The 57,671-nt window shown below is 32.2% G+C and carries 49 protein-coding genes and 2 pseudogenes (1 of these 51 running past the window's edge); 18 read left to right on the top strand and 33 right to left on the bottom strand.

Annotated elements, in window-relative coordinates:
• The 8 genes and pseudogenes from AC0L3M_RS01055 to AC0L3M_RS01020 all read right to left on the bottom strand — a co-directional run.
• A protein-coding gene (locus AC0L3M_RS01055; RefSeq protein ID WP_473431521.1) for an NAD-dependent epimerase/dehydratase family protein crosses the window boundary here: on the bottom strand, positions 1-209 show its beginning. Its footprint begins 718 nt before the window's first position; only the first 209 of its 927 coding nucleotides appear in the window; the start codon lies at positions 207-209; its stop codon lies off the left edge, out of view.
• 28 nt (positions 210-237) lie between these two features.
• A complete protein-coding gene (locus AC0L3M_RS01050) occupies positions 238-1,272 on the bottom strand; it encodes a glycosyltransferase family 4 protein (protein ID WP_473431520.1) in 1,035 nt (344 codons plus the stop codon).
• 77 nt (positions 1,273-1,349) lie between these two features.
• Positions 1,350-1,991: a hypothetical protein gene (locus AC0L3M_RS01045; protein WP_473431519.1), complete on the bottom strand. Its 642-nt coding sequence runs from the start codon at positions 1,989-1,991 to the stop codon at positions 1,350-1,352.
• Positions 1,992-2,008: 17 nt separating this feature from the next.
• Positions 2,009-3,274, bottom strand: a complete 1,266-nt coding sequence (locus AC0L3M_RS01040; RefSeq protein WP_473431518.1) for an ABC transporter ATP-binding protein — start codon at positions 3,272-3,274, stop codon at positions 2,009-2,011.
• A gap of 1 nt (position 3,275) precedes the next feature.
• A pseudogene (locus AC0L3M_RS01035) lies at positions 3,276-4,153 on the bottom strand (ABC transporter permease).
• A 17-nt stretch (positions 4,154-4,170) separates the two neighbouring features.
• A complete protein-coding gene (locus AC0L3M_RS01030) occupies positions 4,171-4,716 on the bottom strand; it encodes a tyrosine-protein kinase family protein (RefSeq protein ID WP_473431517.1) in 546 nt (181 codons plus the stop codon).
• An 11-nt stretch (positions 4,717-4,727) separates the two neighbouring features.
• A complete protein-coding gene (locus tag AC0L3M_RS01025) occupies positions 4,728-6,626 on the bottom strand; it encodes a GumC family protein (protein ID WP_473431516.1) in 1,899 nt (632 codons plus the stop codon).
• Between the two features lie 9 nt (positions 6,627-6,635).
• Complete coding sequence (locus AC0L3M_RS01020) at positions 6,636-7,436, bottom strand: polysaccharide biosynthesis/export family protein (RefSeq protein ID WP_473431515.1); 801 nt, start codon at positions 7,434-7,436, stop codon at positions 6,636-6,638.
• Between the two features lie 219 nt (positions 7,437-7,655).
• On the opposite strand from AC0L3M_RS01020, the pseudogene AC0L3M_RS01015 reads away from it, so the two are divergent.
• From AC0L3M_RS01015 to AC0L3M_RS00990, 6 genes and pseudogenes are all read left to right on the top strand, one after another.
• Positions 7,656-9,523: pseudogene (locus AC0L3M_RS01015) on the top strand (ABC-F family ATP-binding cassette domain-containing protein).
• 327 nt (positions 9,524-9,850) lie between these two features.
• The gene (locus AC0L3M_RS01010; protein WP_473431514.1) at positions 9,851-10,630 is read left to right on the top strand and encodes an O-methyltransferase; all 780 of its coding nucleotides are present in this window, start codon (positions 9,851-9,853) and stop codon (positions 10,628-10,630) included.
• Positions 10,631-10,699: 69 nt separating this feature from the next.
• Positions 10,700-11,272 carry a cob(I)yrinic acid a,c-diamide adenosyltransferase gene (locus AC0L3M_RS01005; protein WP_473431513.1) on the top strand — a complete coding sequence of 191 codons (573 nt, stop codon included), beginning with the start codon at positions 10,700-10,702 and terminating at the stop codon, positions 11,270-11,272.
• Positions 11,273-11,435: 163 nt separating this feature from the next.
• A complete protein-coding gene (locus AC0L3M_RS01000; protein WP_006989959.1) occupies positions 11,436-11,657 on the top strand; it encodes a DUF2795 domain-containing protein in 222 nt (73 codons plus the stop codon).
• A 173-nt stretch (positions 11,658-11,830) separates the two neighbouring features.
• Positions 11,831-15,187: a preprotein translocase subunit SecA gene (gene secA, locus AC0L3M_RS00995; protein ID WP_473431512.1), complete on the top strand. Its 3,357-nt coding sequence runs from the start codon at positions 11,831-11,833 to the stop codon at positions 15,185-15,187.
• A 104-nt stretch (positions 15,188-15,291) separates the two neighbouring features.
• The gene (locus AC0L3M_RS00990; RefSeq protein ID WP_473431511.1) at positions 15,292-15,708 is read left to right on the top strand and encodes a hypothetical protein; all 417 of its coding nucleotides are present in this window, start codon (positions 15,292-15,294) and stop codon (positions 15,706-15,708) included.
• 32 nt (positions 15,709-15,740) lie between these two features.
• On the opposite strand, the gene AC0L3M_RS00985 is transcribed toward AC0L3M_RS00990, so the two are convergent.
• Positions 15,741-17,216, bottom strand: a complete 1,476-nt coding sequence (locus tag AC0L3M_RS00985) for a helix-turn-helix domain-containing protein (RefSeq protein WP_473431510.1) — start codon at positions 17,214-17,216, stop codon at positions 15,741-15,743.
• Between the two features lie 119 nt (positions 17,217-17,335).
• Here AC0L3M_RS00985 and aceB point away from each other — a divergent pair, with 119 nt between their 5' ends.
• The 3 genes from aceB to AC0L3M_RS00970 all read left to right on the top strand — a co-directional run bounded on the left by aceB (position 17,336) and on the right by AC0L3M_RS00970 (position 21,225).
• Entirely contained in the window at positions 17,336-18,934 is a 1,599-nt protein-coding gene (aceB, locus tag AC0L3M_RS00980; protein ID WP_473431509.1) for a malate synthase A, read from the top strand.
• 73 nt (positions 18,935-19,007) lie between these two features.
• Positions 19,008-20,639, top strand: a complete 1,632-nt coding sequence (locus tag AC0L3M_RS00975) for an isocitrate lyase (RefSeq protein WP_473431508.1) — start codon at positions 19,008-19,010, stop codon at positions 20,637-20,639.
• A 364-nt stretch (positions 20,640-21,003) separates the two neighbouring features.
• The gene (locus tag AC0L3M_RS00970) at positions 21,004-21,225 is read left to right on the top strand and encodes a hypothetical protein (protein ID WP_473431507.1); all 222 of its coding nucleotides are present in this window, start codon (positions 21,004-21,006) and stop codon (positions 21,223-21,225) included.
• A gap of 3 nt (positions 21,226-21,228) precedes the next feature.
• Here the strand turns inward: AC0L3M_RS00970 and AC0L3M_RS00965 are convergent, their stop codons facing one another.
• From AC0L3M_RS00965 to AC0L3M_RS00950, 4 genes are all read right to left on the bottom strand, one after another.
• Positions 21,229-21,918 (bottom strand): peptidoglycan DD-metalloendopeptidase family protein, encoded by a 690-nt coding sequence (locus AC0L3M_RS00965; protein WP_473431506.1) that lies wholly within the window; start codon positions 21,916-21,918, stop codon positions 21,229-21,231.
• Between the two features lie 134 nt (positions 21,919-22,052).
• Positions 22,053-23,489: a hypothetical protein gene (locus AC0L3M_RS00960; RefSeq protein ID WP_473431505.1), complete on the bottom strand. Its 1,437-nt coding sequence runs from the start codon at positions 23,487-23,489 to the stop codon at positions 22,053-22,055.
• 19 nt (positions 23,490-23,508) lie between these two features.
• On the bottom strand, positions 23,509-24,090 hold the full coding sequence (locus tag AC0L3M_RS00955) for a hypothetical protein (protein ID WP_473431504.1): 582 nt from the start codon (positions 24,088-24,090) through the stop codon (positions 23,509-23,511).
• Positions 24,074-24,631 carry an RNA polymerase sigma factor gene (locus tag AC0L3M_RS00950; protein ID WP_473431503.1) on the bottom strand — a complete coding sequence of 186 codons (558 nt, stop codon included), beginning with the start codon at positions 24,629-24,631 and terminating at the stop codon, positions 24,074-24,076. Before AC0L3M_RS00950 ends, AC0L3M_RS00955 begins: the two co-directional genes overlap by 17 nt.
• Positions 24,632-24,813: 182 nt before the next feature.
• Here AC0L3M_RS00950 and AC0L3M_RS00945 point away from each other — a divergent pair, with 182 nt between their 5' ends.
• A complete protein-coding gene (locus AC0L3M_RS00945; RefSeq protein WP_292943978.1) occupies positions 24,814-25,362 on the top strand; it encodes a DUF2911 domain-containing protein in 549 nt (182 codons plus the stop codon).
• Between the two features lie 51 nt (positions 25,363-25,413).
• Entirely contained in the window at positions 25,414-26,484 is a 1,071-nt protein-coding gene (gene meaB, locus AC0L3M_RS00940) for a methylmalonyl Co-A mutase-associated GTPase MeaB (protein ID WP_341587959.1), read from the top strand.
• Positions 26,485-26,576: 92 nt separating this feature from the next.
• On the opposite strand, the gene AC0L3M_RS00935 is transcribed toward meaB, so the two are convergent.
• Positions 26,577-27,518 (bottom strand): NAD-dependent epimerase/dehydratase family protein, encoded by a 942-nt coding sequence (locus tag AC0L3M_RS00935; protein WP_473431502.1) that lies wholly within the window; start codon positions 27,516-27,518, stop codon positions 26,577-26,579.
• A gap of 94 nt (positions 27,519-27,612) precedes the next feature.
• On the opposite strand from AC0L3M_RS00935, the gene AC0L3M_RS00930 reads away from it, so the two are divergent.
• Genes AC0L3M_RS00930 through AC0L3M_RS00920 form a run of 3 tightly spaced genes read left to right on the top strand, consistent with a single transcriptional unit; the run spans position 27,613 to position 30,576 of the window.
• Positions 27,613-28,326 carry a glycosyltransferase family 2 protein gene (locus AC0L3M_RS00930; protein WP_145000275.1) on the top strand — a complete coding sequence of 238 codons (714 nt, stop codon included), beginning with the start codon at positions 27,613-27,615 and terminating at the stop codon, positions 28,324-28,326.
• Complete coding sequence (locus AC0L3M_RS00925) at positions 28,326-28,949, top strand: lipid-A-disaccharide synthase N-terminal domain-containing protein (protein ID WP_292943968.1); 624 nt, start codon at positions 28,326-28,328, stop codon at positions 28,947-28,949. Before AC0L3M_RS00930 ends, AC0L3M_RS00925 begins: the two co-directional genes overlap by 1 nt.
• Positions 28,942-30,576, top strand: coding sequence for an ArnT family glycosyltransferase (locus AC0L3M_RS00920; RefSeq protein ID WP_473431501.1), 1,635 nt, complete (start codon positions 28,942-28,944; stop codon positions 30,574-30,576). The genes AC0L3M_RS00925 and AC0L3M_RS00920 overlap by 8 nt, the downstream gene beginning before the upstream one ends.
• Here AC0L3M_RS00920 and AC0L3M_RS00915 read toward each other — a convergent pair whose 3' ends face one another.
• The 7 genes from AC0L3M_RS00915 to mnmA all read right to left on the bottom strand — a co-directional run bounded on the left by AC0L3M_RS00915 (position 30,577) and on the right by mnmA (position 37,532).
• Positions 30,577-31,152, bottom strand: coding sequence for a phosphatase PAP2 family protein (locus AC0L3M_RS00915; RefSeq protein WP_145000283.1), 576 nt, complete (start codon positions 31,150-31,152; stop codon positions 30,577-30,579). It lies immediately after the preceding gene.
• Between the two features lie 64 nt (positions 31,153-31,216).
• Entirely contained in the window at positions 31,217-31,444 is a 228-nt protein-coding gene (locus tag AC0L3M_RS00910) for a hypothetical protein (RefSeq protein WP_145000286.1), read from the bottom strand.
• 28 nt (positions 31,445-31,472) lie between these two features.
• Positions 31,473-32,855 (bottom strand): MATE family efflux transporter, encoded by a 1,383-nt coding sequence (locus tag AC0L3M_RS00905; protein WP_473431500.1) that lies wholly within the window; start codon positions 32,853-32,855, stop codon positions 31,473-31,475.
• Between the two features lie 149 nt (positions 32,856-33,004).
• Entirely contained in the window at positions 33,005-33,655 is a 651-nt protein-coding gene (locus AC0L3M_RS00900; protein WP_473431499.1) for an FkbM family methyltransferase, read from the bottom strand.
• Between the two features lie 24 nt (positions 33,656-33,679).
• Entirely contained in the window at positions 33,680-34,621 is a 942-nt protein-coding gene (locus tag AC0L3M_RS00895) for an NAD(P)H-dependent flavin oxidoreductase (RefSeq protein ID WP_473431498.1), read from the bottom strand.
• A gap of 64 nt (positions 34,622-34,685) precedes the next feature.
• Positions 34,686-36,317, bottom strand: coding sequence for a S8 family serine peptidase (locus tag AC0L3M_RS00890; protein WP_473431497.1), 1,632 nt, complete (start codon positions 36,315-36,317; stop codon positions 34,686-34,688).
• 24 nt (positions 36,318-36,341) lie between these two features.
• Positions 36,342-37,532: a tRNA 2-thiouridine(34) synthase MnmA gene (gene mnmA, locus AC0L3M_RS00885; RefSeq protein ID WP_473431496.1), complete on the bottom strand. Its 1,191-nt coding sequence runs from the start codon at positions 37,530-37,532 to the stop codon at positions 36,342-36,344.
• 180 nt (positions 37,533-37,712) lie between these two features.
• Between mnmA and AC0L3M_RS00880 the strand changes: the two genes are divergently transcribed.
• Positions 37,713-39,119 carry a fasciclin domain-containing protein gene (locus AC0L3M_RS00880; RefSeq protein ID WP_473431495.1) on the top strand — a complete coding sequence of 469 codons (1,407 nt, stop codon included), beginning with the start codon at positions 37,713-37,715 and terminating at the stop codon, positions 39,117-39,119.
• Between the two features lie 109 nt (positions 39,120-39,228).
• Here AC0L3M_RS00880 and AC0L3M_RS00875 read toward each other — a convergent pair whose 3' ends face one another.
• From AC0L3M_RS00875 to AC0L3M_RS00865, 3 genes are all read right to left on the bottom strand, one after another.
• Positions 39,229-39,918, bottom strand: a complete 690-nt coding sequence (locus tag AC0L3M_RS00875) for a toxin-antitoxin system YwqK family antitoxin (RefSeq protein WP_292943946.1) — start codon at positions 39,916-39,918, stop codon at positions 39,229-39,231.
• Between the two features lie 138 nt (positions 39,919-40,056).
• On the bottom strand, positions 40,057-41,988 hold the full coding sequence (gene yidC, locus AC0L3M_RS00870; protein ID WP_473431494.1) for a membrane protein insertase YidC: 1,932 nt from the start codon (positions 41,986-41,988) through the stop codon (positions 40,057-40,059).
• Positions 41,989-42,044: 56 nt separating this feature from the next.
• On the bottom strand, positions 42,045-43,661 hold the full coding sequence (locus tag AC0L3M_RS00865; protein WP_292943942.1) for a CTP synthase: 1,617 nt from the start codon (positions 43,659-43,661) through the stop codon (positions 42,045-42,047).
• Between the two features lie 280 nt (positions 43,662-43,941).
• On the opposite strand from AC0L3M_RS00865, the gene AC0L3M_RS00860 reads away from it, so the two are divergent.
• Entirely contained in the window at positions 43,942-44,817 is an 876-nt protein-coding gene (locus AC0L3M_RS00860) for a cation diffusion facilitator family transporter (RefSeq protein ID WP_473431493.1), read from the top strand.
• Positions 44,818-44,841: 24 nt separating this feature from the next.
• On the opposite strand, the gene AC0L3M_RS00855 is transcribed toward AC0L3M_RS00860, so the two are convergent.
• From AC0L3M_RS00855 to bshC, 6 genes are all read right to left on the bottom strand, one after another.
• The gene (locus tag AC0L3M_RS00855) at positions 44,842-45,024 is read right to left on the bottom strand and encodes a DUF3820 family protein (protein ID WP_473432521.1); all 183 of its coding nucleotides are present in this window, start codon (positions 45,022-45,024) and stop codon (positions 44,842-44,844) included.
• Between the two features lie 49 nt (positions 45,025-45,073).
• On the bottom strand, positions 45,074-45,562 hold the full coding sequence (locus tag AC0L3M_RS00850) for a DUF922 domain-containing protein (protein ID WP_473431492.1): 489 nt from the start codon (positions 45,560-45,562) through the stop codon (positions 45,074-45,076).
• Between the two features lie 75 nt (positions 45,563-45,637).
• On the bottom strand, positions 45,638-47,581 hold the full coding sequence (locus tag AC0L3M_RS00845) for an amino acid ABC transporter substrate-binding protein (protein ID WP_473431491.1): 1,944 nt from the start codon (positions 47,579-47,581) through the stop codon (positions 45,638-45,640).
• Positions 47,582-47,753: 172 nt separating this feature from the next.
• Positions 47,754-49,286, bottom strand: a complete 1,533-nt coding sequence (gene guaA, locus AC0L3M_RS00840; RefSeq protein WP_473432520.1) for a glutamine-hydrolyzing GMP synthase — start codon at positions 49,284-49,286, stop codon at positions 47,754-47,756.
• A gap of 81 nt (positions 49,287-49,367) precedes the next feature.
• Complete coding sequence (locus tag AC0L3M_RS00835) at positions 49,368-50,741, bottom strand: pyridoxal phosphate-dependent decarboxylase family protein (RefSeq protein WP_473431490.1); 1,374 nt, start codon at positions 50,739-50,741, stop codon at positions 49,368-49,370.
• 3 nt (positions 50,742-50,744) lie between these two features.
• Positions 50,745-52,346 (bottom strand): bacillithiol biosynthesis cysteine-adding enzyme BshC, encoded by a 1,602-nt coding sequence (gene bshC / locus AC0L3M_RS00830; protein ID WP_473431489.1) that lies wholly within the window; start codon positions 52,344-52,346, stop codon positions 50,745-50,747.
• Positions 52,347-52,476: 130 nt separating this feature from the next.
• Between bshC and AC0L3M_RS00825 the strand changes: the two genes are divergently transcribed.
• Entirely contained in the window at positions 52,477-53,736 is a 1,260-nt protein-coding gene (locus AC0L3M_RS00825; RefSeq protein WP_473431488.1) for a carboxypeptidase-like regulatory domain-containing protein, read from the top strand.
• A 6-nt stretch (positions 53,737-53,742) separates the two neighbouring features.
• Here the strand turns inward: AC0L3M_RS00825 and AC0L3M_RS00820 are convergent, their stop codons facing one another.
• The 3 genes from AC0L3M_RS00820 to rimO form a co-directional block, all read right to left on the bottom strand.
• Complete coding sequence (locus tag AC0L3M_RS00820) at positions 53,743-54,276, bottom strand: YiiX/YebB-like N1pC/P60 family cysteine hydrolase (protein WP_473431487.1); 534 nt, start codon at positions 54,274-54,276, stop codon at positions 53,743-53,745.
• Between the two features lie 101 nt (positions 54,277-54,377).
• The gene (locus AC0L3M_RS00815) at positions 54,378-54,875 is read right to left on the bottom strand and encodes a DUF4878 domain-containing protein (protein ID WP_145000339.1); all 498 of its coding nucleotides are present in this window, start codon (positions 54,873-54,875) and stop codon (positions 54,378-54,380) included.
• Between the two features lie 76 nt (positions 54,876-54,951).
• The gene (gene rimO, locus AC0L3M_RS00810; RefSeq protein WP_145000341.1) at positions 54,952-56,259 is read right to left on the bottom strand and encodes a 30S ribosomal protein S12 methylthiotransferase RimO; all 1,308 of its coding nucleotides are present in this window, start codon (positions 56,257-56,259) and stop codon (positions 54,952-54,954) included.
• A gap of 94 nt (positions 56,260-56,353) precedes the next feature.
• Between rimO and AC0L3M_RS00805 the strand changes: the two genes are divergently transcribed.
• Positions 56,354-57,430: a serine hydrolase domain-containing protein gene (locus AC0L3M_RS00805; RefSeq protein WP_473431486.1), complete on the top strand. Its 1,077-nt coding sequence runs from the start codon at positions 56,354-56,356 to the stop codon at positions 57,428-57,430.
• Positions 57,431-57,671 lie beyond the last annotated feature (241 nt).

Raw genomic sequence — 57,671 nt, 5'->3', positions numbered from 1 at the left:
TCATAACGTGCAAAAACTGGAGCAATGTCATTATAAGTATTAACATTGGCTTTAATAAATTTTACATTATCTAGTTTTGGCACTTTATTAAGGCTTCCTGTAGATAAATTGTCAACAATAATAATTGTATTTGATTTATCGCTAGCTAAATGTTTTGCTAGTGTGCTCCCTACATTTCCTGCTCCTCCTGTTATTAAATATGTGGTCATCTATTATTATATTTTTACAAATCCAAAATTATAAATACAAACTTAGTGTGTCTAAATAAGCTTTAGCTATAGTTTCCTTAGAATGATTTGCATTATAAATTTCAATATAATGATTTTGAATTTGTTTTATCTCTTGATTACTATAACTTGAATATTCTATTATCCTTTCAGATAGCGTTTGACTATCTTTTACATTAAACCACATACGATTATTGTCGAAAAAGCGCTCTTTCATTGCACCAACTTTAGTTGATATGATTGGAATACCTAGCAATGCTGCTTCCAATGCATTATAAGGTCCAGCTTCTTCAATGGAAGCTATAATTAGGCAATCAAATTGAGAAATGGTTTTAATCATAATATCATAGTCTAAATGACCATAAAATTTAATATTCAAATTTTTAGCTTTCGATTTTAAATACTCTAACTCTGGTCCATCACCAACGATATGTAATTCTAAGTTTTTGTATGCTTTTAAATTATTAAAGGCTTCTATTACGGTTATTATATCTTTATTTTTATCTAACCTAGAAGCACAATAAAACTTTCTAATAGGATTAGTTTTAGTTTTTTGAAAATTTATAATAGCTTCTTCTTTAAAGACACATTGGTCAATTACTTTGTAATTAAGATTACTTTTATTGCTAAATATTTTGGAGTTTTCTTTTGAGTGATTCAAAAATAAACTAACATGTTTTAAGTAAGAAAAATAAGTGTCTTTTAAATTAATTTTAGGAATAGTTCCTGTTGTTCTGAAAACAACTTTCTTATTATTTTCTTTGGCTGCTAAAATAATTTCTTTGGTGTAGTTAGATGTTAATTGAGCTATAATTACTATTAAATCCGATTGCTGAATTACTTTTTTTAATGATTTATTTTTTTTGCGATCAAGTCTTCTAAATTGAAGATTTGCATAATTTAATTTAATTCCTAGATAAGCTTTTATTTTATCCACAAATGACTTGTATTTTGTATAAATAACAAGACTTGGGTTGACTATATATAAATCATTATTTTTCTCAACCGTTTCAGTAGAAAATATCGAAACCTCATATTTTGCCATCAAGGCATCTGCAATAAAAGCAGCCTCAATTTCTCTACCTCCTCTAGAGTTAATCGGTCCGAGAATAGCTATTTTTTTTAAACTTCATTTAATTTGAACAGAAGTAACGATTTATCTTTAAATTTTCCATTCGCCTCTTTACAATTTTCATTAATTATAGTTAGCGGTTTTGGAAAATTAAAAGGAGCTTTCTCCATGTTTAATGGTCTCCATTGGCTTGAAATTTTAATATCTTTATTATCTTTTAAATCGACAAATGAGGTTACAAGCAAGTATTTTGATTTACTTGATTTAATGTTTTCAATTGCTTTAAGTATTTGACTAAATTTTAAATGCACAAATAAATCTCTTACAATAATCAAATCTACATTTTCTAGAGTATCAAAAACGATATCGATTTCTTTAAAAGAAATATTATTTGATTTGTACTTAGAGTTATTATTCTTAATAATTAAAGGAACTATATCTCCTCCAATATAATTGATTTTACTCAAGTCAATATTTTTCATCCAATAAAAATCACCACATGGCAAATCTAAAAGACTTTTTATATTGTAATCGCTTAAAATTTGTGGTAATTTTTTTCGAATTTCTTCGGTTTGTATTAAATCTGAACCAGGTCCTGATTTAGATGGACTTTGTTTAGTATGATTAAAACCGTCATTTTTATAAATACTAGCAAATTTAAATTTATTAAACCATTTATATCTTGAAAGCAACTCTTGAAATTTATATTTTAATCTTGAGACCATTGATGCGACATTATTATATTACCATGAAACTGTTCTTTAAGTTTTTGTTTTAGACTGTACCCTTTTGAGGAAATAATTTCTATTTTTTGAAGATTTTCTAAACGCTTCACCTCATTATTAGTCATATTGATAACATTTAAATCTAAATAATAAGTACCTAAACTTAAATTTAAACCGACTACATCACAAAGCAAATTTATTTTATCCTCTTTGGTCACTTTAAAACCGGATAAGTAAGTGGAAAAAGTTGTTATTACTTTTCCTTTTCCATTCATAATAAAAACTTCAATTTCTAAATCTATGGCTTCTCCTAATTGCTCTAGCTCTATGACTATTTCAAATGGTTCATTAAAGCCTATAGCATCAATTTTGTTTTTGTTTTTAAAAAGGTTAAACCTTACTAGTTTATATTTATCAAAAAGAACAAATTCTTCTAAATCCTGATTTTCCTTATATTCATTTAAATATGCAGACACTACTTTCTGGGTTGCGTCCGTCATTTTCACTTTTCCATTTACCAATAAAACACATCTTGATGTAAGCGTAGAGATTGCATTCATATCATGACTTACAAATAATACTGTTCGACCTTCTCCTTTAGAAATATCCTGCATTTTACCAATAGCCTTTTTCTGGAATTCGGCATCACCAACCGCTAACACCTCATCAATCACCAAAATCTCTGGTTCTAAAAAGGCTGCTACTGCAAAAGCTAAACGTACAGTCATACCAGAGCTATAACGTTTAACTGGAGTATCTATATAACGCTGACAACCCGAAAACTCGATAATTTCATCAATTTTAGACGAAATTTCTTTTTTAGTCATTCCTAAAATGGCACCATTTAAATACACGTTTTCACGTCCAGTCATTTCGCCATGAAAACCTGTTCCAACTTCTAATAAAGACGCTATACGTCCTTTAGTTTTAATCTCGCCTGTTGTTGGTCCTGTGACTTTAGATAAAATTTTAAGCAAAGTAGATTTACCTGCGCCATTTTTTCCTATAATTCCTAAAACCTCACCACGTTCAACTTCAAAATTAATATTCTGTAAAGCCCATACGTATTCTGACTGTCCTTTAGTACTACGATCATTACTCTCACCTACTTTTAAATAAGGATCTTCTTTCCCTCTAAGTTTGCTCCACCACCTATTTAAATCATGACTTATTGTACCTGTACCAACTAGTCCTAAACGGTATTGCTTAGAAATGTGTTCTGCCTTTAAGATAATGTCTTTTTCTTTCATATTACACAGTATCTATAAAAGACTTTTCGGTTTTATTAAATATAACTAATCCTATTAAAAACAAGATAACACTTATTGTTCCTGCATATAAAAATTGTGATATTGAAAAATCTCCAATACCCAAAGTCATATATCTAAACAATTCAATTATTGTGGTCATCGGGTTATATTCAACTAGCCAAGAATACTCTGGCACCTTTTCTTTAAAATAAGATAAAGGATACATAACTGCCGATCCATACATAAGTAATTGTACACCAAAACCTACTAAAAAGCTCAAATCGCGATATTTAGTGGTCATCGATGAAATAATCATTCCAAAACCTAAACCAAGTAAACCCATAAAAGCAATTAAAATGGGTAGTAGAACTATAGCTAACTGAGGAAATACATTGTAAGCAGAATCTGTAAAAAACACGAAATAAAAATAAAAACAAGCAAATACCAATAACTGAATTCCAAACTTTATAAGATTAGAAAACACAATGGACAATGGTGTAATAACTCTAGGAAAATACACCTTACCAAAAATACCTTGATTCACTTTAAAGGTATCACTCGTACCAGTTAAACAAGAACTAAAATAGTTCCAAGAGGTTATTCCTGCTAAATTAAATAAAAAGGAAGGGATCCCATTACCAGTAGGTATAGCTGCAAGGTTATTAAATATAAGTGTAAAAATTACTGAGGTAAATAAGGGTTGTATAAAATACCATAATGGCCCTAATATAGTTTGCTTGTATTGCGTGATTATATCTCGTTTTACAAATAAAAAAAGCAAATCACGATACCTCCAAATCTCTTTAAAATTAAGATCTATAAGCTTTTTTTGGGTGAGATGGTGTATAGCCAATCTGATTTAATATGTTTACTCTCCAAATTTATTATTTTATTGCTTATTTAAATGGATTTAAAAATGCTAGAATTTTTTTAGTAAAGGATGTATTCTTCTTTTCCTCCTCATGGTAACCATTAGTATAGTTCCCATAACCGTAGCCATATCCATAACCGTAGCCATAACCGTATTTACCTTTTTGGTCATAACCATTATATAAAAAACTAATATTTTTAATTTCTCCTTTTCTATATTTATCGTTGATTAATGTTAGCATCTCTTTTTTAGAGTAGTCTTGTCTAACAACGTATAAAGATGCGTCTGCATACTCTAACAGCTCTAAAGCATCTGCTACTAATCCAATTGGAGGTGTATCTAGGATAATATAGTCATATTGCGTTTTAAGATTAGCCATTAACTCATCCATTTTTTCGCTAATCAATAATTCTGATGGGTTTGGAGGAATAGGACCAGAAGTTATAACATCTAGGTTGTTAACTTTAGTGTTTTGAATCACCTCATCCAATGTTTTTTGTCCAATAAGGTAGTTTACTGCTCCAATATCATTTTGAATATCAAAATCCCCAAATATTTTAGGTTTACGCAAATCTAATCCTACTAATACGGTTTTTTTCCGCTAAGCGCAAATACTGTAGCAATATTGATAGAACAAAAGGTTTTTCCTTCTCCACTAACAGAGGAAGTAACCATGACAGTTTTAGTACTATCAATCTCGTGCTGCTTATACATGTATTGCAAACTAGATCGAATAGCCCTAAAAGCTTCTGCTACAGCAGACTTTGGCTTACGGTGAACAGCAAGATTATTATCTAAAACATTTTTACCAACCACACCTAGCATAGGTATAGTACTTATATTCTCTAAAGTTTGTGGATTATGTATTTTGGTGTCCAAAAACACGACCAAAAAAGCTAATAACAATGGAGGCAGGATACCACCAAACAAAGCAAACATGTATCTAGAACTTAACTTTAAATCTATAGGTTGTGCTCCTGTATTTTTTGCGGGATCAATCCATAAAATATCTGATACTGTTGCTGCTTTAATTATATCAGCTTCACCACGCTTAGACAAAAATAAATTATAGGTTTTCTCGTTTAATAAATATTGTCTTTCAATGTCCAACAAATTCTGTTGGTCCTTAGGAAGCTTATTAAATTGACCTCTTGCTGAGCCTATTTTACCATTTATACTACCTAACTCTCTCTCAATACCAATAGATGCAGAGCTAATATTTTCCAACAATACCAACTTGATACTTTCAATTTGACTATTTAAATCATCAAAAATAGAGGCTCCTGGTTTCACTGTTGATTCAAATTTGGCTTTTTGAATAGATAGTGTGTTTATTTTACTAATGTTAGCCAATATATTACCATCATCAATACCTGCGACAGAAGGAGCAGGTAAATTTGTAAAATTATTACTAGTTAGAAGATATTTTTTTAAGCTGGTATAATATGCCTTTTTACGGTTAACGTCATCACGTTGCAACTCTAAATCGGATAATTTTGAAGATAATAACTCACTTTCTTGATCTAAGTCATAAATTCCGTTTTTAGATCTATAATTGTTTAATGCATCAGCATTTCCTGTTAAAGAATCTTTTACACGACTTAATTGGCTATCAATAAAATTAATCGTATTTGTTACAAATAAGTTTTTTCTGTCTAATTGCTCTTTAGATACTACTCGAACGGTTTCATTTAGATAATCCTCAATTTTTTTAGTGTTATTATCAACCATACTTAGGCCAATTATAGCAGAGTTTCTTGGATTAGTTATGGCAAGCCCATCTCTGTACTTCGCAACGACTGCATCAAAAGCCTCCATTTTTAAAAAATAAGTTTCCCCTAACTTAGGTTGCCTATCTTTATCTAATTTAAAAAAACCCTTTAAATAGGGTAAATCAATATATTCACCTAATATTACACGCTTAGTAATCAACCCTATTGGCACATCAACCACGTTTAATTGAAGGTCAGAATATTTTTGAGCACTAACCGTTTCTGATTTAAAATCAAATTCTAACTCAATTTCATGACTATTAATAAAGGAAACCTTAACAGGTGTATTTAATAACTGATAACCGGATGAATCTGGAATAAATCTAAATGGTGCAGCTTTATAAATATCGTCTTTTCTAAACCTAGATTGTTTTAAATAAGTTATGTAAAACTGTAAATTATCCACAACCTGCTCATGCAAACTTCTAGATTGTAATGTATTTATAACCGTTTGAACTTTACCTGAAACACCTCCATAATTAAAGGTTAAATTGGTGTTTGTAGTAAACAATGGATTTTTATCATCTTCTATGGATATCTTAGTTGATAGTCGAAAAGATTGTTGTTTTCTGATGTTTTGTTGGTAGACTATAAAAACACCAATACCAACACATATAATAAACAACTTCCAATAACTAAGCGCTTTAAATAAAAATGCTTTTATATCGAATGCTGGACTTGAGTCTAAAACATCAAATTCGTCGTTCATGTTTATCTTTTAAAGGTTTTTGGCTAAAAAGTAAGTAGACACCAAAACTGAAAATATACTAGCTATTGTAGTAAATGTTTGTGTAGCTGTCTGTCCTGCTCCCAAAGCTTTTCTTTTAAGCGGTTTAACTAATATCATATCATTAGGCTGAATATAATAATATGGCGATTTTAAAGCTGCCACATCTGTTAAATCTATATGATGTATTTTCTGTCCATTTGGATATTGCCTAATAACAAGGACATCTTTACGATCTCCAGTATCTGTAATATCTCCTGCATTAGCTAAAGCTTCAATGATATTAACACGATCCTGAAATAAGGTCAATACGCCTCCTCCACCTACTTCTCCTGTTACAGTGTAACGTAAACCAGCAAGCTTAACAGTTATAAAAATTTTAGAGACATCTTTTAAATATTTATCTAAAAGTGCTTCTTTAACCTTGTCTTCAATTTCTTCAGTAGTAAATCCTAAAACATTAACTTTATCAAGAATAGGAAATTCAATATTACCATGTAAATCAACCGTAAAACCACTAAAATATAAATTACCATTACCTGTTGTCCCTGCACTTAGCTCTGTTGGCTGAAAAATTTCCACCAACTTTTTAAGTTCGCTATCTGTAGATTTAATACTAATACTTAAAATATCATTAACCTGAACACGATAAGGAGATGCTAAAGCCTGTAATTGCAACGAGTCGTTTATAACTGTACCTTTATCTTGCAAGTAAACAACATCTTTTTGAGTAATACATGAGGTACTTACAAGTCCAAGCACTAGGACAAGATACATTACAATTCGCTTCATTTTTACAGGTTTGTTAATTCACAAATATAACCTTTAGCACTTTAAAACAAAACAACTAACAGGGTTTTTGATTTTAAATTCAAAAATTAGGCACCAACCTTAACTATTATTGTTTTTCAAACCTTTTTTTAGTTACTAGATTATTAACCAAACAACTTTTCACTTTTAAATATTCTACATTTCACTTATAATAACCATCTTTGCTAAAAATTACACGCATTGAATTATTTAACTGTAGAAAACATTGCCAAATCTTATGGCGAATTAACATTATTTGAAGGCTTATCTTTTAGCGTCCATAAAGACCAAAAGATTGCTTTTGTAGCTAAAAACGGAACAGGAAAAACCTCCATTTTAAAAATGCTTGCTGGTTTTGATGTTCCTGATACTGGTAATATTATTTACAGAAAAGATATTAAGGTTGCTTTTTTACCTCAAGAACCAATTCTAGACCCAGAATTAACCATTGAACAAACCATATTTAATGCCGACAATCCTGTTTTAGATATTATTAAAAACTACGAAAAAGCATTGCTTAATCCTGAAGATGAAGATGTTTACCAAAAAGCGTTTGAGCAAATGGACAGACACAATGCTTGGGATTTTGAAACACAATACAAACAAATACTTTTTAAATTAAAATTAGACAATTTAGATCAAAAAGTCAGCGTACTGTCTGGAGGTCAAAAAAAACGTCTTAGCTTGGCTAATGCACTAATTAATAAACCAGACTTATTAATTTTAGATGAGCCAACCAACCATTTGGATCTAGAAATGATTGAATGGTTAGAAGCTTTTTTTGCCAAAGAAAACATCACTTTATTTATGGTTACTCACGACCGCTTTTTTCTAGAGCGTGTGTGTAACGAAATTATAGAGCTTGATCATGGCGAATTATATAGTTACAAAGGAAACTACTCCTACTACCTTGAAAAAAAGAAGAACGTATAGCTAGAGAACAAGTAGAAACTGGTAAAGCAAAACAACTTTTTAAAAAAGAATTAGTTTGGATGCGTCGTCAACCAAAAGCACGTACGACCAAATCTAAATCTAGAATTGACGATTTTACCGAAATTAAGCACAAAGCATCCCAACGCAGAAAAGATCATGTTGTCGAGTTAGAACTAAACATGGAGCGCTTAGGAAGCAAAATTGTTGAATTAGTTAAGCTATCTAAATCCTTTAAGGACAAAGTCATTTTAGACAATTTTGATTACAACTTTCAACGTGGAGAACGTGTTGGTATTATTGGTAAAAACGGAACAGGAAAATCAACATTCCTAAATATGTTAACCCAAACTACTGCTCCTGATAGCGGAAAAATATTAATTGGTGAAACCGTTAAATTTGGATATTATACCCAAGCAGGTATTACACCTAAACCAGACCAAAAAGTAATTGATGTAGTTAGAGACTTTGGAGATTACATTCCGTTAAAAAAAGGAAGACAAATTAGCGCACAACAATTATTAGAACGCTTTTTATTTGATAGAAAAAAACAATATGATTTTGTCGAAAAACTAAGTGGAGGTGAGCGTAAACGCCTATACCTTTGTACCATTTTAATACAAAACCCCAACTTTTTAATTCTTGATGAGCCTACTAACGACTTAGATATTGTAACCTTAAACGTGTTAGAAGACTTTTTATTAGATTTTCCTGGCTGTTTGATAGTCGTATCTCACGATCGCTATTTTATGGACAAAATTGTGGATCACCTATTAGTTTTTAAAGGCGAAGGTGAAGTAGAAAACTTTCCAGGAAACTACACAGATTATCGTATATATGAAGACAGTAAAGCGCCTGAAAGCGACACTGACACAGAAGATAAAAAAGAAAAGAAAAACTGGAAAAAAGACAGCAGTAAAGCAGCTCTATCTTACAACGAACAGAAAGAATACAAAAACTTAGAAAGCAAAATAAAATCTCTAGAATTTGATAAAAAAGAGATTGAACAAAAATTTTTAAATCCAGATTTATCTCAAGATCAAATCACAGAATTATCTGCTAAAATTCAAAAAATCATAGATAGCATTGAAGAAAAAGAAATGCGTTGGTTAGAATTGTCAGAAAAAATGGAAGGATAAAATTAGACAGAAAAAGAACGATTAGAACTTAAACAAAATAAAGCAAAAAGGTCTACTCCCAAAATCAATTCACAGAATTGAACATTGAAATTCAGAAATAATGAATGAAGCTTCAAAGTGTAGCTTTAAGCACGTCATTCCTAGAGTGAATGCTACTTTAGTAATTCCCTCATTTCAATATGATTTTTTGGATTGGTTTATCCTGAGCGTAGTCGAAGGGTTTGTTTCAAGGCAAAGTGAACAGAAAGAATTTGTCACGATCTAAAAAGCCTTTCAAGAATAAACATTTGATCTTTAAAAAGAAAAATAATAGCAAATAGCTATCAGATGAGTAAGACTTACCAAATACAATCCTACTTTAATTTTTTAAAACGCTCCACTAATCAACATGGTGTGCACTCCCCTTTTGTTTATGATTTAGTTACCAAGTGTTTTTACGACAAAAAAAAGCACGCTGCTTACCTAGATATTAAATCCTACAGAAAAAAGCTTATAAACAACACAGCTAGCATTAACGTCACTGACTTAGGCTCTGGCAGTCAGGTGTTTCAAAACAATAAAAGATCCATTTCTAAAATAGCTAAAGTAGCTGGATCAAATTATAAAGAAGCCAAACTACTATTTCGATTAACCAATTATTTTAAAAGTAATACTGTTTTAGAGCTTGGTACTTCCCTAGGTATTGCGACTCAAGCTTTAGCTTTGGGAAATCCAGAAGCAATAATTACAACCGTTGAAGGCTGTCCTAATATTTCGGCTGTAGCCGAAACCCAATTTAAAAATTTCGACTTAAAAAACATTTCAATAAAAACAGGTGATTTTGCTCAGGTTATTGCTAATTTAAATTCGCAAACCTTAGACTTAATTTATTGTGATGGCAATCATACCAAGCAGGCTACATTGCAGTATTTTGAAATGCTACTACCTAAAACGCACAACGACACAGTACTTATTTTAGATGACATTTACTGGTCAAAAGAAATGACTGACGCTTGGGAAATTATAAAAAACCACCCTCAAGTAACCGTAACTATTGATACCTATAAATTTGGTTTTGTGTTTTTTAGAAAAGAACAAGCTAAAGAGCATTTTACCATTAGACTTTAAATTAATTAATAGTCGCGTCGCTTAGTTTTTAACTTTCTACTTTTAAACTTTTCCCTTAACTTTACAATCATGAAAATATATACAAAAACAGGAGACAAAGGTACTACTGCTTTATTTGGAGGCACACGTGTCCCGAAACATCATATTAGGATTGATAGCTATGGTACTGTTGACGAGCTAAACTCTTACATAGGTTTAATTAGAGACCAAGAGATTAATCAACTATATAAAGACATTTTAATTGAGATACAGAATAAGTTATTTACTGTAGGTGCAATATTGGCTACTGATCCTGAAAAAGCGATTCTTAAAAACGGAAAAGAACGCTTAAACATTAATAAAATTTCTGATGAAGATATTATCTTGTTAGAACAAGAAATGGATATTATGAACCAGGACTTACCACCAATGACACATTTTGTGCTTCCTGGTGGTCATCAAACTGTGTCATTCTGTCACATAGCCAGAACCGTTTGCAGACGTGCAGAGCGCTTAGCATCAGCACTTAACGATTTAGAGCCTTTTGAAGCCAATGCGTTAACGTATTTAAACCGTCTTTCTGACTATCTTTTTGTATTGGCACGAAAGTTGTCTCATGACTTACAAGCAGACGAAGTAAAGTGGATACCTGAAAAAAAGTAATCCACGTTATAAAGCGCTGTGATTAGTAACACTGCAAAATACTTTAGTATCAAGTAGTTTCAGTTTAGAAGACGTTCTTTTTTTTAATGAAAAAATAATTCACTTTTTTCTTGACTATTTAAACTAAAAATTTATTTTTGCAAAAATTAAAACCGCATAAGAAATGTATTGGACATTAGAATTAGCATCTTATTTAAGTGATGCACCTTGGCCAGCAACTAAAGATGAGCTTATTGACTACGCTATTAGAACAGGCGCACCTTTAGAAGTTGTAGAAAATTTACAATCAATAGAAGATGAAGGTGATTCATACGATTCTATAGAAGAAATTTGGCCAGATTATCCAACTGACGAAGATTACCTCTGGAATGAGGACGAGTATTAATAACACACAAATAGTATCAAAAAAGTCTCAATTAGAGACTTTTTTTGTGCTTTTTAATATAGCTAAACGCAGCTAAAAACGTATATTTAAGCCCTTTTAAAAAAGGACAAAACATAAAGTACTGTTATTCTTTGCAATGCATAGAATGGCATCTCAAATAAAACACAAAAACTATGAGTTTTTTAAATTCCGTACTAAAAGTATTTGTTGGCGACAAGTCTAAACAAGACGTTAAAGCCATCACACCAATAGTAGATAAAATTAAAACCTTTGAAAAGGCTTTGATAGCTTTATCTCATGACCAATTACGTGCTAAAACTGACGAGTTTAAAGCTATTATAGCAGAAGCGCGTCAACCGTTTTACTCTAAAATTGAAGCGCTACAAGCTGAGGCTGAAGCAACAGAAGACATAGACAAACGTGAAGATATTTATCAAGAAATTGATAAAATTAAAGAAGAATCTTATACTGCTACAGAGGATACGTTAAACAAAATATTACCAGAAGCCTTTGCTGTTGTTAAAGAAACTGCTAGACGTTTTAAAGACAACACAACTATAACCGTTACTGCTAACGAGTTTGACAGAAGCCTTTCTGGAGACAAAGACTTTGTTACTTTAGATGGTGACAAAGCCACTTGGGCAAACTCATGGGATGCTGCTGGTAAAGCCATTACTTGGGATATGGTACATTATGACGTCCAATTAATTGGTGGTATTGCAATGCACCAAGGTAAAATTGCAGAAATGCAAACAGGAGAAGGTAAAACTTTAGTGGCAACATTGCCTGTATATTTAAATGCCTTAGCTGGTAAAGGTGTACACTTAGTAACCGTAAATGACTACTTAGCTAAGCGTGATAGTGCTTGGATGGCTCCAATATTTAACTTTCATGGTTTAAGTATTGACTGTATTGATTATCATCAACCTAATAGTGATGCACGACGCAAAGCATACAACGCAGACATTACTTATGGTACCAATAACGAGTTTGGTTTTGATTACCTACGTGATAACATGGCACATGCTACTGGAGACTTAGTACAACGTCCACACCATTACGCCATTGTCGATGAGGTGGATTCTGTATTAATTGATGATGCACGTACACCATTAATTATTTCTGGACCAATCCCTAAAGGTGATGAGCATGAGTTTACAGAGCTTAAACCTAAAGTTGATGACATCGTTAATATCCAACGTAAATATTTAACTCAGGTTTTAGTTGAAGCTAAAAAATTAATAGCCGAAGGAGATACAAAAGAAGGTGGATTAAAATTATTAAGAGTTTACAGAGGTATTCCTAAAAACAAAGCATTAATAAAGTTTTTAAGTGAAGAAGGTGTAAAACAAATTCTTCAAAAAACTGAAAACTATTACATCCAAGATAACAATCGCGAGATGCCAAAGGTTGATGCAGAATTGTACTATGTAATAGAAGAAAAAAATAATCAAATTGAATTAACAGATAAAGGGGTTGAGTACCTTTCTGGAAAAGACAATCCTGACTTTTTTGTCATGCCAGAAATCGGTATTGAAATGGCTAAAATCGAAGCAAAAGGGTTATCTACTGAAGAAGAAGCTGAAGCGAAAGAAGATTTATTCCGTGACTTCGGAATCAAATCAGAACGTATCCACACGCTTAATCAATTATTAAAAGCGTATGCTTTATTTGAAAAAGACACACAATACGTGGTCATGGACAATAAAGTAATGATTGTGGATGAGCAAACTGGTCGTATTATGGATGGTCGTCGTTATAGCGATGGACTACACCAAGCTATTGAAGCTAAAGAAAACGTAAAAATTGAAGATGCTACGCAAACTTTTGCAACGGTTACACTTCAAAATTACTTCAGAATGTACAAAAAACTGTCAGGTATGACAGGTACTGCTGTTACTGAAGCTGGTGAATTCTGGGAGATATACAAATTAGATGTTGTCGAAATTCCAACAAACAGACCAATTGCTAGAGATGACAGACAAGATTTAGTCTACAAAACTAAACGTGAAAAATACAATGCAGTTATTGATGATGTTACAAAACTATCTGAAGCAGGACGTCCTGTTTTAATTGGTACAACATCTGTAGAGATAAGTGAGTTACTAGGAAAAATGCTAAGCATTAGAAAAATACCTCACAACGTATTAAATGCAAAACAACATAAAAAAGAAGCTGAAATAGTTGATCAAGCTGGTAAATCTGGACAAGTAACTATTGCAACAAACATGGCTGGTCGTGGTACAGATATTAAATTATCTGACGAAGTAAAAGCAGCTGGTGGACTTGCAATTGTAGGTACAGAACGTCATGATTCACGTCGTGTAGACAGACAGTTACGTGGTCGTGCTGGACGTCAAGGAGATCCAGGAAGTTCACAATTTTACGTATCGCTAGAAGACAACTTAATGCGTCTTTTTGGATCAGAGCGTATCGCTAAGATGATGGATAGAATGGGATTACAGGAAGGTGAAGTGATTCAACATTCTATGATTTCTAAGTCTATTGAGCGTGCACAGAAAAAAGTAGAAGAAAACCAATTTGGAGTACGTAAGCGTTTACTAGAGTATGATGATGTAATGAATTCGCAACGTGAGGTCGTTTATAAACGTCGTTACAATGCCTTGTTTGGAGAGCGTCTACGTGTAGATTTAGCAAATATGATTTATGATACCTCTGAAGGTATTGCAGAATCTAACAAAGCTGCGAATGACTTTAAGAATTTTGAATTTGAATTAATCAGATTCTTCTCAATGTCATCTCCAATTACTGAAGCCGAATTTAATAAAATGTCAGCTTTAGATATAGCGCAAACCATTTATAAAGCTGGTTTTACACATTATAAAGAAAAAATGGAACGCAATGCAGATATTGCCTTTCCAATTATTGAAAATGTGTACGAAAACCAACGTGATAAATACAAACGTATCGTAGTACCTTTTACAGATGGAGTTAAAAACTTGCAAGTTGTAACCGACTTAGAAAAAGCTTACCAAACTAAAGGAAAACAGTTAGTAACAGACTTTGAGAAAAACATATCGTTAGCCATTATTGATGATGCTTGGAAAACACATTTACGTAAAATGGACGAGCTTAAACAGTCTGTGCAATTAGCAGTGCATGAGCAAAAAGACCCTTTATTAATTTATAAATTTGAAGCTTTTGAATTATTTAAAAGCATGATTGACCAGGTTAATAAAGAAGTGATTTCTTTCTTATTTAAAGGAGAATTACCTACTGAAACTACTAATGCCATTAGCGAAGCTAGAGAAGTACGTAAAAAAGAAAATCTTCAAACTCAAAAAGAAGAAATCCCTAATTTAGATGAACGTTCTGCACAAAACAGAGCTGCAGGAAATACACAACCGCAACAACAAGTTGTAGAGACTATTGTTAGAGATCAACCTAAGATTGGTCGTAATGACAAAGTAACTATAAAGCATGTTATGTCGGGAGAAAATAAAACGGTCAAGTTTAAACAAGCTGAACCATTAATCGCAAAAGGCGAATGGGTTATTGTTAATGATTAAACTAAACAAACATTAAAGTAAAAAAATCCTAAAGTTTATGCTTTAGGATTTTTTTGTATTTTTAATTAATAATAGCTTCCTTTTTAGGATCAAAATTTAAGACTATGCTTAAAAATATATTAGCAACAATTTTAGGTTTTATTACTGCAGCAGTTGTAGTATATTTAATAGAAACGGTAATTGGTCACACGGTTTTTCCATTACCAGAACAAATTGATCCAAACGACATAGCCTCTATAAAAGCTAATATGCATCTTATTCCAATAGGCTCAAAAGTGTTTGTTGTAATTGCACATTTTACAGGTATAATCTCAGGAATGACAATTGCAGGAATGGTATCAAAAACTAGCATGATTCCCGCTTACATTGTTGGTGCTTTAATGGTTATTGCAACAGCAGCAACCATTGCTATGTTACCAAAAGCGCTGTGGTTTTCGTTAAGTGATGGTTTATTAGCAATTGCTGCTTTCTTTTTTGGAAAGTCATTAGCTTCTAGATATGTTTTTGGAGCTTTAGTCTAAACTCTAACCAGTTTTAAACAATAAATTACTACCTAAGAAAACTTAGCATTTAATGCTTGAACAATAGACTCTAACTTTTCATTTTTAGCTTTTTTATCTAAAAAAACAGGAGCTACTTCCCTAACCTTACAATCCATTATAGCGCAACGCTCACAAGTTACACCTACATTTTTAGATTCAATTTTAGGGTCATTTAAAAAATTAAGTTTACGTTGCAGCTGTTTATTAATTAGCAGTCCTACACTAATGCTTCTATATTGATTCTCTCTAAATGGATCTTTAGTAGCTGAAGACCATACTAAATACTTCATACCATCATTTTCATAGTTTGAAATCTGCATGTCAAAAACATGCTCTAACTTACTATTACTAATATCTTTTAGCATTTTTAATGACACCCAACGTCTGCAATAATGCTCATTGGTTTCATTAGCATGAGGTGATTGTTGATGCGATAAATGCAATTCTTTTTTAAGATAAAAACGCTCACTATTTGCTCTATGCGTAAACCTTAAAAAAAACAAATTCTGGATATTATATGCCTTAGGCAAAATATTAGTTAAGCGTTGATAAAAAGATTCTGGAGAAGCATTATAAGCTTCAATAGCATTTAAGAACAAGTCTATATCAAAAGTATCTTTTTCAAATATTTTATTTAACTGCGTCTTAATTTTTTCGCTAGGTATAATTAAAGCGCCTGCAAAATAAGAAGCATAAAAATTATTTAATACCTGATCAAAGGTGTCAAATTTTATCCATGGAAAAGTAAATAAACGCTCTTTTATTTCTAAAAAATTATACGCTAACTCTTTAGCGTATATAAAGGTTCTTTGCGCTTCGTCTATCTCATTAGCTAATAATAGTGTTTTAGTTTTGGGCACAAACATGGATCGTAAATTACCCAAAGCTTCATACTTACTAAGCTCATTAACTTCTATAGTATAACCATATTCTTCAACTAAAACTTCCTCTAAATCTTGAGATGTTATGATTTCATTTAAATCAATATGATACGCTTTAGCAAATTTTAAAACACTCTGCTCTAAATCTTCAAAATAATTATTATTCGCCTCCTGAAAAGACCGTACAGAAGCTAAATAAAAACTTTCACGACTAAAATTATAATTCTGTGCTATTTCTATAATTGTACTAATAAAAGCATTCACTTTTGCTGGCGCATTAGCTACTATATCGATTAGATTGCTTTCTTTAATACCAAATAGCTCTAACGGAATTTCTTTCAAAATTTTAGACTGTAAAATATCACCAATTGGTGCTAAATTTTTATCCAATTTTAAAGACACCATTTGGTCGTATGGTACATCCAACTTTTCTGATAATATTGCAATTTTATCTGGTTTAGGATATTTTTTACCATTCTCAATTTCGTTTAAATACGATTTTGACAAACCAGAAAGTTTAGACAAACCTAATAAGGATAAATTCTTATCAGTCCTTATCTGCTTTAGCTTAAGCCCAAAAATTAATTTAATGTAATCTTCTTCCATAATAACAAATATACTCTTTTTTGCGAATATTCAATTTTGGCGAAAAAATATTTTTAGCGAACGTTCGCTTGTTTTTTAAAAATCTTTGTTTTAATATTGTCATATAAAATCATAACATCATGGAAGACACACTTTTAAAACAACCTAAAATTTCGTTCTCAGAAAACGTGACTAATTACTATCCTGAAATTTTAACTGATGAAGCTTTACTATTTTTATCCGAATTGCATAAAAATTTTAATTCCAAACGATTAGAATTATTAAATAATCGTGTTAGTCAACAGCAATATTTTGATAAAGGACATTTTCCTAAATTCCCTGAAGAAACAAAAGCGATTAGAGATGGACAATGGACTGCTGGCTCTATTCCGCATGATTTACAAGATAGACGAGTAGAAATTACAGGTCCAGTTAACCGTAAAATGATAATTAATGCACTAAACTCTGGTGCTAACACATTTATGGCAGATTTAGAGGACAGCAATGCGCCTACTTGGTCAAACACAATCCAAGGTCAACAAAATTTAATAGATGCAAACAATAAAACAATTTCATTAATAGATTTAAAAAAGGACAAAACATACAAACTAAAGTCCAAAACAGCTGTTTTATTGGTACGTCCTAGAGGTTTGCATTTAAATGAGAGCCATATAATATTTAACAATCAAGAGGCTTCTGGTAGTCTAATAGATTTTGGTTTATACGTGTTTCATAACACCAAAACACGTCTTAAAAACAATACTGCACCTTACTTTTACCTACCTAAATTAGAGCATTATTTAGAGGCTAGATGGTGGAACGACGTTTTTATGTTTGCACAAGATTACTTAAATGTACCAAACGGAACATTTAAAGCAACCGTTTTAGTAGAGACTATTACTGCTAGTTTTCAGCTTGACGAAATCATATACGAACTAAAAGATCACATAGTAGGTTTAAATTGTGGACGTTGGGATTACATATTTTCTTATATCAAAAAATTTAGAAACCATCCTAATTTTGTAGTGCCAAATCGTGATCAGGTTACTATGACAACACCATTTATGGATGCCTATTCCAAATTAGTAATACAACGCTGTCATAAAAGAGGCATTTTAGCTATTGGCGGAATGGCAGCACAAATACCTATTAAAAACGACGAATATGCAAATATTGCTGCTTTAGAAAAAGTTAGAAAAGACAAAGAACGTGAAGTTAAAAATGGTCACGATGGGACTTGGGTAGCGCATCCTGCTTTAGTAAATATAGCTTTATCAGAATTTAATAAACACATGCCTACACCAAATCAATTACACGTAAAGCGCGATGATGTTGTTATTACAGAAAAAGATTTAGTCGAAATACCAAAAGGAACCGTAACCGAAGCTGGCATTAGAAAAAACATTAATGTAGGTATTTTATACACCGAAGCTTGGCTGAGAGGTCATGGAGCTGTTGCACTTTATAATTTAATGGAGGATGCTGCTACTGCAGAAATCTCTAGAACACAAGTTTGGCAATGGTTAAAAAATGAAGTAACCCTAGAAGATGGACAAAAGTTTACTACACAATTATATATCGAATTATTTAATGATGAAGTTGAAAAAATTGTAACCGAATATGGCGAATCCGAAATTAAAAATACCAAGTTTGAGCTTGCGATAGAGCTGTTTAACACGTTGGTTACTTCAAAGCAATTTGAAGAATTTTTAACAATTCCCGCTTACCAATATCTATAAAAAAACAATCCTGCGATTGCGGCAACAATCAACAGGATCTAATTATTAATAATAAATAACGTATCACAAAATTATGAAAAATTTATCACAAACAAATTACGGTTCTGCTTTAGAGACTGTACGACAATTAAAAGCAAAATATGGAGCTACTTGGGATGCTATAAATCCAGAAAATGCTGCCAGAATGGTAAATCAAAATAGATTTAAAACAGGGTTAGACATTGCAAAATATACAGCTTCTGTAATGAGAGAAGATATGGCAGCATACGATGCCGATTCTAGTAATTACACACAATCATTAGGTTGTTGGCATGGTTTTGTGGCGCAACAAAAAATGATTGCGGTAAAAAAACACCATAAAACAACTAGTAAACGCTACTTGTATCTTTCTGGTTGGATGGTTGCAGCGTTAAGATCAGAATTTGGTCCTTTACCTGACCAATCTATGCACGAAAAAACTGCAGTCCCAAATTTGATTGCCGAAATTTATGATTTTTTACGCCAAGCAGATGCAATTGAACTGAACGATTTGTTTAGAAGAGTAAAAAATGGCGAAGATGTACAGCATCAAATCGACAATTTTGAAACACATATAGTCCCAATAATAGCAGATATTGATGCTGGTTTTGGTAATGAAGAAGCAACCTATTTATTAGCTAAAAAAATGATTCAAGCTGGTGCTTGTGCTATCCAAATAGAAAATCAAGTGTCTGACGCCAAACAATGTGGTCATCAAGATGGTAAAGTAACTGTGCCACATGAAGATTTTATTGCTAAACTAAATGCTGTTAGGTACGCTTTTTTAGAATTAGGGATTGACGATGGTATAATTGTGGCACGAACAGACTCGGAAGGTGCAGGACTAACCCAAAAATTACCTATCAGTCAACAACCTGGTGATTTAGCATCACAATATTTAGCTTTTGTTGAAGCTGAAGAAATTGCTATTACAGACGCCAAAGAGGATGATGTCCTACTTAAACGTGATGGTAAATTAGTACGACCAGTTAGATTAGCTAATGGGTTATACAAATTTAAAGAAGGCACTAATATTGATCGTGTTGTTTTAGATTGTATTACAAGCTTACAAAATGGTGCCGATTTATTATGGATAGAAACTCCAACGCCTAATGTTAAACAAATTGCACATATGGTAAATAAAGTAAAAGCAGTAGTACCTAATGCTAAATTAGTGTACAATAACTCGCCATCATTTAACTGGACGCTAAGCTTCCGTAATCAAGCTTATGAAGAAATGCTTACAGAAGGTGAAAACATGACTGCCTATGATCGTAACAACTTAATGGATGCTGAATATGACAATACCGAACTATGTTTTAGAGCTGACCAAAAAATTAAAACGTTTCAAATGGATAGTGCTAAACAAGCTGGTATATTTCATCATTTAATAACATTACCAACTTACCATACCACTGCATTACATATGAATGATTTGACAAAAGGCTATTTTGGTGATCAAGGTATGTTAGCCTATGTCAAAGATGTACAAAGACAAGAAATCCGTAAAAATGTATCATGTGTTAAACACCAACGAATGGCTGGATCTGATCTTGGTGATGACCACAAAACATTTTTTGCTGGAGATAAAGCTTTAAAAGCTGGTGGAGAAAAAAACACCTCTAACCAATTTGAATTAAAAACAAAAGCTAATACAGTTAAAAATAAAATAGCTGAAGTCGCTTAAATAAGATTTTAGTCTGATTAATCACACAAACCTATTTAAAACTAGCTGTTTGTGTGATTTCTTTTTTACAACAGGCTCACATCAATTATTAGTAAAAAGATTTAAATTAGACCTAGATTTTAAATAATAAAATCTAATTACATTTACTTAAATAAATTGCTAGCAAAATCAATAACATGCAAGAACAATTAAAAATCTTTAAAATCATCCATATAGCACTAGTTGCAGGTCTAATATTTGCTTACTTTTTTTAGGAAACCTTTCTGATATTACCCAATTAAAGTTACCTACGATAGATAGCGACAATACAGTATATTTAGCTATTCCTATTGCTGCTTTTATAGTTAGTAATTTGCTATTTAAAATGTTGGTTTCTAAAATTGATAGCAACCTAAGTTTAAAAGAAAAATTAGTGCCTTATCAAAGTGCTTCCATTGTGCGCTATGCCATAATAGAAGGTTCTGCTTTTGTTATTTTAATATTAGCACCTGACTTTATTATTTTTGGAGTGCTTTTAATTGCATATTTAATATTATTAATGCCTACAGAATATAGGATTAAAAGAGATTTAAAGCTATTAGATTAGCCTTTACAAACCTAAAATTGGTTCAGGATTTATAGTATTGGATTTATAAAACTCAAGATCATTTAAGCAACAAACACCTGGATAATCTCCAACTTTATTTTGTATATCTTTTATTATTTGAAAATGTAGATGTGGTGCATAATCTCCGTTTACAGATGCTTCTCCAAGATAGGCTATTGTTTCGCCTTGAGCGACAGAATCACCAACTTTTAAATTTCCGATTGAAGCTTCACTTAAATGACCATACAATGTGTAAAATGTTTGGTTATTTATGTTATGTTCCAATATAATGGTTGGTCCATAATCTCCAAAATTAGTGTTGTTTTTAAAACTATGAATAACACCTTCAAAACACGCCAAAACTGCTGTATTAGCTGGACACCATAAATCTAAACCAATATGAATATTACGCTGTTCTGCTTCGGCTTGAGCCGAAAAATAAGCACTTCTGTTATATAGGTTTCTAGTCTCTAAATAACCACCAAATGCAACTTGCTTTTTATGTGATTTAAGGTATTTGGTAATGTAGTCTTCCCAAGCTGAAGATGATGCGATATCAAACGTATTTAAGTCTTGATTTGCTTTGGATAAATCTATAGCGATATAATCCGATTTTGGGATAGATGCGTCAATGACATTTAGGTTTTGTCCTGTCCATTGACTTAAAAAAGAAGTAGTTGTAGTAGAATTCATTTTAATTAAAAATTGAATTCAAATTTAGAAATTTTATTTAGCAATTACATTACTAAATTTTGCATTTATAATTATGGTTTTATTGGTATTACTATTGTTATTTGGATAATTTTTAATGGTTTTATTAGACGCTGTCACGCTATTAAATTTTGAGCGATTACCATTAAAAAAAGATTATAATCAGTATTTGGAAGCTTTAATTTAGCATCGCTGTTTTCTAAAACTATATTAAGATTGTTAAAATCTGAAGCAATATTGTTAACTAACAAATCACCAAAACTTCCGTTTATAATGGAATTTCCTGACAGATTATTTATCTGAATATCGGATGACACAGCGTTTAATATTAAGTTTTTAGCATTGGCAATTATGGCGTCATCCACATACTTTAATTTTAACTGACCAGACATCCAATCCTTTACTGCTACTTTAGCATAAGACACATTAATGGAGGTGTTACCTCCAATAATGTGATTAGCTATAAATGATCCATGAGACACTTCTCCTTTGGCGTTTTCCAGCACATTGGCTAGTTTTAACTCGCCATGCCTTACATTTAGTTTTAACTTAGCTTTTTTAGGCATTTTAATAATAATGGTCTTAGTGGTATTGTAGTCTACATCGTCAAAAATTTTGTTTTCCTTACTACTACTCTTTTTTCCATCTTGATCAAACTGCGCTTCCATTTTACGTTCAAACTCTTCTCCAAATCGTTTGCCCCAAGCTTCTAATTTAGGTGCGACTTCTTTTTCAAACTGTGCAGCCCAAGCTTCAATTTTTGGAGCGATTTCTTTTTCAAATTGTTTACCAAAATTTTCTCCCCATTCTTCCATGCTTTTTTCAAAATCGTCATCAAATAGTTTTTCAAATTGCTTACCAAAGTTTTTTCCCCATGCTTCCATTTCTTTTTCAAACTTATCAATATCTTCTTGCTTGATACTTTTTGCCCAAGTACGCATTTCTTGCTCATAGGCTTCACCATACTCTTTGCGGTATTTTTTACTCCAAGCATCTAGATAAGGTTCGCCTTCTTTTTTATACTTGTCATAATCAAAATCTACATTATAATTTCCATCTGGAGATTTTGGAATACGTAATGTTTTTAAGGTTTCAGGCAACGCGCCTAAAACATCCATATTTTCTAACTTTTTTAATAATGGACCTAAATTAAGCTCTAATTTTTCAGGAAGATTAGCTAAAGCCTCAATAGATGCCTCGTCCAATATCGTCACGCTCATGTCATCAGACCAAATACCTCTTGATCCTTTAGACGTTATTTTTACATAATCCGAATCTCCTGTTAAAGCAACGTCCCAATTGTCCAATGCTTTTTGCATCTCTTGTTTGGTCAACTTTTTACTTTCGATGTAAGCTTCAACCTCAATATAATCCTTATTCCAAGTTTCTACAATAATATTGGTATGACTAGTATTTAGGTCCACGGTTACGTCTTTATTTGCCCTAACCGATTGGTCAATTTTACTTAATTTTTGTTGCGCTGTAACACTTACTGTAATAAGCAGCATTAACGCAATAAGATATCTGTATTTTATAGTTTTTAATTGTTTCATTTTGATTGTCTTTTAACGACTACCCTTGGGAAGCCTTCATGTTGTTTAACTGATTAAGTTGTTCTTTAAGACGATACATCAAGTTTAAACGAAATTTTAGATTTTGGATTAGTGCATTTACCGTATGCTCATCGGGACCATTATCGGTCAACTCTGTAGACAAGCTTTTGTATTCTGCATTTAACTCTTCTAACCTTAACACATAACCATCAAACAATTCTTTATTTTCTGGTGTTAGCTTAAGTTTAGACAATTCTAAATTAATATTTGCCACGTAATAATCTTCTACCTTTTTTAAATCTGGAGAGATATCTCCAAGCGTCATGGTTTTTGTAGTTTTATTAATTTCTGGTTTTGGTTGCTCAGTATCTGCGACTGTAATAGGATTTACGTCCTGTTTAAAAAACGTATATCCTCCAAAACCTAATCCTAAAATTATCACGATGCTTGCTGCAATGTTTAAAAACGTCCAATTAGATTGCTTTTTTTGTGGCAATGCTTGGTCTAACTTGTCCAAAAATCTAGCTTCATGTCCTTGTGACATTTGCTTATCAGACTGTTGGTTATCATTTTTAAATAATTCTCTAATATCTTTCGCCATAATCGTTTTGTTTTAAAAGGGCTTGCAATTTTACTTTTCCTCTGGATAATTGGGTACGCGACGCGACTTCGGTAATACTTAAAATTTCTGAAATCTCTTGATGGTCATACCCTTCTATTAAAAATAGCATGACTACGTACTTATATTTTTCCGGAAGACTATTAATGGCTTGCTTTATTTGGTCTAAAGTTGTTGTGTCTTCTACTAACCATTTGTCATCAGTATTAGTATCTATTACTTTCAGATGCACCTCATCTAATTCAACTAAGCGTTGTTTTTTAGATTTTAAGTAATCAATACTTTTATTAATAACAATACGTTTTAACCATGCACCAAAAGTAACGTCACCTTTAAATTGATGTAGTTTTGTAAAAGCTTTTATAAAAGCCTCTTGTACGACATCTTCAGCTTCGGCAGTGTGATTAACAAAACGTAATGCAACATGGTACATAGCATCGCAATATTGCTGATACACTTGTAATTGTGCCTTACGGTTATTTTGTTTACACAACTCGATGTTATCTAAAGTAACGACTTTCACTTGTTGGTTTTTGGTTAGTGTTCAGGTTAAAGACGACACAAAAAAAGCAGTGTTGCAAAAAAGTTGTTTTTTTTCAATTTAGCACAAATATTTAGAATAATTTAAGGGTAATCCTTCTATATGTACTAAATTTTCAGTTAATTTTGTTGCATTATAAAGTGCTAATATTAAGAAACCAGTACATGAAAAAACTTATATATCTATTAATTATCGTTGTAATTGGCGTTTTAGGCTATCAATTTACTACAAAAACAGGCTTATTTAATCAACCTTTAAGTCCAAAAGATACTGCTGGTATAAAAATTAATGATTTAAATTTGAGAGTAGTCTATAATAGACCATCTAAACGTGACAGAGCTATTTTTGGCGCTTTAGTGCCATTTAATAAAGTCTGGCGTACTGGAGCAAATGAGGCGACTACCTTTGAAACCAATCACGATTTATCTGTAAATGGTGTAAAGCTTCCTAAAGGAAAATATACGCTTTGGACTGTACCTATGCAAAACAATTGGAAAGTTATGTTTAACTCCAAACAATATGATTGGGGAGTTAACGAAAAAATGGAACCAAATTGGGATCCAAATTACGATGTTGTAGAAGTAGAAGTCCCTGCACAAACCTTAGATAAACCAGTCGAGCAGTTTACAGTAGCATTTGACAATAGTACAGACGACTTAAAAATGACTATGGCTTGGGACGTTGTAAAAATTGAAGTGCCTTTAAAAGATTAACCTTAGTCTAATACTAATTTTAACAACGCTTTCGCGGAAATTAAAGCAACTATGTCCAAAAATAAATCAGCATTAAGCGAGCAAGATGGTGTATCCTCTCCAGAGATGACCAATGCAGATGCTGTTTTAAAAATTAAGGCAAGACGCAAACTGCAACGTACAACACAAGACTTAGTATCCGCTATTTTAAAAGGTAATATAACCGCTTTAAGCCAAGCCATTACTTTAGTAGAAAGCAAAAACCCAAAGCATACAGATCAAGCCAATGCTATTATTAAAGCATGTTTACCACATGCTAACACCTCTGTTAGAATTGGTATTACAGGTGTTCCTGGTGTTGGAAAAAGCACTTTTATTGAAGCGTTTGGAACACATCTAACAACATTAAACAAAAAAGTTGCAGTCTTAGCTGTAGATCCAAGTAGCAGTATTACTAAAGGAAGTATTTTAGGTGACAAAACCCGAATGGAAGAGTTGGTTAAAAACACCAATGCTTTTATACGTCCATCTGCTTCCGGAACCTCTTTAGGTGGTGTTGCCAGAAAAACACGCGAAACCATTATCCTTTGTGAAGCAGCAGGTTTTGATACTATTATTATAGAAACCGTTGGTGTTGGACAAAGCGAAACTGCAGTACACAGTATGGTTGACTTTTTTCTACTTTTAAAATTAGCAGGAGCTGGAGACGAGTTACAAGGTATAAAACGAGGTATTATTGAAATGGCAGACGCAATAGCCATTAATAAAGCAGATGGTGACAATGTTAAACGTGCTAAAATGGCTAAAGTCGAGTTTAACAGAGCTTTACATATGTATCCAATAAAGGATTCTGATTGGCAACCTAAAGTAACGTTATGCAGTGCCTTAACAAACGATGGTATAGATGCGATTTGGGATGTAATTTTGGATTATATAACACTTACCAAACAGAATAACTATTTTAATACCAAGCGTACAGAACAAAATAAATTCTGGCTACTTCAAACTATTGAAGAGCAACTTAAAAGTGTCTTTTTTAATAATCCAGAAATTAAAATAGAACTTAATAAACAACTCGCTTTAATTGAAGCTAATAAAACCACTCCTTTTGCTGCTGCAGATTATTTATTGGGATTAGGATAATACTGTAATCTAGTAATTTGTCTTAAAAAACTAACAACAAAAAAAGGACAGTTTTATAACTGTCCTTTTTTTAATCTCTCTTTATATTTAAATTATAAAAAATTAGCTTTATACCATTCTACTTGCGCCTTAACACCTTCCAACAATGTGGTTTGCGGATTATAATCAAGTAACTGTTTAGCTTTATCTATGTTTGCTTTAGTACGCAATTGGTCTCCTACTCTAGCCTTAACATGATCTATTTTAATGGACTGACCAATGACTTGCTCAACCGCTTCTATTCCATCTTGTGTGGTATGTTCAACCTCTGTACCAAGGTTAATAATTTCGCCATCTACTCTGCTTTCTTTTCCTATTACGCTTACAATTCCGTCCACAATATCACCAACATAAGTAAAACTTCTTAAATGGGTTGCGCTACCTTCGTATAACGGAAATGCATCTCCATTAAATGCACAAGCAATTAATTTAGTGTACATTTTTTCTGGACGTTCTCTTGGTCCTATAACAGAGTATAGTCTTAACGAGCAACTTTTAAATAATTGCTCTCTACTTTTTTGTAATACTAACTGCTCGGCAGTTAATTTAGTAACACCATAGTAAGATGCAGGTTTAGGCGCTTCGGTTTCCGGAAAAGTTGCTTCTAATCCATAAATAGAGGAAGTCCCTATATTTACAAATAATTCTAAATTTGGGCATTGTAATGCATAATCCGTAAGATTCTTAGTCGCAATAATATTGTTAGTAAAATAATCTTCAAAAGTAGAGCTTGCAGAAATACCTGGTTGAGCTGCAAAATGAAAAATATAGTTGATGTCTTTTGGTAAAACTTCTGCTAAATCCTGGTTTCTTAAATCGGTAGTGATAACTTTAATACCTTTTTGTAACAGTGCTTTTTCGTTTAAAGTTTTCAGCGCTAAGCTATAATAATTATTAAAATTATCTAAACCAACAACTTCATGACCTAAATCGTGTAAACGCTCACAGGTGTGAGAGCCTATAAAACCTACTGCTCCAGTGACTAATATCTTCATATGTATTTTTCTGTATTACAAAGAAACAGATTTTTTTTCGATACTAATTTCAATTCTATAAAAAACAATACATTTGTAACACTAAAAAAGGTTTATGAATTACCAATTTACCATCGTCGTTCCTGTTTATAATGAGGAAGATAATTTACTTAGAGTGGAAAAAGAGTTATTAGCTTACACGCAAATAGCAACCAAAACCACTAAAATATTATTTGTTAATGATGGCTCAAAAGATAAAAGTCAAGATTTAATTGAAGCTATTTGTAGCAGACACGATGCTTTTGACTACATATTATTTAAAGACAATCGTGGTTTAAGTGCTGCTATAAAAGCTGGTTTTGACTACACTACCACGCCTTTAGTGGGATATATTGACTCTGATTTACAAACTGCACCAGAAGATTTTAATTTACTACTAGCACATATAGGCGAGTATGATTTAGTTACAGGTGTACGTGCTAACCGTAAAGATAGTTTTGTAAAAAACATGTCGTCTAAAATTGCAAACGGAATTAGACGTGCATTTACTAAAGACGGAATGGATGATACTGGTTGTCCATTAAAAGTAATTAAAACGGACTATGCTAAACGTATTCCAATGTTTAAAGGATTACACCGTTTTTTACCTGCAATGATTATGTTGCAAAATGGAAAAACTAAGCAAATACCTGTACAACATTTTCCTAGAGTTGCTGGCGAGGCTAAATTTGGCGTTTGGAACAGGTTACTAGGACCTTTAATGGATTGCTTTGCGTATTTATGGATGAAGAAAAAATACATTAACTACGAAGTCGCTAAGCAAAAATAATGAGTAATTGGATTATACTTAGCATAGGCTTTTTAGCGCAAACCTTATTTTCTTCTCGTTTAATAATCCAATGGATTACTAGCGAGAAACAAAAACGTGTGATCACGCCTACATTATTTTGGACGCTTAGTTTAATCGCTTCGTTTTTGCTATTTATTTATGGATATTTACGCGATGACTTTGCTATTATGCTTGGTCAAGGGTTAACCTATTATATTTATATCAGGAATTTACAATTACAAAACCAATGGAAAACATTTCCGGTCGGTATACGTTATATCTTATTATTAATGCCAGTATTTATAACTGTATTTTATTTTAATAATAATGAAATTGATACTGTTAAGTTATTTAAAAACGAAGCTATTCCGTTTTGGCTGTTAGTGTTAGGGATCGTCTCTCAGATAGTGTTTACACTACGATTTGTGTACCAATGGATATATTCTGAGAAAAACAAAGAGTCCTCTTTACCACTTGGCTTTTGGGCTTTAAGCTTAATAGGGTCGTTATTAATTTTAACCTACGCTATATTTAGGGTCGATTATGTGCTATTAGTAGGACACTCTTTAGGTGCTATAATTTACTTCAGAAATTTGTTAATCTTAAAAAAGCAAGATGCCTAAACTATTAAAAGATTATCCAATCATCTTTATTTGTTTGCTATTAGCAGTCATGCTATTACCTAACTTAGAGACCATACAAGTAACTATAATGGAAGCACGTAATTTTATTACTGCCAGAGAGATGTTATTGGATGATCATTGGTTATTAACTACCATGAATGGCGAAGCACGTTACGAAAAACCACCTTTACCTACATGGCTTACCGCTATTTCTGGAATTATTTTTGGTGTAAAAAGTGTTTTTGGAATGCGTTTACCTGCTATTATCATGATAATGATTTTGGCTGTTTATAGTTTTAAATTATCCAAAACCATATTAAAAAGCAGAGCACATAGCATGATTAACACGTTAATATTAATAACATCGTTTTATGTTATTGGTATTACTATTGAAGCACCTTGGGATATTTTTACTCATGGCTTTATGATGATTGCAATCTATCATTTATTTAAGTTTTTTAAATCAGAAAACATAGATTGGAAACATACTATTATTGCTGCTTTTTGTATTGGTTTTTCAATATTAAGCAAAGGACCTATTAGCTTTTATGCTTTATTACTTCCTTTTTTACTAGCTTTTAGCTTTAGTTTTAACTATAAAAACATCAAAACTAAAGCGCTACCAATTATTGTTATTTTGATATTATCATTAGTTGTTGGTGGCTGGTGGTACTTTTATGTAAGATTAGAAGATCCAACTACATTTGCTGCTATTACTAGTAAAGAAACTGGTAATTGGACCAGCTATAATGTTAGACCTTTTTATTACTACTGGAGCTTTTTTACACAAAGTGGACTATGGACTATTCCGGCTTTTATTAGCTTATTATTTCCGTATTTAAAACGACGTGTAGTACATTACAAAGCCTATAAGTTTACTTTTTTATGGACCCTATTTGCTGTTGTTTTGTTATCTATAATTCCAGAGAAAAAATCTAGATATTTGATGCCTGTTTTAATTCCTTTAGCTTTAAATATTGGATTTTATATTGAGTATTTGATTCGTAGGTTTAAAACACTAAAAGACAAACGCGAAACCATACCTGTCTATTTTAACTTCGGCTTAATAGGTTTGATTGGTATTGTGGCTCCTTTTGTGTTGTATTTTCAGTTTAAAACACAATTAAATAATAGCTTATTCCCTTTTATAATATTTGCAATTATTGTGTTTACTTTAGGCTTGGCCATCCTTTCGCAATTAATAAAAAAAGAGATTAAACATGTCTTTTTGTTAACTACTGCTTTTTTTGGAGCTTTATTTTTATTTGGCTTACCTGTTTTCAAAACGTTTACAAGCGACAATTTTAAACCCATAACTACGCTTTTAAAAACACATAAACAAAAGGACATAAAATTGTATGCTATTGACTACGTTTCGCCAGAAACTATATGGCAATATGGAGCTAAAATACCTCAAATTAAGCAAGGAAACAATGCTTATAACTTTCCGCTTGAAGCGGAATTTGGAGTTTTATCCAACGGAATCAATCCTAAAAATCAAGCTATTCTTTTTGAAAAATATAATATCAAAGAAATGGCTATTTATGATTTAAATGAGAGTGAGCCAGATAGCAAACAATATAAAGATCGATTGATAAATACCTACTATTATTTTACTAGAAAGTAATTATTTTAATTGAAATCTAGATTGTAAGTATTTATCAAGTTTATAAAACATAAATCCTGAAAGTCCACCAAATAGCATTCCGCTTAAAACATCTAAAGGATAATGTACACCTATGTATATTCTACTATACGCCATAGTTATAGACCAAACAATTAGTATATAAATTAGATATTTATATTTATATCTTAACATTAAACCAGAAAAAATAGCGACTGCCATACTGTTACTTGCATGTCCAGAAAAGTAGCCATATTTACCACCACACCACGATTTAAGCAATCGCATGGCTTGCACTAAATCGTCCTCATGACATGGTCTAGGACGTTTTACCAAGAAATTTTTAAATAGGTTAGTAATTTGGTCTGTAAATAAAATCATTAAAGCTATAACCACTAAGGTTAGTACAAACATTTTAGTATTCAATTTTTTGTACATTAAAAAAGCTAACACAGCATAAAACGGAATCCAATGTAATTTATCTGTATAAAACAGCCAAAATCCATCCCATGATGTTGTTCCTAGGTTATTTAAAAATAAAAAAAGTTCTTTATCGTATTGTACTAATTGGTCTAACATAAAATTGTTTTGCAGTTACCTAAAAGTTAGGTTATTTATATGGTTGAAATGATTTTATGAGTGCTTAATCTTCATAACGCTCCACTTCTCTATCGTAAAATGCGGTCGCTTCTTTGATTAGGTTTTCTGTCTCCATTTCCAACTCTTTTTCATCATGTTGGTCAAAATCTTCAAACCACTCAACTTCATCATCTTCTAGATTGATTATAAATCTAGGGAATTCTGTATGAATCACAAAGATTGCGTTTGGTAAATCTGTATTATCACCTAAAATGAATTTTGGTAATTCCATAATATATTTGCTTTTTAAAGGTTAGCGACTAGTTATTTTGAGAGTCCAAAATTAACCTTTTAGTTAGATAATTAAAACGTATAAACAATAAAATAGCAGCAGTAGTTAAGCCAGCTAGTAATCCTAACCAAATTCCAAAACTACCATAAGCATCTGCTTTACCCAAATACCAGCTTATTGGAAAACCAATTAACCAATAGGAAATAAAAGTAATAATTGTTGGTATTTTAACATCCTGAAGTCCGCGTAAAGCACCAAGTACAATAACTTGTAAACTATCACTTATCTGAAATATAGTTGCTGCAATTAATAATTGTGAGGCTATTGTGACCACCTCTAGATTATCTTTAAAGTTTACTGCATCATCAAAATCTACATATAACCTTGGAAAAAATTGATTAAATATTAAAAATAAAGAAGCAAAAATGACAGCAAATATAAAGCCCATTAAAAATAGCGATACAGCTACACGACGTAATTCTATGTATTGATGTAATCCTTTTTGGTTACCTACTCTAATCATAGACGCAACACTTAATCCCATAGCAACCATAAAGGTCATTGAGCTTAAATTTAAGGCTACTTGATTTGCTGCTTGAGGGTTTTTACCTAACAAACCACTTAACCAAATAGCAGCAGTAAAAATTGCAACCTCAAAAAACATTTGCATAGCACTTGGTGTACCTAGTCCTATAATTTTTTTTAGCATTAATTTATCTAACACAAAAAACTTAATATTAGTTACATAGTCTTTAGACTTTTTACGACCTTTTAACAACCACCATAAATAAGCGACCATAATAACACGCGACACTAAAGTACCATAGGCTGCTCCTACAATACCCATTTCTGGGAAACCAAACTTACCAAAGATTAGTAAATAATTTAAACCAACGTTAACTAGATTAGCTACAATAGTAGCATACATAGGATATTTAGTTAAAGATAACCCATCACTAAACTGTTTTATTCCTTGAAATATTATTAAGGGAATTAAAGATATTGCTACTAAATCTAAATACGGAATAGCTAACTCTACAACCTCAACAGGTTGCTTCATTAAATACATTAAGGGTTTGGCTAATAGCAATAATAAAAAAAGTAACACTCCTAAAACGGTACATAAAAACAAACCATGTTTAAAAGCCGATTTACCTTTATCAAAATCATTTGCACTGTCTGCTTCTGCAACTAAAGGTGTTATTGCTGTACTAAATCCAATCCCAATAGACATAGCTATAAACATAAAGCTGTTACCTAATGACACAGCAGCTAATTCTGCTGTTCCAATTTGACCAACCATAATGTTGTCCACAAAACTAACAAACGTATGACCCAACATCCCTAACATTACAGGAGCAGCCAATTGCCAATTATATTTAAATTCTTTAGTATAAGTGCTTAATACCATTTGCTATTTGTCTTATTAATTTTAAAGCCATCGTATTTATTTTTTTGAAAACACGACATTTTCACCTGATTTAGAGATATCAAAATTAAATGTTCTTAATCTTAAGTGCACTAAATCTGTGACACCTGGAGCATAAGTTTCATGTAATTCTAAAAAACCAAATTTAGTCTTAGATAACCAATATTGATAGTTTTGTTCAAAAACTTTTTTTCAGAGCCTTCAATATCCATTTTTAAAATATCAATAGTTTTTAAATCGTGCTCTAACATTATGGCATCTAGACTATAACCTTTAAACTCTTTTGTATTACCAAACGCTTCCACTACTCTAAAAGCCCATTTACCGGCTTTTTTATCTAAAATTTTTAAGTCTGCATTTATATCCCAAATACCACCTTGTACAATATGAATATCTTTAATTCCTGAAGTGTTTTTTATAATCATTTCTATATTAGACCTATCAGGCTCAATAGCGATAAGCTTTGCATTTTTAAACTTATTTTTAAAATACACTACAGAATATCCACAATTAGAACCAGCGTCCACAATAGTATTAACGTGGTCTGGATAGTGGACGTTATATTCTTCTTCAATAAAAATTTGCTTGAAAATTTTATAATCAGACGTATTTGGTCTTAAATAAATTGGTTGATTATACCCTTTTAACTTTAACGTCAAATAGGTTTTTTTGTTTGTTTTAGAAGTTAATAGTAAAAAATATTGAAACAACCCAAGTACACTTATCCATTTAGGAATCCATTTAATTTGAGCTGTTTTACTTAGCAGTTTATGAAGAATCATTATAAAGTTATACAATAACTACTGTTATAGTTTAGTGACATTACTTTTAGCCTCTTCAAACTCAGAAATCATGTCCTTTACAATTTCTGAAACAGGTTTTATATCGTGAATTAGTCCAGCTATTTGACCAATTTCTAATTCGCCTTCCTCCAAATCTCCTTCAAACATTCCTTTTTTAGCACGCGCACGACCTAATAACTCTTTAAGTTGTTCTGGTGTTGGACTTGTTTTGTACAGCTCTTGTAACTGATTATAAAATTTATTTTTTACTAGCCTAACAGGCGCTAATTCTTTTAAAGTTAATTGCGTATCACCTTCTTTTGCATCTACTACAACTTGCTTAAATGCTTGATGCGCACTACTTTCTTCACTTGCAACAAATCGGCTACCTACTTGCACAGCATCTGCACCTAAAACCATACAAGCTAACATCGCTTTTCCTGTAGCAATTCCTCCAGCTGCTATTAATGGAATATGTAGTTGCTCGCTTACCATTGGAATAAGTGTAAGCGTTGTAGTTTCATCACGTCCATTATGTCCTCCAGCCTCAAAACCTTCTGCAACTATGGCATCAACTCCAGCCTCTTGAGCCTTTAATGCAAACTTGACACTACTAACCACATGCACTACTGTAATCCCTTTGTCTTGTAACCATTTAGTCCATGTTTTTGGATTTCCTGCAGAAGTAAAAACGATTTTAACTTCTTCCTCTACAATTATATTCATGATTTCCTCAATGTTTGGATATAACATTGGGACATTAATACCAAAAGGTTTATCTGTTGCTTTTTTACATTTTTGAATGTGCTCCCTTAATACGTCTGGATACATGCTTCCTGCACCAATTAATCCTAATATTCCAGAATTACTTGCTGCTGAGGCTAACTTCCAGCCACTATTCCAAATCATTCCTGCTTGAATGATTGGATATTGTATATTAAATAGTTGCGTAATTTTATTTGCCATTTACTATAAATATCTTGTGGTTATTATTTTTAAAAATGAAGACGATATACGTTAGTTGTAAGCTCTAGTTTTTAATTATCTTTTTAGTAATCGCTATACCTTCAGATTCAATCTTTACTAAATAAACACCTTTAGACAATGCGCTTGTGTTTATTGTTTTATTGATTGCGGTTATCTTTGTATCAATAATTTTCTTTCCTAAAACGTCATATAGTCTAACTCTAGCTTCTTCATACTGACTAGGAATTTGAATAGTTAATTGATTAGACACTGGATTAGGATATAACTTTAATGTTACGTTTTCATTTTGAAACTCGCTTACAGACAAACCTTGTGCTAAGGCCAAAGATAAATCAGGAATACCATAGCCTAAAAAGAAATCTGGCGCATTGTATTGCGAAGCAGATTCACGAACTAACTGCATGATTTCGGCATTTGAAAGATTAGGTAGCGCTTGCCATAAGCAAACGATTCCACCTGCCATAATTGGCGAACTAAATGAGGTACCATTAGATGTGGTAACCACATCCGAAGTTGTAATAATATAATTGGCTTGACCTTGGGCCACGACATCTGGTTTTTGAGTTGGTTGTGCACTGCTACCTCTAGAACTAAATGATGCATAAGTACCATCTGCCTTTACAGCACCAATACTAAATACACCAGCTGCATCTGCTGGAGCTCCAACAATCTGCCAGCTTCCGCTACCAGAATTACCTGCAGAATTAACAACTAAGATCCCTTTTTGAAAAGCAATATTTGCACCTTTGGTAATGTAGGCTGTGTTACCATCCATTTCGGCAGGAGTATAACTGTAATTAGGATTATCAAAAGTGGTATATCCTAAAGACGAGTTTATAACATCTACACCTAAACTATCTGCACGCTCTGCTGCTTCAACCCATAGACTTTCTTCCAAAGGGGTTTCAGTAGCTGCATCTTCTGTTCTAAATAAATAATAATTTGCATCTGGAGCAGTCCCTACAAATTGATCTTGTAAATAACCAGCCATATCGCTTAATACCCATGTTCCATGAGAGTTTCCAGTGTAAGCGTATACATCTGTGTTTCTGTCTACAAAATCATAACCTCCTAAAATACCACCATTATCACGCAAACGCTGAAAACCATTCATGGTACCAACATTTGTAAATCCTGCATCTATAACTGCGACGGTCATACCAGAACCTGTATAACTATCTGGATGTTGGTGCAAGTCGTCTGCACCAATCATCACTGCTTGATTTGCTGCATTACCATAATTAAATGTAGTTAGACTAGCTTCAAACTCATGCTTATCTAAATTTTGACTTATTCTGGCGTCAAAATTATCGTCTGCAAAATCTATGCTACTAACAATAGTAGTACTATTAACGGTTAAGGTATTTAACGCCATGATATCTGATGGATTACCTATAACATGCAAGGCATTAAACCATTTTGATTTTGACATTACAGTAACACCTGGTTGAGATTTGATAAGTGCAATGTAACTTTCTTCCACAGGAACGTCTTTAAAATCTACAACAACATTATGAGCTGCTTTACGATCCAGCGCTTTTTGTGTTAAAATTGTATTGGGATTTGCTAATGCTGCAGCGCTATTAGGTTTATCCGATAAATAGACCCAAGCATGCTCTTGTCCAAATGACATTGCAGAATAGGTTAAAACGAAAAAAAGAAGTAGGTTTTTCATAACAGTAACTTTTGTTACTGCAAGTTAAGAAATTACACCTGAACCAACTAATTCTTCCTCTAAATACCAAGCAACAAATTGTCCCTCAGTAATAGCTGATTGTTGGTTTTCAAATTCTACATACATACCGCTTTCTACTTTATGTAATGTTGCTTTTTGCAAAACTTGTCTATATCTTATTCTTGCTAACACTTCCATGGTTTGGTCTGTAGCTAATGCTAAGTCCTCTCTAACCCAATGCAACTCTTCATTAGATACAAATAAAACATTTTTATATAATCCTGGGTGTGTTGTCCCTTGACCTGTATAAATAACATTTTCTGTAACGTCTGTATCTATCACAAATAATGGTTCTGCTGTACCACCAACTGCTAATCCTTTACGTTGTCCTTTAGTAAAATAATGTGCGCCTTGATGCTTTCCTTTTACTACACCTTCAGCTATACTATAGCTAGGCTTTCTAGAACGATATTTTAATTCTTCTAATTTATTATTGAAGCTAGGAAGCGTTTCATTATAAAATGAATTATCTCTTGGTATTTCTACAATAACACCTTCTTTAGGCTTAAGTTGTTGTTGTAAAAAGTCTGGCAATCTAACTTTACCTATAAAACATAATCCTTGTGAATCTTTTTTATCTGCAGTTATTAAGTCCTGAGCTTTAGCTATTTCTCTAACTTCTGGTTTTAATAATTCACCAATAGGAAACAATGCTTTAGCCAATTGCTCTTGAGATAATTGACATAAAAAGTAAGATTGATCTTTATTTGGATCCTTACCTGCTAATAATTGGTGTACCTCTTTTTCGTTTTTTGTAATGGTTGTTTTTCTGCAATAATGACCTGTAGCCACGTAATCTGCACCTAAATCTAAGGCGATTTTCATGAAGACATCAAACTTAATTTCTCTATTACATAAAACATCTGGATTAGGTGTGCGACCTTTTTCATATTCGTCAAACATATAATCTACGATGCGCTCCTTATACTGTTCGCTTAAATCTACAGTTTGAAAAGGTATTCCTAATTTATCTGCGACCAACATAGCATCATTACTATCATCCAACCAAGGACACTCATCAGAAATTGTTACAGTGTCGTCGTGCCAATTTTTCATAAAAAGACCTATAACCTCATAACCTTGCTCTTTTAATAAATACGCAGCAACACTAGAATCCACTCCTCCTGATAATCCAACAATAACTCTTTTTTTCATGACTAATTTTAATAGACTGCAAAGATAAGTCTTTCTAAAAAAATCAAACACATATATATAAATGGAATGACTTAATAAATGCCTGACAAATAAACATTTAAATAAATTTAACAAATCTTTAATTCTTTTTGTTTAATCTTTTTATAGTTTTGTTAAACAAACCTATTAAAAAACTTTATTATGAAAACGATTAAAAAATTATCGCTACTATTTTTAGCAACTTTTGTGTTATGGTCATGTAGTGACGATGACGATGCGTCAACACCAACGCCAACACCAACGCCAACAACTTTAAATATTGTTGAAACAGCTCAAGCAACAGCAAGTTTAAGTAGTTTAGTTGCTGCAGTAGTGGAAGCAGATTTAGCCATTACTTTAAGTGGACCTGGACCTTTTACAGTATTAGCACCAACAAATGAAGCTTTTGCAGAATTTATGTCTGATAATGGCTGGGCAACAGTACAAGATATTCCAGACGCTGCCTTAGCACAAACATTACTAAACCATGTAATAAGTGGTACGGTTACATCAACAGACCTTGTAGGTTTAGGTAGTGGTTACACTAATACTTTAGCTGATGGTGCAGGAGATAATAAAATAAGTTTATTATTTGATACTTCTAATGGTGTAGTATTTAACAATGTGTCTGAAGTATCAACTGCAGATGTCAATGCATCTAATGGTATCGTACATATTGTAGATAAAGTAATTGCTTTACCTACTGTAGTAGATCACGCAGTAAATAATGCTAATTTTTCAAGTCTTGTAGCAGCTTTAGGTGCTGCAGATGGCGATTTAGTAAATGTATTATCAGGAGCAGGACCTTTTACAGTATTGGCTCCAGACAATACTGCATTTGCAACATATTTAAACGGAACAGCTTTGGCAGATGTACCAACAGATGCATTATCTGAGTTATTATTAAATCACGTTGTTGGTGGTGCATTATCGTCTACTGACTTAACTACTTTAGTTTCTGGATACACAAACACCTCTGCTAGTGGTCCTGGAGGAAACGCTTTAAGTTTATATTTTGACACTACAAATGGTGTTAGTTTTAACGGAATATCTACAGTAACTGCTGCAGATGTAGTAGGTACAAACGGAATTATCCATGCAGTAGATACTGTAATAGATTTACCAACTATAGCAACGTTTGCAACTTCAAATCCTGCATTAAGCAATTTAGTTGCTGCATTACAATACGCAGATTCTGGGACACCAACTGTACCTTATATTACTACTGTATCTGATGCAACAGCTGGACCATTTACTGTATTTGCTCCAACTGATGCTGCTTTTGGAAGTTTATTAACAGAATTAAACGCAACTGCTTTAACAGATTTAGATACTGCTACAGTTGACGCTGTACTAACGTACCACATTGTTGGAGCTAACGTACAATCTAGTATGTTAATGAGTGGACCAGTAACAACATTAGGTGGAGATATTACTGCGGACGCAACTAACTTTACTTTAACTGATCCTAATGGAAGAGTAAGTAACATTGTTACATCATTGGTAGATATTCAAGCAATTAATGGTGTTGTACACCCAATTGATAAAGTAATTTTACCATTACAATAAGAATATAAAGTCTTAATTAAATAGTTTATTCCCTTTAAAACTAACATTTTGATAGCAAAAAAAACGCCTTAATACATTAAGGCGTTTTTTAATATATAATAACTAAAGCTTATTTTTTCGCTTTTTTATCTAAGTCTTTTTCTTCGACTAACTTTCCATCTTTATAACGTTTCCATACACAACATTTTACGTCGTCCTTGTAATAACCTTCTACAGCTATAACACCATCTTTAGTGTAGGTTTTATAAGCACCTTCAAACTTATTAGCGTTATAAGTTATTAGTTTCATTATGGTACCATTTTCTGCATACCATTTAGATTCGCCATGTAATAATCCGTCCATGTAATATGCTTTTTCGGCTATTTGACCATTTAAATAAAACACCAAACGTTCTCCTTCAAGCTTACCTTTATCATTGTATAATTCTTGCGTCATAACTTGGTCTACATTTTTATGATAAATTACCCATTTACCAATATAATCATGACCACGCATTTTACCTTCACTTATCTTTTTTCCATTACTAGCATAAAAGGTTACTAAAGCAACATTATCGTTACTGTTAAAAACCTTGGTAGCAGTTAATACCGCTTTATTATCTATATTTTTATAAAATTTGAATGTTCCTACTTCCTTACCATGGTCAAATTGGCCCTCATATCTTACCACTTTAGTATTGTCAAAATTCTTTTTCCAAGTACCATGACGTTGTGCATTAGCGTCAAACTGATTTAAACTTTGAGCCATCACTAGACTTGTGACAAATAAACAGAATAATAAAAAACTTGTTTTTTTCATTGTATCGTTACTTTATATCGCTTTCGCGGAAACCATGCCTTACGGTTTAACGTTAATATTAAACATTTGTTATAACAAAAAAGCTGCCAAACTAAAATTATAGCAGACAGCTTTTTTTATTAATTTTAAATAAAGAGATTATTTTCCTTTATTTTTTTGTTGCATTTGTTTTTGTTTTTCAGCTTGTTCCATCATTTCTTTCATTTTTTTCTGGAACTTACTTTCTTTTTTAGGCTTAGCTTTTTGAACCTGAATATTAGCATGAATCTTATCTTCATCTAATATAAAATTCTTGATTACTAATAAAATACCAATACTAATTAAGTTAGAAATAAAGTAGTATAAACTTAATCCTGAAGCGTATTGATTAAAGAAAATTAACATCATGATTGGAGCAAAGTATATCATATACTTCATCATCTTAGCCATATCAGGCATCCCTTCTTGTTGTGGTGCTGACATTTGGTTTTGACCAGTCGTTAACTTCATGTAAAAGAAAATAGCGATTGCAGCTAATATTGGAAATAAACTTACGTGATCTCCATATAATGGAATATTAAAAGGTAATTCTGCAACAACATCATAAGAAGATAAATCTTCAGCCCATAAAAACTTTTTCTGTCTTAAAGCAAATGCAGTCGGGAAAAACATAAATAAAGCATAAAATACTGGCATTTGAATAAATGCTGGTAAACATCCTGCTAAAGGACTTGCTCCTGCTTTGTTTTGAAGTGCCATAGTTTCCTGTTGTGCCTTCATTTTGTTGTCTTTATACTTTTCTCTGATAGCATCAAGTTCTGGTTTTAAAACTTTAAGCTTCATTTGCGATAAGTATTGCTTGTATTGTACAAATGACATGGCTAACTTAATAAGTACTGTCATTACAATAATTGCAATTCCGTAAGGTAAAAACGAACTTAATCCGTTAAATAATGGAATAAATAAAAACTTGTTAATCCATCCAAAAATTCCCCATCCAAATGGGATACTTTCTACTAAATTATCATCGTATTTTTTTAAAATCTCGCTATCTGTTGGACCATAATACAACTTTAAATTATTGTTTATTGAGGCTCCATTTAAAGCTAATGCTGTTTTAGTAGAGAATTGTTTTGTAAATACAGAATCTACTGCTTCATCTTCTACTAAGTTTTTAGATGTAATTGAAACTTCCTTAAAGGCTTTATCAGACACTAGAATAGTACTAAAAAAGTGTTGTCTGTATGATAACCATGTTACGTCCTCTTCAACCTCATCATCGTCACCCATTTGAGATAACTTGTCTACATCACCATCTGTTTGGTAAGTTAAGCGTGTGTATCTATTCTCGTAACTAATACTTTGGTCATGTCTTATCGTTTTTTGTGTCCAATCTAAATTAATAGGATTTGACGTATTTATAGCAGACTCTAAACCTTGAGATTTAATGGTAAAATCTACCATATAATCGTTTGGCTTAACTACATAATTATACTCTAAAAATTTATCTTCTGCAGTTTTTAACTTCATGGACACTACTGTGTTTTCTCCACTTTTAGTTACTGTAGGCTGAAAATATAAATCTTTAGTATTTAAAGTACGATTATCTGTTGTTTGGAAATTGATATTAAATACCGAATTACCATCCTTTACTAAGTAAATTGGAATAGAATCAAAGTTTACAAAGTTTTTAAGCTTAACCTCTGACAGATGACCACCTTTTGTGTTAAACTTTAATGCTAATAAATCACTTTCAACCAATACCTCACTATCTGTAGCAGTTGTAGTCGCTAAAGAATAAGCAAAATCACCGATTTTTGATTGCAATGCTGCTACTTGAGTAGAGTCCTTTGGTTTAGAAAAATCTAATGCAGTAGTAACTTTTGTCTCTGATGGAGCTGTAGCATTTACTTTTTTCTGAGCCTCAATTTGAGCTTGCTTTTCTACCTCTTGCGCTTTAAGCTCTTCAGGAGATGGCTGGTTTTGCCACATCATGAATAATAAGATTCCGAAAATTAATACAAATCCTATTATCGACTTAACGTCTAGTTTTTTTCTTCCATAATTGTTTGGTTCCTCTAACTTATTCAAGGAATAATTAATTAGTCAAATATACGACCACTTTTAAATTGGTGTCAAATTGACACTTATTTTTTCTTACTGTGCTTTAAACTTGCTTTTACAAATGCCACAAATAAAGGATGTGGATTGGCTACTGTACTTTTATATTCTGGGTGGTATTGCACACCAACAAACCAAGGATGAGATGGATTTTCAACAATTTCGACCAATTTTGTATCAGGATTATAACCTGTTGCTTTTAATCCTGCAGCTTCGATTTGAGTTTTAAAATTACTATTAAACTCATATCTATGTCTATGACGCTCTTTAATATCTTGAGATTGGTAGACTTTATAAGCTATAGACTCTTTTTCGATATGGCAATCCCAAGCACCAAGACGCATTGTTCCTCCTTTGTCTGTGATAGTTTTTTGGTCTTCCATAATATCAATAACTGGATTTGTAGTCTTAGGATCCATTTCTGTAGAGTTAGCATCTGCTAATCCCATGACGTTACGACAAAATTCAATAACTGCCATTTGCATACCTAAACAAATTCCTAAAAACGGAATGTTGTTTTCGCGTACATATTTAATTGCTGTTATTTTTCCTTCTATACCACGCTCTCCAAAACCTGGAGCTACTAATACACCATCAAGGTGTGATAACTTCATTTTAATATTGTCTGCATTTAAATACTCAGAATGTACAGACTCTACATTTACTTTAACTTCGTTCTCTGCTCCAGCATGAATAAATGCTTCTAATATAGACTTGTAAGAATCTTGTAACTCTACATATTTACCTATTAATCCGATTGTAATTTCAGATTTTGGATTTTTATGTCTTTGTACAAACTTATTCCAAGTTGTTAAATCAGGAACGTCACTATTTAATGCTAATTTTTTAAGTACAACTTGATCCAGTTTTTCTTCAAGCATTAAATTTGGCACATCATAAATTGTTGATGCATCAATAGATTGTATGATTGCCTCTTCGCGTACATTACAAAATAAGGCTAATTTTCTTTTTAGATCTGAAGGTAATTCATGCTCTGTACGACAAACCAATATATCTGCTTGTACACCACTTTCCATTAAAGTTTTTACACTATGTTGGGTTGGTTTTGTTTTTAACTCTCCAGCTGCTGTTAAATATGGAATTAATGTTAAGTGAATGACCAATGCATTATTATCACCTAAATCCCATTTTAATTGTCTTACTGCTTCAATGTATGGTAAGGACTCAATATCTCCAACGGTTCCACCAATTTCTGTAATAACAATATCATAATCTCCAGAGTTACCTAGGATTTGGATTCTGTGTTTAATTTCGTCTGTAATATGAGGGATAACTTGTACTGTTTTTCCTAAAAACTCACCTTTACGTTCACGATTTATAACGCTTTGATAAATACGTCCAGTCGTAACATTATTGGCTTGACTAGTTGGTACGTTTAAAAAACGCTCGTAATGTCCAAGGTCCAAATCGGTTTCTGCACCATCATCTGTAACATAACATTCGCCATGCTCATATGGGTTTAACGTACCTGGATCTACGTTAATATAAGGGTCTAATTTTTGGATTGTGGTTCTGTAACCTTGCGCTTGAAGTAGTTTAGCAAGAGATGCTGCTATAATTCCTTTTCCTAAGGAAGATGTTACTCCTCCTGTTACAAATATGTACTTAGTTTCTGATGTCATGTTGCGTTGTTAAACGCGAGCAAATTTACGATTTTTAAGTAGAAACTGTTGGTCTTTCTTGTTTTATTTTTACAACTCTTTTTTATATTTTTTTATGAGCAACTTAGCACTTACATCTACTAATTATTTTAATAACCTAAACTTTGCTTCTTCCATTAGGCTTTAAAAAACAACTGATTAGATTTTAATTTAATCAAATTGCTTAGTGATAACGTTTTTACATGGTTATTACTATAACTTTACGTATTTTTTAGAATGATTAAAAAATCAAACCTATACAATGACTAACGAGCAAACTGCAATACGTACAACTTACTTTAGTATTATTGGAAATACATTGCTTGCACTTATAAAAGGATTAGCAGGTGTTTTTGGTAATTCTTATGCATTAATTGCAGATGCAATTGAGTCTACAACAGATATATTTGCTTCGCTATTAGTATTATTTGGTTTTAAATATGCAAAACGTCCTGCAGATGATAATCATCCTTATGGTCATGGAAAAATTGAACCTTTAATCACTTTTGCTGTTGTAGCCTTTTTAGTGGTATCTGCTACTATAATTGCATCAGAAAGTATTAATAATATACTAACGCCTCATAAAACACCTAAATCATGGACACTAATTGTATTGGGTGTAATTATTATATGGAAAGAAATATCGTTTCAGATTGTAATAAAAAAGAGTAAACAAACTCATAGCTCATCATTAAAAGCAGATGCTTGGCACCATCGTAGTGATGCTATAACGTCAGTGATGGCATTTATTGGTATCTCTATAGCAATAGTATTTGGTAAAGGTTACGAAACTGCTGATGATTGGGCAGCATTATTTGCTTCTGCCTTTATTTTATATAACAGCTATTTAATTTTAAGACCTGCTTTAGGTGAAGTCATGGATGAGCAAGTTTATGATGATCTAATTATTGACATTAGAGAAAAATCCTTAAAAGTGAAAGGTGTTTTAGGTACCGAAAAATGTTTTATACGTAAAGCTGGCATGAAGTTTAATGTTGACTTACATGCTATTGTAGATGGCAATATTTCAGTAAAACTAGGACACGACATTTCACACAACTTAAAAGACTATTTGCGAGAACAAATTCCAAATTTAGGACACGTGCTTATTCATATAGAGCCTAATGAGAACTATTAATAAGCTTAAAATCTACTAAAAAGTCTATTTAGGATATTGTTTTTTTATGTTACGAATTAAATCTTCCAATCCATTTAATTTAACCGTATAAACGGTTTCTAACATTTCGCCTAGTTTTCCTTTAGGGAATCCTTTATTATGATACCAAACAATATAGTACTCTGGTAAGTCTATCAAGAAACGGTCTTTGTATTTACCAAAAGGCATTTTGGTATGTGCCAATTTAATTAAAAAATCTTTGTCTGGTTGAAGCAAATTATCCTTTAGATTTAAACTTGTTTACAGCCTTTAGTCGCACAGCAATACTGTCCTTCCATTTTTTTTGACCATCGACGTTAATAGAATATTCACTTTGTAAGTCGTACGTATTTTGCATCTCTGCTAATTGACTATCAATCGCACTATGCATCTCTTGAAGTGTTTTAGCCAAATCTTCATGTGGCTTAATTGCAGCGATGCGTTGCCTAAATAGCCTTGCATGCAACTCTGTAATATCAAAATGTAATTGCTCGTGACCTAAAACGTGTTTATCTACTTGGTCAGATTTGCACCAAGAATGTTCTGGATAAAAAAACGCTTTAACTAAGGTTTTAAAACCATAGACTTTATCATCACGTTTGTTAATAGAGTAACTAAAAGTAATACCAGATGCTGTTACTGCAACAGCATCTGTATCCTGATTAGGTTGTCCTTTAAAATCATCCCAATTAAGTTTGTAATTTTCACTCCATGACAGCTCCTCCATTACATCACTGTGTAACAAGAAAAACCCCAAGCAAATAAATACATACTTAAACATGATTATAAAAACGACTACTTTTTAATTTTTTACTTCTACTATTTTTAAATCTTGGTATTTAACAATGTATACTGTATTGTTGTAATACCCTCCAAATAATTTCTTTTTGTATGCAAATTTATTTTCTACATAAGTTGTCAATGGAGACTCGTTTACAGAGGTATAAATATCCTCTGAAGTTACTAAACGTAAAACAACATCCATCGTTAAATCAAATCCTCTTACAGCGTATGTGTTTGGTGACTCATTATACATTGCTTTGTAACGTTTTGCAAAACTGTTATTTTCATCTTCGCTAAAAGACTTATTAATGGACGCATAGGTAAATCCTAAATTAGACAAATGTGTACTTCTAACCTCATCATCCTCAAATGCATTATTTTTATCTGTAGTTGTTAATACGACAGACATATTTGGTTTAATTTTAGAATTTAAGATACTAGAAACATTTGATACAAATCCTGCATTTTCAGTTTCTAAAAAGACAATATTTTTACCTGGTTTAAGCACATTAACCATATCCTGATCAAATACGTAATAAGCATCTGCTCCTGTCTTAGCAACTTTTCTAGATTTTACCATTGCTGCCTTAGGGAATGATACCTTAAGCGCATCTGCTGTTGCTTTATTTTTCATATCAGATACGATTATAAAGTGTGATGTACTATCCGCTTTAAAATAATTTAATAGTTTTTCTTTTAACAATGCCTCGTCAGGTCTAGATTGAAATACATTTTCTTGTAAGTCTACCGTTTTTGTTATTGGAGATACTAATGGTATTTTTTTACTTTTTAGTGTTGCTGCTGCAGTATTAAAAAGTTTTGGCATTACTGGTCCAATCACTACATCTACATCGTCAAAATTATTAGATTGTAATAATGACACAACTTTACTTTCTCTATTTTCTGTATCATATACATCTACCTTAAGATTTATTCCTAAAGTTGCTAAACTATCTATTGCCATTTTAGCTCCTGAGTAAAAATCCAAAGAGGTACTAACATAAGGATCGTTTTTAATTAGCTTTTTAGCGTCGTAAACTGAGTCTGCATCTACCTTACTTAATTTAAAAGGCAGCATAATAGCTATGTGTTTTGTATTTGCATCCAAATTACGTGTTGTTAAATCTGATGTAAACAACTTCTCTCCTGCCAAAGTGATACCTAAACCTTCATTTTTTGCTCTAACATCAGAATCAAACGGAATTTTTAAAACCATGCCTTCTTTTAACCCTGTTGTTAAAAGCTCTGGATTTAATTGCTCTAATTGCTCCTGTTCTAATCCGGTTTTAAGTTTTAGTCTGTAAAACCCTTCAGATTTTAAAACTGTATAATAACTGTATTTTTCATCAATTGTTTTTACTTCTTCTGCTTCTAGATTAGGAACATTTATAACTTCTCCTGGTTGTAAAACAGCTGACATATCAGGATTTAAATCCTCTAACTCTTGTACTGTTATACCATATTGATAAGCAATACGCCATTTACCTTCTTTTGGTTTTACAGTATGGCTTTTTGTGGCTAATTTTACCTCAACAACAGCTTTGGTTACTTTGTAAACTGGAATTTTAATTTTATCACCTTTACGCAAATTATTAGCATATAGTTCTGGATTATGCTTTTTAATTTCCTCTTGCTCTACATCGTATTTTTTAGATAAACTATATAGGGTTTCTTTACGTTTAACTTTATGGGTTTTAAAACCATCTAACGTTTTAACCTCTGTTAATTGTGGTAAAGCTTGTGCTGCCTTACTATTTGGAATTATTAATACAGAATTTACTTTTACTTCTTTTCTAGCGTCTGGATTTAATGCATAAATCTGAGATTTTGTAACACTATATTTTACAGCAATTTGCTCTATAGTTTCTCCTGCATTCACTTTATGCGTTTTGTAATTTTGCGCTTTCGCGGAAGCACAGCCAAACATTACGACTACGCTTAAGATATATATTAATTTTCTCATATGTTATTTATACGTTTCAAACTGCGTTAGCGGTTGTAATGGCATCCTTTTTTTGCTGCCATATATGGCAAAAAAAAGATATAATGGAAGACGCGACCCTTGTGGTAACGCCCAACATTTTGATACTATTTTATCAAGCTTAAAAAATTACTTGAAGTGACGGTATTAACCTTTATTCCCACTCAATAGTTGCTGGTGGCTTACTGCTTATATCGTACACTACTCTATTAACGCCTTTTACTTTGTTTATTATATCGTTACTTGTTTTTTGCAAAAACTCGTATGGTAAATTTACCCAGTCTGCAGTCATACCATCTGTGCTTTCTACAGCTCTTAATGCTACACATTTCTCGTAAGTACGCTCGTCACCCATTACTCCCACACTATTTACTGGTAGTAAAATAGCACCTGCTTGCCATACTTTATCGTATAATCCTGCGTCGCGTAATCCATTAATAAATACTGCGTCTACTTCTTGTAATATACGTACTTTTTCTGCAGTGATATCACCTAAAATCCTGATTGCCAGACCTGGTCCTGGAAATGGATGACGTCCTAAAAGGTCTTTATCCATACCCATACTTGCTCCTACACGTCTTACTTCGTCTTTAAACAAAGCGCGAAGTGGCTCTACAATTTTAAGTTTCATGTAATCTGGTAATCCACCTACATTATGATGACTTTTTATTGTTGCGCTTGGTCCTCCTGTTGCACTTACACTTTCTATCACGTCTGGATAAATAGTCCCTTGTGCTAACCATTTTACGTCTTCTATTAGGTTTGCTTCTTGGTCAAAAACCTCGATAAACGCGTTACCTATAGCTTTGCGCTTTTTTTCTGGATCACTCAATCCTGCTAATGCATCCAAAAAGCGTGCCGAAGCGTCTACACCTTTTACGTTTAAGCCCATCCCTTTGTATTGTTCTAATACATCAGAAAATTCGTTTTTACGTAATAATCCGTTATTTACAAATATACAGTACAGGTTTTTACCTATTGCTTTGTGCAATAACATTGCTGCTACGGAACTGTCTACGCCTCCTGATAATCCAAGAACAACTTTATCGTCTCCAAGTTTTGCTTGTAAATCCTCAACGGTTTCTTGCACAAATGCATTTGGTGTCCAATCTGGATTTACATTTGCTATAGCTACTAAAAAGTTTTCTAGTAATTGTTTACCGTCTTTAGAGTGGTATACTTCTGGATGAAATTGAATCGCGTAAGTCGACTCGCCTTCTATCTTATAAGCTGCATTTTGCACATCGTGCGTGCTTGCTAATAATTTTCCGTTTGTTGGTAGGTGTTTGATGGTGTCACTATGACTCATCCATACTTGACTACCTATTGATATATTTTTAAAAAAAGTATCCTCTTCTACAAAGCTTAAGTTGGCACGACCATACTCGCGTGTATTAGATTCGGCTACTTCACCGCCAGAAAAATGGGCTAAATATTGTGCACCATAACAGACAGCTAGCATAGGCTTTTTACCTCTAATTTCTGATAGATCCGGATGAAAAGCTTCCTTTGATCTTACAGACATTGGGCTTCCAGAAAGGATAACAGCCTTATAATCGTCTACGTTTTTTGGTGGTTTGTTAAATGGGTGTATTTCGGAATAGATGTTAAGCTCTCTAACTCTGCGCGCAATTAGTTGTGTGTATTGCGATCCGAAATCTAAAATAAGTACTTTGTCGTGTTGCATGCACAAAAATAGTAATTGCATTGATAAATACTATTTATGATTTATGAAAATTTGCACTATTTTTTTAACAATTAACAAATACTATTTCATGGACTCCAAAATTGCTTTAATATCTTGAGTAGTTGTGTCTGGATTTATAAAGCAAAAACGAGAAACGGTTTCAAAAGTAGCTCCTGTTTTCCATTTGGTTGGTGTTACTAATGCAAAGCCTTTATCGTGATTTTTAAAAGTCCAATCTCTGTAGTCATTTGGTGTCCATCCCTTACGTCTATAAAGCACACAAGATAAGCTTGGCTCTCTTACAAGCTCTACATGATCCATATCTTTTATTAACTGTCCAGCTATGGTTGCTAATTCCAAACCACGCTCCACAGCTTCTTTATACCTGTCAGTACCATGAGTAGCTAGACTAAACCATAACGGTAATCCACGTACACGACGTGTTAGTTGTATTTGGTAATCTGTTGGATTAAAACCATGTGCTCCTTCGTCTTTAAAAATATCTAAATAGGAACCTTCCTGTGCGTGCGCTTTTTTAGCTAATTCTGGTTGCTTATATATTACAGCACCACAATCGTATGGAGAAAACATCCATTTGTGTGGATCAATGGTAATGCTGTCTGCTTTTTCAATTCCGTTAAATAAGTGCCTAACAGAGTCTGCTGCTAACGCACCACCACCATAAGCTGCATCTACATGCAACCATAAATGTTCTGTTTCGCAAATGTTTGCAATACCTTCTAAATCGTCAATAATTCCTGCATTTGTAGTTCCTCCTGTTGCAACTACCGCAAATAGACGTTGTCTTTGGTGTGTCGTTAAGTCTGAAATAGTTTGCTTTAAAGCGTCTCCTTTTAAACGGTCTTCTGTATCTACCAACAATACATCCACATCCACCACTTTAGCCATAGCTTTGATTGAAGAGTGTGCACCAATTGAGGTAATGATTAACCCTTTTTGATTTTTGTTGTCATCGTTTAAACTTCTCCAATACTCGCGTGCTGTAACAATTGCAGACAAGTTTGCTGCAGTACCACCACTAGTAAATACTCCAAATGCACCTTGTGGTAATCCTGTTAAGGATACAATCCACTTCATGGCTTCGTTTTCGCAAAAAATACCACCTGCTCCTTCCATCCAATACGCACCATGAATACTTGATGCTGAAGTTACCAAATCAAATAAAATAGAGGCTCTGGTTGGAGATGCTGGCACAAATGCTAAATGACGTGGATGATCAATTTTTACATTGGCATGCATTAAATGTTGCTTCCATAAGTTAAAAGCAGTCTCGCCACCAATACCTTTGTCTGTCACTGTTTCTCCTACAAGCGCTTTTAAAGTTTCGGCTTTTTGAGGTTTACCAATGACGTCTTCAGTTTTTGAAATACGATCTATTGTATATTTCATGACGTCTAGCGTCATTTCAACTAAATCTAAATCTATTTTATGCATGGCTTATAATTCAAGAATTAAAAATTGACCTTGCAAAGGTTTTAAATTTTTAATTAACTGAGGTATTAAATCCGTACCAAATTCTAAATATAATTCTGAAAAATTAGTATTACGTTCTTGCAAACTATAATTAGGAAACAATTGGTATTGTAAATCGGTAATACGCTCTACTTGATCTTTAAGTTTTCTTTTTTGAGCAGTTAACAATCTTTTTTCAAGATGTGCCAACCCATTAATTTGCTTTTTTTCTTGAGAGGCTACTGCACCAACAAAAGACTTATCCGTTGATTCTGCTAGCTTATAAAGTTGTTGAAACTGTGATTTTAGATGTTGAATTTGCTCAGAAAAATCAATATCAATATTAGAAATTTCTCGTACTTTTTTGTTAATAAAACTATCACGTTTTAAAAACAAGTCCTTATCAGATATGCTTAATTTTTTAAGTTTATCCGCTTGCTGTTTTGTTTTTATCAAAACAGAATTACGTAAAAGTAATATTGGAAAAACCACATTATTAGCTTCAAAATTAGCTTTTAACTGAAACCAGTAAGCTAGCTCACCACCTCCACCAATGTAACATAAATTTGGCAAAATAACTTCTTGATACAATGGACGCATAATTACATTAGGACTAAAACATTCTGGAGCCTGGTCTATATGTTTTGACAACTCTTCTTTAGTCCAAGATATTGACGTGTTTAAAACAGAATATTTTTGATCTTTAAAAACAATGCGTTCTCTTACATTTTTAGTGATGTAAAATAAATTTATATCTCTAGGATTTACTTGTATAGCGTAATTTTCTGATACTTGACTTAATTGATTTGATGTTTCAGTAACTTTTTGAAATGATGTATTATTAAATAACTCTGTTTTAATTTGAGGTATAAATAATGTTTTTAAATCTTTATTATTAGCATCTATAATTACCAAACCATGCTCACCAAATAATGCATTTGCTAAATAATGCGTGGCTTTAGCTAAATTATCATGTTTTAAGTAAGCGTTTTCAAATAGTGATTTTAAAAATTTAGCATTTTGACCAATCCCTAACTCTTTTGCTAAAAGGTCTAACACGTTATCTAAACCAGTAGTATCTAAATCTCCAACTGCTCCTGAAGCATTTTTGTTCCAGCGTATTTTTTTGCCTTTAAAATTGAAATAATTTATTTCTTCAAAATCATGATCCTCTGAAGCCATCCAATAGATAGGCACAAAATTATATTCTGGATATTGTATTTTTAATTGCTTAGTTAAATTTATTGTAGACACAATTTTATACAAAAAGTATAATGGTCCTGTAAATAAATTAAGCTGATGACCTGTTGTAATTGTAAAGGTTTTATTGTCTGCTAATAACTTAATGTTAGTGTCTGTAGCTTCTGATGTTTCCAGTAGGCTATATTGCTCTTGCAAAGTTTTTACTAAGACTACTCTACCTTCTTGAGAAAAATTATCTTGCTTCTGTTTTATTTGAGCTTCAAAGTTTTTGATATTAGGAAACCTATTATAAAACGGTTTTAGTGATTCAGCTTCAGCTAAATAATCACAAATTAATTGAGAAAAATATCCTGTTTCTTTAAAGGGTATACAGTCTGTTGGCATAGTTACAAATTAATCTGCTGTAAAGATAAGGCAGTTTGCCCTTTAGTATGTCTTAAAATTAACATAAAACCCAAGAGTAAAGTGTTGAAATTTGAGTAACTTTATAAGATAATCTGCAAACACAACACTAGTGAAATCAACTGTACTACCTTTAAACATTAAAAACTACATAGTCTATTTTACACTACTAACTTGTTTTTTTGGTTTTAGTCAAAATATAACCGAATTTAAAGGAATAGTATTAGATAAAACTACCAATAATCCTTTAGCATTAGCCGATTTAATTATTACCAACTCCAACGTTAGTACTATAGCTAATAGTGATGGCGAGTTTACGTTAAAAGTCCCAGAAGACCTGTTACAAAACAATGTAACAATATCTTATTTAGGGTATCAAAAATTAGAAGTTGCTTTATCAGAATTTAAACCAACTGATACTAAAATATATTTACAAGAGGCAGCCACAGTATTGGCTGCTATAGATATTGCAGCACCTAAAGATGCAGAAGAATTAGTAAAGAAAGTATTAAACCTAAAAGGAGAAAACTACGCTACTGAAACTGTGTTTATGACAGGTTTTTATAGAGAAACTATTAAAAAACGTAACAGAAATGCATCATTATCTGAAGCCATTGTTAGCATTAATAAATCGTCTTATAACTCTAGCAAAAATGACAATGTTACTTTAATAAAGGCTAGAAAAAACACAGATTACTCAAGGTTAGATACCATAGCACTTAAAATTCAAGGAGGTCCCTTTAGCAGTTTACACACTGACATTATTAAGTATCCTGAATACATTTTTAATGATGAAACCCTGAGTGACTACACGTTTACTTTTGGTAGATCTACTCAGGTTGATAATCAATTAGTTTATGTTGTAAATTTTAAACAAAAAGAAAATATTTATAGACCTTTGTATTATGGCACACTTTATATTGAAGCTAATAATTATGCTTTAACTAGTGCTGTTTTTAATTTAAATGTTGAAAATCAAACCGAAGCCACCAAATTATTTGTGAGAAAAAAACCAAGAAAAGCTAATGTATATCCAACTGAAGCTGCTTACAAGGTTAATTACAGAACAAAAGATGGCAAATGGTATTTTGCTTATAGCAATATATTAATCTCTTTTAAAGTTAATTGGGATAACCGATGGTTTAATAGTAGATATACATTACAAAGTGAAATGGCTATAACAGATTGGAATATAAATAAGGATTTATTAACCAATACACAGTCTAAAAAACTTAAACAAAATAGTATTTTGCAAGACCAAGTTTCCGGCTTTAGAGATCCCGATTTTTGGGGCGAATATAATATTATAGAGCCTGAAAAATCTATTGAAACTGCTATTAAGAAAATTAAAAGGCAAGTCGAAAAAAACTAGATTATTTTACTTTTGGTGATTGATTATAATATTAAAATAATTTGGATCGTAAAACGTTTTAAGTGTATTATATTTTTGCTGATCTGTAATACTATCTGCTACTTGCAGAATATTTAAATTATGCTCATATATACGCCAAATTAACTCAGAGCAATAATGCTCAGTAGTATCTTTATAATTAAAGCTATGATCAAAGGGTAATTGTTTTTTATAGTAATAATCAATTTGCTTTACAATTTTACTTTGTTTAATTGTATCTATATTTTTTAATCTAGTGACCAAAATCGTCTTATCATGAGAATTGTGCACAAAAGAATCTATTGCCTGCAAACGTAAACCATCCTGATTAGATACGCTACTTGACAGCGCATGTGCAATTTTTAAATTATCATTTTGCTTGATAACAACACCTAGATGAGTTACATCATAGTCCTCACTCATCATTTTAGAAATCATAGTACTTACAAAACCATAACCACGTCTTAAAATAATATCTCCAGTTTGAAGTTTAGCTTTTTCTTTAGGCGATAATTTATACAAAAAAGACGATTCATACGGTCTGTTTGAATCGTCTTTAAAAATTTATATGCTAAAAAAATAACAGCTAAGACTAGTGATATTTTTATAGTGGTTTTTAACATTTACTCAGCAGCCTCATAATCATCTTCCTCAATCATTTCCTCATCCATATCGTCATCAGACTCCATATCAGGATTTCCTGTTTCTTTATTAGCTTTATCTAAGCCTTCTTTATTCATTGACTCTTTGTCCATACTTACCAACCATTTCCCTTCTTCTTTAATAAGATTCATTGGCATATCTTGATCTTTTTCATCTTGACTACTTGACATTTTTACAGTACATACTGCTTTGTCTCCATCAATTTTAGTATCAACTACTTTAAAAGAAATATCTGCTTCTTTCATCTTATCTGCAAATTGGTCTTTTGCGCCAAAAGACTCTAACATAGACAACATAGATTTTGTGTCTGTCGTTGCATGTTTTTTAGCTGTTTCAAAATCTCCAGAATACATAGCTTCTAAAAAGCTAATTGTAGCACCTTCTGGTCCTCCACCACCACAAGCTGTTAACATAAAAAAGCAAGCTACTACTACTGTTTTTAATACTGATTTTTTCATTTTTTGGTTTGTTTAGTTTTGTAAATATACTTTTTTAGATTTAACATTCAAATTGTTTTATTTTGAACGCCATAATTTAAGCTTTTACTAACTCACCATAAAGATCAAAATCTTCAGCTTCAGTCACTTTAATATTGTAATATTCTCCTGTTTTTAAATACGTGTCAGTTGCATCTATTAACACTTCATTATCTACATCTGGACTATCAAACTCAGTACGACCTACAAAATAAGTACCTTCTTTACGATCAATAACCACTTTAAAGGTTTCTCCGATTTTTTCTTGATTTAATTCCCAAGAAATCTGAGATTGAATTTCCATAATTTGGTTAGCTCTGTCTTGCTTCACTTCTTGTGGCACATCGTCTTCCAGGTTATAGGCATGTGTGTTTTCTTCATGAGAATAAGTAAAACAACCTAAACGCTCAAAACGCATATCTTTTACCCACTGTTTTAATTCTTGAAAATGTGCTTCCGTTTCGCCTGGATAACCAACAATTAATGTTGTTCTAATAGTCATCTCTGGGACGATAGCTCTAAACTGCTTAATTAGATTTGTTGTTTTTTCTTTGGTAGTACCACGACGCATACTTTTAAGTAAATCGTCACTAATATGTTGTAATGGAATATCTAGATAATTACAAATTTTTGGCTCTCGCTTCATTAAATCTAACACGTCCATTGGGAAACCTGTTGGAAAAGCATAATGTAATCTAATCCATTCAATACCTTCAACTTTAACTAAGTTTTCAAGTAATTCTGCTAAGTTTCGTTTTTTGTATAAATCTAAACCGTAATACGTTAAATCTTGAGCAATTAAGATTAATTCTTTAACGCCATTTGCTGCTAACTTTTCAGCTTCCGTAACTAAATTTTCAATTGGCGTAGATTTGTGCTTACCTCTCATTAATGGAATCGCACAAAAACTACATGGTCTATCACAACCTTCTGCAATTTTTAAATAGGCATAGTTTTTAGGTGTAGTTGTTAAACGCTCTCCTATTAACTCATGTTTATAATCTGCACCTAAAGCTTTAAGTAAACCTGGCAACTCTGTAGTCCCAAAATATTGATCTACATTAGGTATATCTTTTTGTAATTCTGGCTTATAACGCTCACTTAAACATCCTGTTACAAAGACTTTATCAACCTCTCCATCTTCCTTTTTTTGCATGTACTCTAAAATAGTGTTCACGCTTTCCTCCTTTGCATTATTAATAAAACCACAGGTATTAATAACTACTACGTTACCTTCTTCCTCATGCACAACTTCTTTTCCGTTAGCTTTTAATTGTCCCATTAGGACTTCGCTATCGTAGACATTTTTGCTACAACCTAAAGTTATAACGTTGATTTTGTTCTTTTTAAGTGACTTTGTTCTCATACCTCATTTTTGGACTGCAAAGATACTATCAAATTTTAATATAACAGATATTAAACCATTTTGATTTATATTGGTCAAATAAAAAACTAATAGTATGAAACCAACCTATTTAATTTTTAGTTTACTAACCATCATTAGTTTAAGTTGCACATCAAAAGATGACACAGATTTAAATGAAAATCATGACGCGCAAAACATATATTTCCCTCCTTTAGATAGTGATACTTGGGATACTAAAACACCTTCCGAGTTACAATGGAATACTTCAGCTTTAGCTGAATTATCTTCATTTTTAGAAAACACAAACACCAAATCGTTTATAATTTTACATAAAGGAAAAATTGCTTTTGAGCAGTATTTTAATGATCATGCTTTAACTGATCCTTGGTATTGGGCAAGTGCAGGAAAAACATTAACTACAACTCTTACTGGTATTGCTCAAGACCAAGGATTGTTAGATATAAATAATAAAGTATCTGATTATTTAGGCGCTGGTTGGACTAACATTACTATTGATAAAGAAAATTTAATTACTTGTACTAATTTATTATCTATGACCTCAGGTTTAGATGATACTTTAGGCGATAGTGTTGCGCCAGAAAACTTACAATATGTTGCAGACGCAAGTAATCGTTGGGCATACCACAATGTATACGTCAAACTACAAGATGTTGTTGCTGCAGTTAGCAATCAAAGTTGGTCGGATTATTTTGATGAAAACTTAAAAAATAAAATTGGTATGACAGGTACTTGGATTACTATAGGAGACTTAAGTGTTTATTGGAGTACTACCAGAAGTATGGCTAGATTTGGTTTAATGATTTATGCAAATGGCCAGTGGAACAACCAACAAATTGTATCTGAAGCATTTTTAAATCAGGCAACAAACACCTCACAAAGTATTAATCAGGCTTATGGCTATCTATGGTGGTTAAATGGTAAGTCTAGCTATCATCTACCACAAACTCAGGTTGAATTTACGGGTGAATTAATTCCTAATGGTCCAAGCGATATGTATTGTGCTTTGGGTAAAAATGACCAAAAACTATACATTGTACCAAGTAAAGATTTGGTTATTGTAAGAATGGGAGAAGCAGCTGACGACTCTAATTTTGCTTTATCAAGTTATGATAATGCGCTTTGGGAGAAATTAAACAACGTATTTAATTAATAAATTTATATTTCATAAGGAATAATGCTGTATAGTCCATCAAATACAATATTAGGATAGAAAAAATAGAATAAACAGATTGCAAAAATCAAAGTAATTATTACCTTATTAAGAGTTTTTTTAATAGACTTTTCCAACAATACCAAATGCAAAATGTAAAAAGCGGTATTAAAACTACTAAAGGAAAAAGCGAATAGTAGATTAATTCTTCAGGAATTAAAGGACTTTTAGGTTGTAAAAA

It is taken from the genome of Olleya sp. KJ81-1 (assembly GCF_055808135.1).
This window is presented reverse-complemented; position numbering and strand designations above follow the sequence as displayed.

Excerpts from the sequence above, each read along its gene's own strand:
- AC0L3M_RS01050 (WP_473431520.1), bottom strand. The coding sequence starts at position 1,272 with ATGGCAAAATATGAGGTTTCGATATTTTCTACTGAAACGGTTGAGAAA.
- AC0L3M_RS01040 (WP_473431518.1), bottom strand. The coding sequence starts at position 3,274 with ATGAAAGAAAAAGACATTATCTTAAAGGCAGAACACATTTCTAAGCAA.
- AC0L3M_RS01025 (WP_473431516.1), bottom strand. The coding sequence starts at position 6,626 with ATGAACGACGAATTTGATGTTTTAGACTCAAGTCCAGCATTCGATATA.
- AC0L3M_RS01020 (WP_473431515.1), bottom strand. The coding sequence starts at position 7,436 with ATGAAGCGAATTGTAATGTATCTTGTCCTAGTGCTTGGACTTGTAAGT.
- AC0L3M_RS01010 (WP_473431514.1), top strand. The coding sequence starts at position 9,851 with ATGAGTAAGACTTACCAAATACAATCCTACTTTAATTTTTTAAAACGC.
- AC0L3M_RS01005 (WP_473431513.1), top strand. The coding sequence starts at position 10,700 with ATGAAAATATATACAAAAACAGGAGACAAAGGTACTACTGCTTTATTT.
- AC0L3M_RS01000 (WP_006989959.1), top strand. The coding sequence starts at position 11,436 with ATGTATTGGACATTAGAATTAGCATCTTATTTAAGTGATGCACCTTGG.
- secA (WP_473431512.1), top strand. The coding sequence starts at position 11,831 with ATGAGTTTTTTAAATTCCGTACTAAAAGTATTTGTTGGCGACAAGTCT.
- AC0L3M_RS00990 (WP_473431511.1), top strand. The coding sequence starts at position 15,292 with ATGCTTAAAAATATATTAGCAACAATTTTAGGTTTTATTACTGCAGCA.
- AC0L3M_RS00985 (WP_473431510.1), bottom strand. The coding sequence starts at position 17,216 with ATGGAAGAAGATTACATTAAATTAATTTTTGGGCTTAAGCTAAAGCAG.
- aceB (WP_473431509.1), top strand. The coding sequence starts at position 17,336 with ATGGAAGACACACTTTTAAAACAACCTAAAATTTCGTTCTCAGAAAAC.
- AC0L3M_RS00975 (WP_473431508.1), top strand. The coding sequence starts at position 19,008 with ATGAAAAATTTATCACAAACAAATTACGGTTCTGCTTTAGAGACTGTA.
- AC0L3M_RS00970 (WP_473431507.1), top strand. The coding sequence starts at position 21,004 with ATGTTGGTTTCTAAAATTGATAGCAACCTAAGTTTAAAAGAAAAATTA.
- AC0L3M_RS00965 (WP_473431506.1), bottom strand. The coding sequence starts at position 21,918 with ATGAATTCTACTACAACTACTTCTTTTTTAAGTCAATGGACAGGACAA.
- AC0L3M_RS00960 (WP_473431505.1), bottom strand. The coding sequence starts at position 23,489 with ATGAAACAATTAAAAACTATAAAATACAGATATCTTATTGCGTTAATG.
- AC0L3M_RS00955 (WP_473431504.1), bottom strand. The coding sequence starts at position 24,090 with ATGGCGAAAGATATTAGAGAATTATTTAAAAATGATAACCAACAGTCT.
- AC0L3M_RS00945 (WP_292943978.1), top strand. The coding sequence starts at position 24,814 with ATGAAAAAACTTATATATCTATTAATTATCGTTGTAATTGGCGTTTTA.
- meaB (WP_341587959.1), top strand. The coding sequence starts at position 25,414 with ATGTCCAAAAATAAATCAGCATTAAGCGAGCAAGATGGTGTATCCTCT.
- AC0L3M_RS00935 (WP_473431502.1), bottom strand. The coding sequence starts at position 27,518 with ATGAAGATATTAGTCACTGGAGCAGTAGGTTTTATAGGCTCTCACACC.
- AC0L3M_RS00930 (WP_145000275.1), top strand. The coding sequence starts at position 27,613 with ATGAATTACCAATTTACCATCGTCGTTCCTGTTTATAATGAGGAAGAT.
- AC0L3M_RS00925 (WP_292943968.1), top strand. The coding sequence starts at position 28,326 with ATGAGTAATTGGATTATACTTAGCATAGGCTTTTTAGCGCAAACCTTA.
- AC0L3M_RS00920 (WP_473431501.1), top strand. The coding sequence starts at position 28,942 with ATGCCTAAACTATTAAAAGATTATCCAATCATCTTTATTTGTTTGCTA.
- AC0L3M_RS00915 (WP_145000283.1), bottom strand. The coding sequence starts at position 31,152 with ATGTTAGACCAATTAGTACAATACGATAAAGAACTTTTTTTATTTTTA.
- AC0L3M_RS00910 (WP_145000286.1), bottom strand. The coding sequence starts at position 31,444 with ATGGAATTACCAAAATTCATTTTAGGTGATAATACAGATTTACCAAAC.
- AC0L3M_RS00905 (WP_473431500.1), bottom strand. The coding sequence starts at position 32,855 with ATGGTATTAAGCACTTATACTAAAGAATTTAAATATAATTGGCAATTG.
- AC0L3M_RS00900 (WP_473431499.1), bottom strand. The coding sequence starts at position 33,655 with ATGATTCTTCATAAACTGCTAAGTAAAACAGCTCAAATTAAATGGATT.
- AC0L3M_RS00895 (WP_473431498.1), bottom strand. The coding sequence starts at position 34,621 with ATGGCAAATAAAATTACGCAACTATTTAATATACAATATCCAATCATT.
- AC0L3M_RS00890 (WP_473431497.1), bottom strand. The coding sequence starts at position 36,317 with ATGAAAAACCTACTTCTTTTTTTCGTTTTAACCTATTCTGCAATGTCA.
- mnmA (WP_473431496.1), bottom strand. The coding sequence starts at position 37,532 with ATGAAAAAAAGAGTTATTGTTGGATTATCAGGAGGAGTGGATTCTAGT.
- AC0L3M_RS00880 (WP_473431495.1), top strand. The coding sequence starts at position 37,713 with ATGAAAACGATTAAAAAATTATCGCTACTATTTTTAGCAACTTTTGTG.
- AC0L3M_RS00875 (WP_292943946.1), bottom strand. The coding sequence starts at position 39,918 with ATGAAAAAAACAAGTTTTTTATTATTCTGTTTATTTGTCACAAGTCTA.
- AC0L3M_RS00865 (WP_292943942.1), bottom strand. The coding sequence starts at position 43,661 with ATGACATCAGAAACTAAGTACATATTTGTAACAGGAGGAGTAACATCT.
- AC0L3M_RS00860 (WP_473431493.1), top strand. The coding sequence starts at position 43,942 with ATGACTAACGAGCAAACTGCAATACGTACAACTTACTTTAGTATTATT.
- AC0L3M_RS00855 (WP_473432521.1), bottom strand. The coding sequence starts at position 45,024 with ATGCCTTTTGGTAAATACAAAGACCGTTTCTTGATAGACTTACCAGAG.
- AC0L3M_RS00850 (WP_473431492.1), bottom strand. The coding sequence starts at position 45,562 with ATGGAGGAGCTGTCATGGAGTGAAAATTACAAACTTAATTGGGATGAT.
- AC0L3M_RS00845 (WP_473431491.1), bottom strand. The coding sequence starts at position 47,581 with ATGAGAAAATTAATATATATCTTAAGCGTAGTCGTAATGTTTGGCTGT.
- guaA (WP_473432520.1), bottom strand. The coding sequence starts at position 49,286 with ATGCAACACGACAAAGTACTTATTTTAGATTTCGGATCGCAATACACA.
- AC0L3M_RS00835 (WP_473431490.1), bottom strand. The coding sequence starts at position 50,741 with ATGCATAAAATAGATTTAGATTTAGTTGAAATGACGCTAGACGTCATG.
- bshC (WP_473431489.1), bottom strand. The coding sequence starts at position 52,346 with ATGCCAACAGACTGTATACCCTTTAAAGAAACAGGATATTTTTCTCAA.
- AC0L3M_RS00815 (WP_145000339.1), bottom strand. The coding sequence starts at position 54,875 with ATGAAAAAATCAGTATTAAAAACAGTAGTAGTAGCTTGCTTTTTTATG.
- rimO (WP_145000341.1), bottom strand. The coding sequence starts at position 56,259 with ATGAGAACAAAGTCACTTAAAAAGAACAAAATCAACGTTATAACTTTA.
- AC0L3M_RS00805 (WP_473431486.1), top strand. The coding sequence starts at position 56,354 with ATGAAACCAACCTATTTAATTTTTAGTTTACTAACCATCATTAGTTTA.